Origin of the sequence: Saccharothrix mutabilis subsp. mutabilis, assembly GCF_039521145.1 — a bacterium.
GTDB lineage: Bacteria > Actinomycetota > Actinomycetes > Mycobacteriales > Pseudonocardiaceae > Actinosynnema > Actinosynnema mutabilis.
Genome location: NZ_BAAABU010000007.1, coordinates 113,424 through 170,323 on the forward strand (window position 1 = coordinate 113,424; position 56,900 = coordinate 170,323).

Sequence of the window (56,900 nt, forward strand, 5' to 3'; positions counted from 1 at the left end):
AACTTGTCGCGCGCCTTCGACAGGGGTTCGAGGATGACCTCCACCGCCGTGTCCGCCGCGACCACCGGGGCGGGTGTCAGCTCATCGAGGTCGTGGACGGCCACGTTCAGCACGTCGACCACGCGGCCGAGGGACGTGCTGAGCGCCTGCTTCGCCTCCGCCGGGTCGGCAGGCGGCGAGTCCAGGGTGTAACTGCCCGACGCGCTCAGGTAGTTCGCCACGCCGCAGAAGTTGTTCATCCAGCGCACGACCTCGGCGTCCGCCTTGGGGTTGGTCACGTCGGCCGCGACCGGGTTGCCGGCCACCGGCGTCGCACACGCGGCCGTCGTCGCCAGGACCAGCGCGGGCCACACAACACGCTTCACCGCCATGTTGTACCCCACGGATCACCCGATGGTGGTCTGCAACATGACAACCGGGCGAAAACTCCGCCACGATTGGCTACCTCATGTCCGTCACAGTGGAAGTCGCGGACGGCGTCGCGGTCGTCCGGCTCGACCGGGACCCGCCCGCCCGGCTGCGCGCGCTGCTGCCGACGTTGGCCGGTGTGCGCGGGCTCGTGCTGCACGCCTGCTCCTGCGAGGTGTCGCCCGCGTCGGTGCGGGGTGTCGTCGGGGTGCCACCGTCCGCGCGGCATGCGCACGACAGGGAGTTGCGGGCGTTGCGCGAGGAGTTGGCGGAGTTGCCGGTGCCGGTGGTGGCGGCGATCGGGCGCAGCGCCTCGGGGGACCTCGCGGTGTTGGCGGACGCCTGTGACCGCCGGGTGCTGGCCGAGGGCGGCGGCCTGGTCCGGGTGACCGGCGGCGGGGTGGTGGTGGCGCGGCGGGTCGATGCCGACGAAGCGTTGCGCACGGGACTGGTGGACCGGGTCGTCGCGCCCGCACAGGTCGTCTCGGCCGCGGTGGAGCTTGCAAAGGAGTGCAAGTCCACGCAAGATTCACGCAAGTCCTGCCGTATGGTTGCTCCATGACGCAACGGCGGTTGGCTGAAGTGGCCGCGAAAGTCGGCGTGAGCGAGGCGACGGTGAGCCGCGTGCTCAACGGGAAGCCCGGCGTGTCCGACGCGACCAGGTCCGCGGTCCTCACGGCGCTGGACGTGCTCGGGTACGAGCGGCCCACGCAGTTGCGCGGGGAACGCGCCCGGCTGGTCGGCCTGGTGCTGCCGGAGTTGCAGAACCCGATCTTCCCCGCCTTCGCCGACGTCGTCGGCAACGCCCTCGCGCAACGCGGCTTCACCCCGGTGCTGTGCACCCGGACGGCAGGCGGCGTGTCGGAGGCGGACTACCTGGAGCTGCTGTTCGAGCAGCACGTGTCCGGGGTGGTGTTCGCCGGCGGGCAGTACGCGCAGGCCGACGCGTCGCACGAGCACTACCGCCGGATGATCCGGCGCAAGCTGCCCGCGGTGCTGGTGAACGCCGCCGTGGACGACCTGGGGTTCCCGCGCGTGTCCTGCGACGACGCGGTGGCGGTGGAGCAGGCCTTCGGGCACCTGGTCGCGTTGGGGCACCGGCGGATCGGGGCGGTGCTCGGGCCGTCCGACCACATGCCGTCGCGGCGCAAGCTGGCGGCGTTGATGTTGTGCGCGGAGGCGGCCCGGATCGAGCTGGCCGAGGAGCACGCCATGTTCTCGCTGGAGGGCGGGCACGCCGCGGCGACCCGGCTGGTGAAGCGCGGGGTGACGGCGATCGTGTGCGCCAGCGACCCGTTGGCGCTGGGGGCGATCCGGGCGGTGCGGCGGCAAGGCTTGCGCGTGCCGCACGACGTGTCGGTGGTCGGGTACGACGATTCCGCGTTCATGACTTGCACGGAACCGCCGCTGACGACCGTGCGGCAGCCGATCGAGGCGATGGGGCGGGCGGCGGTGGAGCTGCTCGCGAACCAGATCACCGGGAGGTCGGTGGCGGCGGAGGAGCTGCTGTTCGAGCCGGAACTGGTGGTCCGATCCTCCACCGCTCCCGCTCCCGCACCCCGCTGAGCGCACACGGGCCAGGGGAGTCGCGTTCGGCCTACGGACGCGCGGTGAAGAGAACTGTGCAAGTGAGTGGCGAGCGCTGTCCAACAAGAGGGAGCGGGCTTACGGGCCTATGTTGGCAAGTTTCGAGATTTCGTAAATATCTTGCGGCAACCTGTGGACTGGGCCTTGCACTACACCGAGATCCGCCGCGAACTCCGCGACGTCTTCGCCAAGGACGGTCGCCCGCCAACGCGGGCCGGCTCGGCATGTACCTCGCCGCCCCCGACAACGTCCCCACGATCGTCAACCAGTTCAAGGGCGACTTGGACCTGGGCCGCTACTTCGTCAACACGACGAGGATCATCATCGACATCGTCCCGAACCACTGCTCGGACAGGCATCCCCGGAGGCGCTCGACGGCGTCGGCCGCGACCGGTTCTGGTTCGACGAGGGCCACGCCGCCCAACGACTGGAAGTCGCGCTTCGGCGGCCCGGCGTGAAGCCGCACCCCCGACGGCGCCCCGCCGACGTGGGTGCTGTCCAACGACGACGTGACGCGGTTCGGGCGGGCGGACACGTCGTTCGACTTCGGTCGCCGGCAGCACCTGACGCCCACCGACCTGGAGCTGGGCGCGAAGCGGGCCCGTGCGGCGGTGCTGCTGTCCACCGCCCTGCCCGGGTGCGTGCACGTCTACCAGGGCGAGGAGCTGGGCTTGGAGGAGGTGGACGACCTGCCCGACGAGCTGCGCGAGGACCCGGTGTGGGCGCGGTCGGGCCACGCGGACCGGGGCCGCGACGGGTGCCGGGTGCCGATTCCGTGGGGTGACGACGGTCCGTCGTGGCTGCCGCGGCCGGACACGGCGGTGCGGCTGCGCCTGGGTTAGTCGCGGGTGGGGCCGAAGGCCCGTTCGACCAGGTTGCACTCCAGCTTGCCGAGCAGGCGCAGGACCTCGGCGCGTTCGGCGTCGTCGCAGCCCTTGGTCGTGGCCCGCTCCAACTCGCCCCACAGCCGCTCGACCTCGCGGTGCAGGGCCTGGCTGGCGATCGTCGGTTCGATGATCGACGCCCGGCGGTCCGACGGGTCCGGGACCCGTCGAACGAAGCCCGCCTTCTCCAGGCGCTGGACGGTGCGGGTCATGGTCGCCGAGTCCGAGTCCAGGACGCCGACCAGCTCGGCCTGCCGCGCCGGGCCGCAGTCCCACAGGTGCATCATCACCAGCTCCTGGCCCGGGTGCAGGCCCGCCTTGCGCAGCAACTGGGCCGCGACCATGCGGTGCAGGCGGGCCAGGCGGAAGATCGCGTGGCTGACCGGGCCGGTGCGGGCGGTGGCCGGTACCGGCAGGCTCGTCGGGGTCGCTGTCTGATCAGCCATGATGACCATGATAGTTCGCCACCAGCGTGATCGTCGTCACCGGCGGAACATCCGGGGTGGGATACCTGTTCGGACAGGTATCCGACTTTGGAGGTTGTGATGACCACCCCGTTCGACGCCTTGGACCTCGCCGGCACCCCTCTGGCCAACCGGATCGTCATGTCGCCGATGACCCGCAGCCGCGCCTACGGCACCGTCCCGACGCCCGCGATGGCCGAGTACTACGCCCAGCGCGCGTCCGCCGGGCTGATCATCACCGAGGGCATCCAGCCGTCCGCCGTGGGACAGGGGTACGTCGACACGCCCGGACTGCACACCGAGGAGCAGGTCGCGGGGTGGCGGCGGGTCACCGACGCCGTCCACGCGGCGGGCGGCGTGATCTTCGCGCAGCTCATGCACACCGGGCGCATCGGCCACCCGGACCTGCTGCCCGGCGACCTGCACCCCGTGGGCCCGTCGCCGGTGCGCGCGGCGGGGAGCACGTTCACCGGGACGGCGATGCTGGAGAACGTGGTCCCGCGCGAGCTGACGCCGGCCGACATCGAGGCCACGATCGCCGACTACGTCCACGCCGCGACCAACGCCGTCGCCGCCGGGTTCGACGGCGTCGAGCTGCACGGCGCGAACGGGTACCTGATCCACCAGTTCCTCGCGCCCAACACCAACCGGCGCACCGACGAGTGGGGCGGCTCGGTGGCCAACCGGCTCCGGTTCCCGGTGGCCGTGGTGCGGGCGGTCGCGGCGGCCGTCGGGGCGTCGCGCGTGGGGCTGCGGGTGTCGCCGGGGAACCGGTACAACGACATCCACGAGACCGACCACCACGAGGTGTACCCGGCCCTGGTCGACGCCCTCAACCCGCTGGGCCTGGCCTACCTGCACGTCGCCGAGTGGGACCGGGAGCTGACCCGGGCGCTGCGCGAACGCCTCGACACGACCCTGATCCTCAACCCGCGCAACCACGAGGGCGTCACCGAGCCCGCCGACCTGGCGCTGCTGGCCGACGGCACGGCCGACGCGATCGCGTTCGGCGCGCTGTTCCTGGCCAACCCGGACCTGCCCGCGCGCATCGCGGCGAACGGCCCGTACAACACCCCGGACCACACGACCTTCTTCGGCGGCGACGAGCGCGGCTACACCGACTACCCGCCCCTGGCCGCCTGACGACCCCACGAGACCGGCTCTTCCCACGGTGGGCATCGCCGCGACCTCGTTGATCTGCTTCATCTTCAGGCGTCGGTCGAGGTGGTAGACCTGAACGCCGAACGCTTGGCCACGGCGGAACTGCTGGGCTGCACGGGCGTCGCGTCGTCCGCGGCGGAGTTCGACGGCGAGGGCTGGGACGTCGTGATCGACGCGACCGGCAACGCGGCGGACCTCGTCGCGACCGGCGTGCTGGACCCGGAGGTCTTCATCAGCCACCGCGAACCGCTGGCCGACCACGGCGCGGCCCTGGCCCGCTTCCAGGCGGGCCAGGGCCGGAAGATCCAGGTGCTGCCCTAGCTGTTGGCCCTGCGGCGCAACAGGATGAGGACGGCGGTGCCGCCGGTGAGCAGGAGCAGGCCGAGCACCAGCGGCGCCGTCACGTCCGCGCCGGTGTCCGGGAGCCCGGTGGCCGCGGGGATCACGGCCGGTTTCGGGCGGGTGGTCGGCCAGTCCAGCGTCAGGGCCGAGGTGGTCGTGGTTGTGGTCGTTGTCGTGGTTGTCGGGACGGTTGTCGTGGGCGGGGGAGGAGGTGTCGTTGTCGGAGGCGGCCGCTGTTCACGCCCGGCGCTGGTCAATTCGGGTGACCCGCGGGCTCGTCAACCGCTGACGCACCGTTTGGCATCGACGGGTCGCTGGTGGGTCGTTCGCCGGCGGGGGCGAGGTCCGGGGCAAGATCGCGGCGACGACCAGGAAGGGCAGCGGCCCGACCGCCGAGGCGGCGCCCACGTCGGAGATCAACCCGCCGGGCTCGCCGACGAGCTGAGCGCGGCTGAGGGCCGGACAAGCGGGAGGCTTGTCCGGCCCTCGGGCCTGTCCGTCGGCTCGCCCGGCCGCCGTGGTGTGCTCGCCTCGGGACAGGTCGGCGGCGGTGGTGGGGAGTGCGGTCCGCGCACCGCCGGTCCGGTCAGTTCTTCGCGTACACCTCCGGGGTGCCGGCGGTCGATGTGGTGTAGCCGCCCGCGAAGAGCTGGTTGACCCGGTTCGCCTCCTGGGCGTTCGGGTACGGGTTGCGGCAGGACGTGCCCGCGCTGCCGCCCGACATCAGGTATGAGCAGATGCCGTTGTACGTATCGGGCAGCCCCAGGCCGTGCCCGATCTCGTGTGCCACGATCCGCAGGGCGTAGTTGCCCGCCGCCACATCACGGTTGTCGATGTAGATCGTGGCGCACCCGAGCCCGCAGGGATAGGCCCGGGAGCCGCCCCCGGTGGTCGCGTAGATCCGGATCGTGGCGCTGCCCCCGCGGACGAGCCGCAGGTTGGGCACCCTGGAGTTCCAGATCTGCGCGGCCTGGTCGGCTTCCGCCGAGTAGCCGGAGGCGCTGTAGTAGACGGTCCTGGCCAGTGCCGACGGTTCGGCGGCAGCGGTCAGGTTGGATCCCACGAGTGCGAGGGACGTGAGCACCGCCGCAAGGGCGGCGCGCACCAGTTTGCCGGTCACACGATCTCCTTCGGTGCAGGGGAAGGTTCTCGCGCTTGTTCACATTAAGAGCTGATGACCGGACGGCGTCATAGCGGTTGGGCATAGATGCCGTCGATGGGCCACGGGCGGGCGTCCGCCATGAGGCCGATCATCCCCGACACCAGGCGCAACTGGTCCACGCCCCGGATGTCGGCCTCGACCAGCCGCGGCGAGCACACGACGATCGCCGCCGCCTGCGCGCGCGACAGCGCCACGTTGACCCGGTTGCGGGACAGCAGGAAGTCCAACCCGCGCGGCAGGTCCACGGCCGCGGAGGAGGTCATGGTCGTGATGACGACCGGGGCTTCCTGGCCCTGGAACTTGTCCACCGTGCCGACGCGCACCTCGGGGTAGCCGTGCTTCTCCAGTTCACGGCGGACCAGGCGGACCTGCATGTTGTACGGGGCCACCACCAGGATGTCGGAATCGTCGAGCGGACGGGAGTTCGGCCCCTCTGTCCACATGCGACCCATCAGCGACCGGACGATGTGGACGACCGCCTCTGCCTCCTCGATCGAGCTGGTGGTGTTGTGGCGGTGGTCGACCTCGTGCAGGTACACGCCCGACGCCAGGTCGGCGATCGCGCGACCGGCGGCGGTGGGGTGCGCGTGCAGCAAACCCGCGTAGGACAGGTTGGACACGGGCGCGCAGACGTCCGGGTGCATCCGCCGGGTCTGGTCGAGGAAGTAGCCCAACGCCGGCGGGATGACGTCCGCGTCGCCGATGAGGTGCCCCAGTGCGGACGCGTCCGCGCCGGCCGGGTGCGTGCCCTGCACGACCTGCGGGAGCTGTTGCGGGTCGCCCAGGAGCACCAGGTTGCGGGCGCACGTGGCGACCGCGAGGGCGTCGGCCAGGGCGAACTGGCCCGCCTCGTCCACGATCAGCACGTCGAACGGCTGCTCGCGCAGCGTCGCGTTGGCGAACGTCCACGCCGTCCCGCCGACCAGGTGCCCGCCGCCCTGGTCGGTGCGCCACCGGACCAGCGCCGGGTTGTCCTTCGGCTGCTCCCAGGCGCAGTCCTTCGCCGGCGTGCCCTTGGGCCGTTTGGCCGTCGGGATCGGCACGCCCAGCTCGCGCCCGGCGGCCAGGGCCGCGCTGAGGACGTTCTCCACCGCCTTGTGGCTGTTCGACGTCACGCCGACGGAACGGCCGGAGCGGACGAGGTGCGCGATCAGCCGGCCTGCGAGGTAGGTCTTCCCGGCCCCCGGCGGGCCCTGCACGGCCAGGGTCGAGCCGTCCAGGGCGTCCACGGCCGCGATCACGTCGCTGATCACGTCCTCGGTGTGCGGCAGCGCGGAGGCGTCGCGCAGGCGGGGCGGCGTGCGGCGGACCAGGTCGACGCCGGGGTGCGGCGGCAGGTCCGGGAGGTGGTCCACGACCGCGCGGGCCAGGTCGTAGACGGCGTCGTCCTTCGGGGAGGGCCGGACCGGGCTGCCGGGCAGCACGGCGACCGGGCGGTCGGCGTCGGTCTCGTCGGGCGCGGTGCTCTCCAGGAGCACGATGTCCTCGGCGGACTCGGCCAGCACCACGGCGTCGCGGGTGCGGTTCGGGGTGCCCGGGTAGAGCAGGCGGACCTGGTCGCCCTTGGCGAACGGGTGCGGGCGGTCGGGGTCGCAGCGGACGGTTAGTTCGCGCTTGGCCTTGCGCACCCGGCCGGACGGCGGCTGCCAGTCCTGCGCCCGCACCGACACCGGGACGGCGCACGCGTTGTCGGACTCCAGTTCCGGCAGTGGGGCGGCGACCTGGCGGAAGAAGTCCCACCACGCCGGGTTGGTCTCGCGGCGGTGGTAGCCGACGGCGGCGGCGAGCAGCGCGCGGGCGCGTTCGTCGTCGGTGGCGTCGGCGGGGTTGTCCGGCAGGCCCTCCAGGAGCGGGTCCACCACGGCGGCCAGGCGGGCGGCGCGTTCGGCGCGGCGCTGCGCGGCCAACTCGTCCTCGATCTCGTCCACGAAGGACTGTTCGGGGACGTGCGGCTCGATGCCCGCCTCGGCGCGGATCTCCAGCAGGAACCGGTACAGGCGGCGGGTGGAGACGCAGTCGTAGGCGTTGTAGTCCGCGATGCCGTTGAGCACTTCCTCGGCCTGGGCGATGTCGTCGCGTTCGTTGAGGGTCAGGTACTCCTCGTAGGCCTCGATGCTGGACACGGCCGTGGTGACGTCACCGTCGCGGTTGGTGTCCATGTAGAGGGGTTCGAGGTACTTGATGGAGTACGAGCGCTGTGAGACGCGCAGGGCCTTGCGCACGACGGCGTAGAGGTCGACCAGGGCGCGGGAACGCAGTAGGTGGTCCACGGCCTCCTCACGGGTGCCGTGGAGGGCCGCGAGGCGTTTGAGGGCGCTGGTCTCGTACGGGGCGTAGTGGTAGATGTGCGCGTCCGGGTGCTCGGCCAGGCGGGCGGTCGCGAAGTCCACGAAACGCTCGAACGCGGCCTTCTCCTGCGGCCTGGTGTGCGCCCAGAACGGGGTGAACTCCTCCTCGGGGGTCACCACGCCGAACAGGTACTCCAGGCCTTCGCCGTTGAGGGCGAACGGGTCGCCCTCCATGTCGAAGAACAGGTCGCCGGGACTGGGCGGCGGCAGTTCGGCCAGCGCCTCCGGGGCGACGACCTCGTAGGCGACCTTGCCGACCGGGTCGTCGGTGGTGCGCGAGTCGTCCTGGATGACCTGGAGGGCGGCCTGGGCGCGCAGGCCGGTGAAGGTCGCGGCGGACATGGTGGCCGGGCGGTCCTCGCGGGTGGCGTTGGCCAGGGCGTCGATCGTGCCGAGGCCGGCGGCCTGGAGCTTGCGGCGCTGGTCGGTGCGGATGCCGGCGACCAGGGACAGGTCGCGGTCGCGTTCCCGGCCGGTCGCGCAGTGGCGGGCGAAGCGGCAGGTCGCGCACGCCGGGCGTTCGTCGTCCCAGAGGCGGTCGGGCAGCGTCGGCGGTTCCGCGAGGCGCTCGGTGAGGCGGGCCTTGAGGCTGTGGACCAGGGGGAGGAAGTCGGCGACGCGGTAGGTGCGGGTGGTGTCGTCGCCGAGGACCAGGTGCATCCGCGGGCCGGCGTGGTCGCCGAGCGCGTCGGCGTAGGCGGTGAGCTGGACGATGTTGGCCGGCGAGGGGTGGCGGGCGAGCTTGGCGTCGTGCGGCTCGTAGCCGTGGTCGGTGCGGACCAGGAAGTCCGCGCGGCCGTGGAAGCCGTCGGCGTAGAACACGGCCTGGTAGACGACCGGCGCTTGCGCGTCGAGGGCTTGCCGGGTGGCCCGCGCGGCGGCGAGGAGGGCCTCGTGGGTCGGCGCGGGCTGCGGGATCTCGACCACGTCGTGGTGGGCCTTGAGGCGGTCCAGGACGGCCAGCTCGTGGGCGAGGCCGTGCTTGGCGGCCAGGACGTCGCGCTGGGGGTCGGGGCGGGGCGCGCCGGGGACGTCGCGGGCCAGCGCCAGGGTGAGGCGGCTGAGGTGCTCGCACTCCAGCAGGTCCACCAGGTCGGCCGGGGAGTGCACCAGTCGGCCGTCGGCGTTGAGCATGGCGGGCAGTATCGCCGGGCCGCGGGCTCCGGACGGGGACCGTGCCCGGCGAGTCGCGCGAGTGTGGTCAGCTCGGCTGGCGGGTGCTCCAGCGGGTGTGGTGGGCGACGGCCTGGGCGGTAGCCCTCGCCTCGGCTTCCGGGTGGACCGGTTCGGCGCACCAAGCCCGCAGCACGCGTGCCATCTCCTCGACGAACCGGGTGCCCGTCCCGGTCAGGCCGCCGCTGGTCAGGAGGGTTCCGGTCGCCGTCAGGGCGGCCCTGCGCCAGCGGGCGTACTCGGTCTGGGCGGCCAGGCCCGGCCGGGTGCGCCAGAACCGCGCGACGCCGAGGTGGGCGTAGGTGCCGTGGAGCAGGCCGGCCAGGGGCCTCGGGTCCTCCCGCCACGGGGCGTAGAAGGTCTCGCGGCGGTCCGGGACCAGCAGCGGGAACAGGTCCATCAACGCCACCAGCTTGGTGTGCTGGGCCTCGTGGACCAGGGTCACCGCCAAGGACTCCGGGTCCGGGGACGGGGACAGGAACACGCAGCCGAACGCGTCGGCGAGGGTCGCGCTGGTGGTGCCGGTGCGGGCGGCGGGCATCGGGGTGATGACGGTGATCAGTTCGGCCACTTCCGCCGCCAGCGGCGGGTGGTCGGTGGACAGGATGCGCCACGCCGCCGACAGCGACCGCCGCCACCGCGCCACGTCCACGTGGTCGGCCACCGGGAGTTCCGGCGGGACCCCGCCGCCCGGCCACGTGTCGATCTGCACCACCCGCGGGCCCAGGGTGATCTCGGGCGGGGGCGTGCAGGCCAGGGTCGACGGGTCCGCGACGCCGAGCGTGGGCAGGGCGAAGACGTCCACCGGCGGGAAGTCCAGGGTCACCGGGAGGCCGGCGCGCACCGCCGCCGCGGCGGCGGTGAAGGACAGCTCCGCCGGGCGGGCGGGGTGGCCGGAGCGCACCGCCAGCGCCGTGCGGGTGGCCCACGCGCCCACCGACGGGTGGTCCAGCACCCTCGCCACCTCCGCCGGGGCCGCGCGGTCGGCGTCCACCAGCAGGCGGTACGCCGGGCGGGCCTCCGGGGCGGTCGCGATCAGCCTGATCAGCAGGGACGTCCGGCTGCGGCGGGCCAGGCGCAGGTCGGCGACCACCGCCGGACCGCCCTCGCCGCGGGCCAGCGCGGTGAAGGCGGCGGCCGGCAGTCGCCACCGCGGCGCCGTCACGCCAGCGCCGCCAGGTCGGTCGCCGCCCGGTCGCGGACGTGGGTGATCAGCCGGACCAGGTCCGGGCAGTAGACCGACGGGTGGTCGAACCCCGACCCCGCCCGGAACCGGTGCGCCCGCAACCCGCCGCCGCACGCCGCCACGAGCGAGCACGCCCGGCACGTGGCGGACAAGGCCGTCGAAGCGGACGCTTCGGGCAAGACGCGGTCGAAGTCGTCCCGTGCCACGTGCAAACCGGTGGCCGCCGCCGCCGGTTGCGACGACGCCAGGATGTCCGAAGCCGAAATCGTGCCGTCGGTCTCCACGACCACCTGCGCGGTCGGCGTCAACCCGACGCCTTCCAACCGCGACCGCCCGCCCAGCACGACGTTCAACAGTTCCTCGAACAGTCGAACGCGCGTCACCGGTTCGTCGTACCAACGGTCGAACAACGGGATCAGCCAATCCGCGTAAGGCGTCTCCGGCGATCCCGCGACCCGACGCGGCGGCGGTACCGTCCAGTTCCCGTGCGGCAGGAGGAAATCCACGACGGGCGGCGAGAAATCGAGCAGGGACCGGTACACGTCGTGCGGGTCGTTGTCCACGTCCACGACGCACAGCACGCCCCGGTACACCGCGCGGAACTCGTCGGAAGCCAGCAACCGCAATGCGTCGCGCGCCGCCGCCCAACTCCCCGTCCCACCCGGCCGCCTGCGGTGCCGGTCGTGCGCTTCCCGGCCGCCGTCGACGCTCACCCCGACACCCACGTCCAGTTCCGCGAACAACGCCAGGAACCGCCGGTCGAGCAGGGTCGCGTTGGTCTGCACGGAGAACCGCACGGCCGAAGGCACCGCGGACCGGAACTCGCGCACCAGCGAGGCCAACGCCGCAGGTCCGGCCAGCAACGGTTCTCCGCCGTGCAACACGACTTCCACCTCGGGCAACCCGTGCGAACGCACGTGCCGCGCCACCCGTTCGGCCGTGTGCGCGACGACTTCGGCCGACATCGCGCGCGGTCGGGAACGCCAACCCTGGTCGGCGAGTTCGTAGACGTAGCAGTAGTCGCACGCGAGGTTGCAGCGGCTGTGCACCTTGAGCACGAACTGCCGGAACGGCCGCGTTTCCATGCGCCCCCCGATCCGTCGTCCCCCGAACACCAACCAAACACATCGCACCCGCGCCCACTTCCGCCGATCGGTGGATTCCCCGCATTCTTCGTTGTGGCGCACTACGATGGGATCAAGGGACCGGGAGTGGAACCGCAACAGTGCGGTGAGGGGGTGGGAGATGGCCGAGGAACCCGTCCTGGAGTCCGAACTCCTCGACGTCACCGGGATCGACCTCGCGCGGGTGGCGGAGTTGCCCGACACCGCGTTGCGCGCCGCCCTGAACCGCATCCTCGCCGAGAACGCGGAGTTGCCCGACCGGTTCGCGGCGTTCGAGAGTTCCCTGTAGCGCAACCCCTTTCCCGTCGGTGTCTGGAGCAGTCGATGAGCAGCCCTGCCGGCCACGGCCACACCGGTGTGACGGCGTTCCTGTCCGCGACCGGCGGCACCGGGCGCACCAGCGCCGTGGCGAACCTCGCCTGGGTGCTGTCCGGTGCGGGACAACGGGTCCTGGTGGTGGACTGGGGCTCCGAGGTGCCGCACGTGCGCGAGTACCTCGAACCGTTCCTGGTCTCCCGGCGGGCGCTGCCCGACGCGCTGGGCCGCGCCCTGCTCGCCGCCTACCACGCCGACCCGGCCCGCGAGGAGGACCCGCCGCCGGTCGTGGAGCGGTTCGCGCTGCCCGCGCCCGACGACGCCGGCCACATCGACGTCGTGGCCCCGTTCGGCGGCGAGCCGGGGCGCGGCGGCCACGGCGACGCGGGCGCGATCGCGGAGTTACGCGCGCGGCTCGCCGAATCCGACTACGACCAGGTCCTGATCGACGCGCCGACCGGCGTCGCGGACGAGTCGCTGACCCTCGTCGCCACGCTGTGCGAACTGGCCGTGGTGTGCTTCCGGCCCCGCCCGCGCGCCATCGCCGACGCCGCCGACCTCGCCACGAAGGTCCGCAAGCGCGCCCCGATCCGCATCGACGTGGTCCCCGTGGCCACCCTGTTCGACGACTCCGAGCAGACCCGCGCGCAGCGCGTCCGCTCCCAGATCCACGCCGCGTTCGCCGAACTCCTTTCGGGACAGGCGAAACGCGTCCCCGACGGCGGCACGGTCGAGATCCCCTACCGGCCCTTCGACGCCTTCGACCCGCTGCTGGCCATCCTCGCCGAGGAACCGGGCGGCGGCGGCGCGCTGGAAGCCCAGTACGGCCGCCTGGCCACCGCCGTCAGCGGCGGCGCGGTCACCGCGGCCCGGCCCGTCTCCCCGCTGCTGCGCGCCCGCTACCGCCGCGTCTTCGGCCTGACCTCGACCGCCGAACCGGACCGCGTCGCCATCGCCCACGCCCCGCGCGACCGGGCCTGGGCCGACTGGGTGCGCGGCCAGCTCGAACGCGCCGGCGCGCAGGTCCGCCCGTACCCGGAGGCGCGGGAGTGGTGGGACGACGACGTCCCGCCCGGCGTGGTGGTGCTGGTGTCGCCGCACCTGGACGGCGTCGAGCTGCCCGACCGGCCGGTGACCGTGCTGCGGCTGCTGCTCGCCGAGGACGACGACTCCGAGGGCCTGTCGGTGCACCGGCACGCGCCGGAGACGTTGTCGGCCAAGCTGCTCGGGCACTTCGGCCTCATCGACCGGCCCGGCACCGCGCACGACACCGCCATGCGGGTGCCCGGCGCGGACCCGGCGGTGTTCCACCTGCCGCCCCGGCACCGCGCGTTCGTCGGCCGGGACGAGGACATCGAGGCGCTGCGCGACGAGTTCGCCGACGCGGGCGCCGAACGCGCCGTCGTCACCCTCAACGGCGTGCCCGGCGTCGGCAAGAGCGAACTCGCCCTGGAGTACGCCTACCGGTTCTCCTCCGACTACGACGCCGTGTGGTGGCTGTCCGCGCAGGACCGGCAGTCCGTGCAGGTGGGCCTGGCCGACCTCGCGGTGGCGCTGCGGCTGCCCGGGTCCACCGACTTCGGCTCGCTGACCGCGCTGGACCGGCTGGCAGGCGACCCCGCCCACGCCCGGTTCCTGCTGGTCTACGACAACGCCGACGACCTCGACGCCATCGCCGACCTGCTGCCGCCCGGCGCCACCGGCCACGTGCTGATCACCTCCGGCATGGCCGCCGCGCCCGCCATCGAGCTGGTCCGGATGACCCGCGAGGACGCCGTCGAGCTGCTGCTGTGCCGGGTGCCCGGCCTGGCCGTGGACGACGCCGAACAGATCTCCGCCCACCTCGAACGCCTGCCGCTGGCCCTGGACCTGGCCGCCGCGTGGCTGGCCGAGACGGCCGGGGTGGAGCGCGGCGCGGGCTCGTCGGACGCGGACGCGGCGGCGTGGGCCACCCGGACGTTCTTCGAGCGGCTCGCCCAGTCCGACCGCGCGGGCGTCGGCCGGGTGGTGGACGTCGTCACGGGGTCGTTGCGGGAGAACGGGATCGGCCGGGTCGCGGTGCTCGTGGCGCGGCTGTGCTCGTTCCTGTCGCCGCAGGGCGTCGCGCTGGGGCTGGTGCGCTCGCCCGCGTTCCTGGACCGCGTGGTCGCCGCCGGCGGCCTGGACGCCGCGCCGCTGGAGCTGGACGCCGGCGAGATCGACCGCGTGCTGTGGACCGGCGCGCGGCACGGCCTGTTCCGCGTCGACTGGGGCGACCAGTACACGCTGCGCCTGCACCGGGTGGTGCAGCGGGCGTTGCGCGACGGCATGTCGCCCGCCGAGCGCGAGGCCCGGCAGGCCGACGTGCTCGCCGCGCTGGCCGCGTTCGCTCCCACCGAGGTGGAGGAGAAGTCGCCCAGCCGCGCGGCCCGCTTCCAGGAGCTGCAACAGCACGTGTTCCCGTCCGGCGCGCTGCACAGCAACGACCCGCGGGTGCGCCGCTGGCTGGTCAACCAGGCGCGGTTCCTGTTCACCGACGGCGGCGCGGGCGTGCGGCGGGCCGCGCTGGAACCCGGCCGGGCGCTGCTGGAGTCGTGGACCCGCAAGTTCGGCGCGGAGGACCCGCTGCGCAACCGCCTGGCCGCGCAACTGGCCAACGTGCACCGCGTGCTGGGCGAACCGGCCGAGGCGCTGCGCCTGGACGACCTCGCCCTGGCCCAGCAACGCCGCGCCCTGGACCTGCTGCACCCGCAACCGCTGATCACCGCCCGCGGCCGGGGCGGCGACCTGCGCGGCCTGGGCCTGTTCGCCGAGGCGCTGGCCGAGGACCAGGCCACCTGGGAGGGCCTGCGCACGGTCGTCGGCGAGGACCACCCCGACACCCGCCGCGCCGCGCACAACCTGGCGCTGTCGATGTTCCTGTCCGGTGACGTGGTGGGCGCGCTGGCGCTGGAGGAGGACAACTTCCGCCGCCGGCGGCGGCTGTTCGGCGAACGCGACGAGTTCACCTGGAGCACGCTCGCCCAGGTGGGCCTCTACCAGCGGGAACTGGGCCGCTACCCGGAGGCGCTGGAGTCGTTGCTGCGGGCGTCGCAGAAGTTGCAGAGCCTGCGGCCGGGGCTGAACGTGGTGGCGGTGCGGGTGCACTGGCAGTACGCCGTGGCGCTGCGGCTGGCCGGGCGCACCCGCGCGGCCAAGGAGCGCACCGGCAAGGCGTTGCGGGACTTCCGCGAGCTGGTCGGGTCCGACCACCCGTTCACCCTGGGCTGCCGGTTGAGCTTCGCCAACGACCACCGGCGCGTCGGCGGCGACCCGGACCTCGCCGTCGAGCTGGCCCGCAGCGCGCTGGACGGGTTCGCGGCGCTGGAGGGCGTGCGCGAGGGGCACCCGTTCCTCGCGCTGTGCCGGCTCGGCCTCGGGCTCGCGCTGCGCGCGGCGGGCGACCACCCCGGCGCGGTGGCCAACGTCGAGGCCGCGGCGGCCGTGCTGCGCGCCCGGCTGGGCGACACGCACCCGTGGACGCTGGCCGCCGCCGTCGACGAGGCCCGCGTGCGCATGTCGGCGGGCGAGACGGAAGCGGCGACCGCGCTGATCACCGCCGCGCACGCCGACTGCGTCGAGTTCCTCGGCCCCGACCACCCCTGCACGACCGCCGCCGCGCACAACCTGAGCCTCGGTCCGGCCGACGAGGACTGGCTGGAGTGCGATGTCGACATCCCGCACACCTGAGCGCCCCGGAGGAAAGCGTGGAGCTGTACGAGGAGGAGGCCGAGCACCTGGGCCCCGAGTTCGACACGACCCGGCACGCGTGCCGCGCGGCCATCCTCAAAAGCCCCGCGCTGCACTACCTGGCCCACTACAGCAGCGGCGTGTTCGACTTCGGCGTGGACGCGCTGGGCGACCCGCCGCCCGCGCCCGACGCGCTGCCCGGCGGCAGCAGGCGCGAGGACCTCAAGCGCCTGGGCCGGCACCTGACGTTCCAGGTCACCGCGCTGGACCGGGCGTTGCAGGAGGTGCGCACGGGCCGGCTGATCCGGCTCGTCCTGCACACCGAGGAGGGCGCGCTGTTCTGCGACTCGGTCGTGCCCACCGAGCACGTCGTCGGCCTGGTCCTCGACCACGCCGGCGCCGGACCGCTGTTCGGCCACCCGGCGGTGGACGAGGCCGACCGGGCGGTCGCCGAACTGGCCACCGCGCTGCGCGCCGAGCTGAGCCTGAACTCGCTCAACCCCGGCGGCTGGGAGACGGCGGAGGGCCCCGTGCCGCTGCCCGGCGCCGGCCCGCGCGAGCCGTTCGTGACGGCGGGCGACGGCCGCCTGGCCGAGTGCGCGCAAGCGGCCCGCGCCGAGGACCTGCACGTGGTGGCGCACGTGGCGGGCGGCGAGGTGCTGACCATGGTCGACCACCTGGGCGACCCGTCGCTGGCCCCGTTCTTCAAGCAGATCACCGTCGAGGCCCGCCGCCGGTTCTACGCGGGCTTCCTCCGTGAACTGGGGGGCCTGGTCACCAAGCTCAACCGGGCGCTGCGCCCGGTGGTCGGCGGCCTGCTCGCGCGGGCCGTGCTCGACGTGGAGATGGGCGCGGTCTACTACTACCGGCTGGGTCCCGGCGAGTACTTGGCGGGCGCGACCATCGACCAGGCGCGGGTGAGCAACGCCGACGACCGGCTGTCACGGCTGGCCGCCGGGCTCACTCCATTCGGGCCTTGAAGGGGTCCATTCGGTTGCCTACCGTGAAATGGTGACGCCCGCTCTCCGATCGGCCGCGCTGTTAGCCGCCTTGGGCGTGGGGTGGTTCGTCGCGTGGCGCGCGGAACTGGGCGATGTCGAGGGTTCGTCGGCGTATTCCCTGTTCATCACCGCGCTGCTCGGTTTCGGCCTGTACGCGAGCACCAGCGGCATCGTGATCGACGAATTCCGCAAGGAGTTGCGCACGGTCGTCCTCGCGGTCACTCTCGGTGTTCTCGCGAAAGTCGCCCTCATCTTCGGGGTGATGTTCCTGGTGTACCGGCGGCCGGAGCACCTGGTGTTCGCGGTGGCCGTCGCCCAGATCGACCCGCTGTCGGTGGCGGCGGTGCGCGCCAAGTCCAAGATGTCGGACTCGGCGAAGGCGCTGCTGTCGGCGTGGGCGTCGTTCGACGACCCGATCACGGTGCTGTTGACGGTCTACATCACGTCGTTCGCGCTTCAGGGCGGCGCGGTGGGCGGGTTCGGCGCCTTCACGGCCAACTTCGCGCTCAACCTGGCGTTGGCCGGCGGCGGCTTCCTGGTGTGGCGGCTGGTGCGGCGGCACGGGGTGGCCGTGTCCGGCCGCTTCGCGCGGGTGGTGGTGCACGCCTTCTCGGCGGCGGTCGTCGTGGCGATCGGGTACGTGGCGGTGACGTACTCGCTGCTGCTGGCGCTGGCGTTGATCGGCCTGTTCTTCCGGCCGGACCTGGGCAGGTGGGTCGACGGCCTCGCCGAGGCGGGGATGTTCGCGGCCACCTTCGCGGTCGGGCTGGTGCTGGCGTTCGAGTTCTCGTGGGCGCTGGCGGCCGTGGGCGCGGTGCTGGGAGCGGCGGCGTTCCTCGCGCAGGGCGCGGTGGCGTGGGCGTTGACGCTGCCCAAGCGGTGGCGCGGCGACCGGATGCGGCTGTCGCTGGGGCAGCAGAACGGGTTGACGGCGATCATCCTGGCGTTGCTGCTCGAACCCGGTTTCCCGGGCGCGATCGCCGTGGTGGCCCCGGCGGTCGTGGTGGTCAACCTCCTGCACGCCTTGACCAACGGCGTCTACGACCGCGTGCAGCCCGCCGTGCCGAAGGTGACCATGGTCCCGGCATTCCAGGGCGACCGGATTCCGCAGTACTAGGCGTTGCCCTGCAATCCCTTGACGACCGCGCGGCGGACGCGGGGGCTGAAATTGCGCAGCGCGTCGTGCACCCGGGTTCGGCGGGTCGTCTGGCTCACCTCCGCGACCACTCCGCCGCCCCGCGCCGTCCACGGCGGGAGGACGAACAACGGGTCCAGGTCGAACAGCGGCAGGAATTCCACGATGTCGTCGTAGATCCCACACAATTGTTCCAGGCGGTCTTCCGGATCGGGCGCGTCGGATCGCGTGCGGTACCACTCGGCCAACGCCGAGCGGAACGCCAGAACCGTTTTCTGGATCAGGATCGCTTTCGCCGCCGCGTCGGTGAACTCCGGCGTCCGCAGGCGCCGGTGCACGGCCTCCTGCGTCCGCGCCGGCGCGAAGTCGAACGCCTCGCCCAGCATCAGGTCCACCTGCACCAGGCCTTCCAGCGCGTCCACGGCGTCGCGGAAGAGGCGTTCCACCTCGCCGGGCAGCCGGCTGTCCTGGGGCGTGCGGCCCGGGGACGTGCCGACCAGGAGGTTGAGCTGGCGGCCGATCGCGCCGAACTGGCGGTCCGACGACGTGCGCACCCCGTCCACGTGCTCGGCCAGCTGCTCGATGAACCCGTAGATCCCGGCCTGCTGGCGGGAGAGCTGGTCCATGCGCTGGCGCAGCGCGGAAACCGGGTCCTGCTCCGGCGGGACGCCGGTCGCGCCGACCAGGGCCTTGAAGTCCTCGGCGAACGAGCGCTCGGAGAACACCAGCGGGTCGCGGCCCAGGGGTTCGCGCAGCTGGATCGCCACGCCGTCGGTCAGCACGCCGTTGACCAGCACCACGACCTGCGCGTCCGGCTGGGCCTCGCGGACCGCCGACACCCGGCGCATCACGCGCGTCACGTCGTCGTTGTCCAGCAGGGAACCCTCCAGCAGGACCGCGCAGCCGCCGTCGCGGTCGGGGAAGGTCACCCAGAACTCGGCCTTGGACTCCTCGCCGGTGCCCAGCAGGTGGTTGTGCCAGTACTCCCAGCCGTTGGCGTCCAGCAGCCGCCGGACCGCGCCGTCGAGGTCGTCGGCGCTCAGCGAGCCGAACAGCTCGCGGGCGGCCTGGCGGACCATGTCGTCGGTGGCGGTCACGTCCGGGTCGCCGGTCTCCCGCGCCCGGTCGTCCACCAGGCGGAAGACGCGGTGGCACAGGCGGACCACGTTGCGGGTGTTGCCGCCGGCCACGTCGCGCAGGTAGCGGACGGTCTCCGGGGTGAACGGGGCCAGGCCCGACCGGCCGGTCGGCGCCTCCTGGGCTTGCGCCTCCTTGGCTTGCGCTTCCTGGGCACGCACGATGAACTCGCGGACCTGCGCGTGGCTCAGGCCCGACATCGTGACCGTGTAAGGGATGCGCTGGCGCACCGAGGGCGGCAGGACGGCCTTGAACTCCGGCAGCCCGCACAGCACCAGGCACGCGCCCGCCTTGGCGAACACCTGCAACAGCGTCTGGAACGCGGCCATCGTCTGCGCCTGCGGCTGCTTGTCCGCCGAGAAGATCTTGTCCAGCTCGTCCAGCGCGAGCACGAACCGCCGCTGCCGGCCGCCGAAGAGCAGGGCGAACACGCCCATCGCCTCCAGCGCCGCGACCTCGGTGTCGATCGGCGTGGTGATGCCGCGCTCCACCAGCACCTGGTCCGGCGCGCCGCCGAGCAGCCACGACCACACGGCGTGCTCGAAACCCGGGCGCAGCAACAGGGTCAGCGCGGTGCCGAAGTCCTTGTTGTTGGTGACGTGGCGCAGCGTGTCCTGGACCTTGCGCAGCAGCGCGCTCTCCATCAGCCCCAGCCGCTCCACGACCTCCTGCGGCTCCAGCTGCCTGCTGCCCAGCCAGTCCAGGGTGTCCGCGGTCAGCCCGGTGCTCTGCAACGAGTCCGCGACGATGTCGGCGTAGTAGTCGCTGACCTGCGCCCGCACGCCCTCGCGGCCCAGCCGCTGCATGAACCGGCGGTACAGCTCGATGAAGCTGTCCGCGGTCGCCTCCAGGTACAGGGCGCGGGTCGGGTCGTCCAGCGCGCGCCGGGCGTGGCGGACCAGGCGCACGGCCAGGTGGGTCTTGCCGGTGCCGTAGTCGCCGAGCACGGCGAACACCGTGCCGGTGCCGGGCGGGCCGTCGAGGTAGGCGTCGAGGTGGGCGACGGCCTGCCGGGTCGCGTCGGTGGCGATGGTGACGTCGACGGAGTCGAAGTCGTCCTGGAAGTCGTCGATGATCAGGGCGACCGCCATCGGCGAGAAGGGGTTCTTCCGCGCGGGCGGGAGGTCGTCGCTGCCGCTCATGGCTGCATCCCCAGTCCGTTCAGGTACGCCCTGATGTCGTCCACCGTCACCAGATCGGTGTCGGTGTAGCTTAGTCCGGAAGTGAGCTTCCGCTCGTACGTTCCGTGGAGGATCCGCTGGAGCATGGCGACGGATTGACAGATCTTGCCGAGCAATTCGACCGCCTGATCACTCAGTTGGGGATAGGTTCCGACGTCCGTGTGACGCAGCAGCCGGTCCTTGGCGAAGCGGTGCTGGTCGCCGGTCTCCAGCTTGCCGACCAGCAGGGTGACCGGCGGGACCCACGCCTCGGTCCGGCGCACCAGCTCCGCGATGTCGTCGGCGCGGAAGAACGCGGACTCGGCGAAGAACAGCACGCGCGGGCTGCTCAACTGCTTGGCGTACCGGACGACCTCGTCCAGCAGCTCGTTGGGTGAGGGCAGCAGGATCAGCAGGACCACGTCGTCGCGCAGCAGGTGGGCCAGGCGCGGGAAGACGCGCTGCGGGTTGTCCCGGTCACCGCGCGTGGCCTCGACCTCTTCCGGGCGCAGGGCCCGCGCGTCGACGAGCCGGTCGAAGAGCTGGTCGCAGACCTGTTCCAGGCGTTGCTGGATGGACAGCTCCTCGTCCTCGGGCAGGCACCCGGTCAGGTCGACGACGACGCCCTTCAGGCCGCGCCGGGCGAGGGCGACGGTGGTCCAGTCGGCGCACCGGTTGAGCAGCGCGGTCTTGCCGCACCCGGACTCGCCGGTGATGAGGACCAGGCGGCCGTCCTCCAGCACGCCGGCGAGGTCGCCGAGCTCTTGCTGGAACTGCTGGAAGGCGGCCTCGGCGCCGTCCACGTCGACGTAGTAGTCGCGGTGGGCGGTGCGCTCCCAGGGCCGCAGGGGCCGCATCGGCGTGCGCTCCCACCCCGGCAGCGGGAAGGGGTTGATCGGCCGCGTCATCGCGTGCCGCCCTTGGCGCGCAACAGGACGGCGGTGTGAACCGCCCGCCCGCGACCCATGCCCACCCCCACGTCCGGCGACCGCTCCAGCCTACCGACGGACAGTGGCACACCGGGCCCGCCCGCGGGTGCGCGCTACCCGAATGGCCCACACCCGTTGCTACTTCTCCGGGTCGTGGGGCGGGCGGGTCACCACGGAGCGGGGGCGTAGTCCTTCAGGAAGCAGCCGTACAGGTCTTCGCCCTGTTCGCCGCGCACGATCGGGTCGTACACGCGGGCCGCGCCGTCCACCAGGTCCAGGGGCGCGTGGAATCCCTCTGCGGCCAGGCGCAGCTTGGTCGGGTGGGGGCGTTCGTCGGTGATCCAGCCGGTGTCCACGGCCGTCATCAGGATGCCGTCGGTTTCCAGCATCTCCTGCGCGCTGGTGCGGGTCAGCATGTTCAGCGCCGCCTTGGCCATGTTCGTGTGCGGGTGGCCGGGGCCCTTGTAGGCGCGGGAGAACTGGCCTTCCATCGCCGACACGTTCACCACGTACTTGCGGCGGGCCGGCGACGTCGCCATTGCCTGGCGCAGGCGCGAGATGAGGATGAACGGCGCGGTGCTGTTGCAGAGCTGGACTTCCAGCAGTTCCACCGGGTCCACCTCCTCCACCCGCTGCACCCAGCTGTTCGAGTGGTGGACGTCCGGCACCAACCCGCCGGCGTCGATCTCCGTGGAGCCCGCGGTCAGGGCCAGGGCGGTCACCTCGGGCATGGTCTCGGCCAGGGAACCGGTCAGTGCCACGGGGTGCGCGGAGGACGTGTGGCCGAAGGTGACCAGTTCCGGCAGCGGGCCGGACGGCAGCGGCGCGGACTCCGCCGCGACCAGGGGCGCGTAAGCGTCCCGCGACCGGCGCACGGTCTGCGCGGCGTTGTTGATCAGGATGTCCAGCGGGCCGTCGGCGGCGACGGTGTCCGCCAAGCGCACCACCTGGCTCGGGTCGCGCAGGTCGATCCCCACCACGCGCAACCGGTGCAGCCAGTCCGCGCTGTCCTCCATCGACGCGAACCGGCGCACGGCGTCGTGCGGGAACCGCGTGGTGATGGTGGTGTGCGCACCGTCGCGCAGCAGGCGCAGGGCGATGTACATGCCGATCTTCGCCCGGCCGCCGGTGAGCAGGGCGCGCTTGCCGGTCAGGTCCGCGCGGGCGTCGCGGCGGCTGCGGTTGAGGGTCGCGCACGGCGGGCACAGCTGGTGGTAGAACGCGTCCACCTCGGTGTACCGGTTCTTGCACGTGTAGCAGGACCGGGCGCGCTGGAGGGTGCCGACGACCGTGCCCGGCTCGGGCTCCTTGAGCAGGATGCCGCGGGTCTCGTCGTCGATGCGGGACGGGGAACCGGTGGCCGTGGCCTCGATCACGGTCCGGTCGGCCAGCGTGACGGCCGCGCGCTTGGCGGCTTTGCGCCGCTTGCGGAGGCTCTTCCAGATGCCCGCGGTCGCCCGCCTGATGACCACCGCGTCCGGGTGCTCGGTGTCCAGTTCATCCACCTGGGCGAGGACCCGCAGGGCGATTTCCATCTCGGCGGGGTCGATCTGCACGGCCGAATGGTACCCGTGAAAAAGATTCGTTCCTCTGACGGGTGAAATCGACGTGAGGCGGCGCTAGGGTGCCCGGCATGTCCACAGCGGGTCCGCGGGTGCGCCGACTGGCCCACCCCGACGCCGACATCCGGGCGCGGGCGTTCGGTCTGCCGCGCGGCCGACCGGTCGTGCTGCTGCTCGGCGCGTCCGGCGACCTCGACACCGACCTGGCCGCCGCGTTGCTGCCCGTGCTGCGATCCGTGCTGGTCACGGCCGTGCAGCGGGACGCGGCCGTGATCACCGGCGGCGCCGACACCGGCGTTGCGCACCTCACCGGCCTGGCCGCCCAGGCCCTCGACGGCCGCCGGCCCCGGCTGGTCGGCGTCGCGCCGTCCGGGCGGGTCGCGGCGGAGGACGCCCAGCCGGCCCCGGGTGAGGTGCGTCTCAACGCGAACCACGACACGGTCGTGCTCGTGCCCGGCTCGCGGTGGGGCGAGGAGGTGCCCGCGCTGGTCCGGACGGTGGACGCGGTCGCGGGCCGCAGACCGGCCCTGGCCGTGCTGGTCGGCGGCGACGACGTGGCCCGCGCCGCGCTGGTCGAGCACCTGGGCCGGGACCGGCCGCTGCTCGTGCTGGCCGGCACCGGCGGGTTGGCCGACGACATCGCGCGCGGCGCGCCGGGCGACGACGACCTCGCCGTGCTGACCCGCGGCGGACAGGTCGCCGTGGTGCACCTGGACGAGGGGCCGGACCGGATCGTCGCGGTGCTGCACCGCGTGCTCGGGTCGCGGGAGTTCGCCGCGCCCGTGCAGCCGGTGCGGGTGTTCCCGCGGCTGCGGTTCCGCGCCCCCGCGCAGCGTCCCGTGGTCGATCCCGGGTACGTGCTGGACTACCCGCTGCTGGCCGACGCGATCCACGACGCCAACCAGGTCGTCGCGCCCGTGCTGCACGAGCAGGAGACCGCGGCGCTGCGCGAACGCGAGCGCGCCCGGCTGCTGGTGCTGCTGGCGGTGGCGGCCGGGTTCGCCACCGTGTCCTTCGGGGCGTTGCAGGTCTGGCTGCGCGACGTGCCGTGGCCGGGCGTGCTGGTCGCGGTGGCGGGCGCGGGCGCCGCCGTGCTGACCGTGCTGGCCCGGGGCGGCGAGAACCCCGACGCGCGCGCCCGCGCCGAGCAGTTGCGGGCGCTGTACTTCGACCACCTGGCCGCGCCACCGGCCGCCGGCGAAGCGGAACGCGAGGAGCGCTCCCGCGAGCTGGCGACCGAGGTGGCCCGCCACCGCCACGAACCGGTGAGCAGCGCATGACGAGCGAAGACGACCCCAAGCCCGACGCGGCCACCGTGGCGGTGGACAGCGCGCGGCCCGAGGCCCCCTCGGACGTGTCCGAGCGCCTGACCGCGCCCACACCGTCCGCCGCGCCGTCCCCCAAACCGTCCCCCACACCGTCCGCCGCGCCGTCTCCCAAGCCGTCCCCGAACCCGTCGCCCGCGCCACGGCCTTCGCCCGCGCCGCGACCGTCGCCCGCACCACGGCCCAGGGAACCGCTTGTCCTGACCCCGGCCGTCCTCGCCGACCACCGCGAGCAGTTCCTGCGCGCCTACCTGCGCCACCGCGTCGGCGACCGCCTGGCCGCCCTCGACCACACCCGCACCCGCTACGCCCGAGCCCTGCGCTGGACCACCGCCGGCACCGTCCTGCTCTACACGGGCGCGGCGGCGTTGGGCGCGGTCGCGGTGGCGGACCCGGGGCGGCGGGCGATGTGGGGGTTCCTGGCCACCGTCGCCGCCGCGCTCGCCATCGCCGTCACCGTCTACGAAGCCGCGTTCTCGTTCCGCGCGCAGGCCCGCCGGTCGGCCGCCGGTGTCGCGCTGCTGCACCTGCTCCAGGCCCACGGCGCGCCCGAGGGCCAGGACGGCGTGGACGCGTTCCGCACCGAGGTGGAGAGTGTCCTGCGCCACGCCGAGTAGTCCGCCGGGTAGTCCGCCGAGTAGTCCACAGTGGACTAGCCCACCGGGCCGGACGCGCGGTCGGCCAGGTACGCCTCGACCGCCGCGGCGTCCCGGGACGTGCGCAGGAACCGCACCCACGCCTGCTGCTCGTGCACCACGGGACCCATTTCCCACACGCACATCACGGGTTTGTGCCCACGCCCGGCCACCGCGCGGAAATCGCCCCGCCCGCGCACGAACAACGTCTGCCACAACTCGTTCTCGTTGCGCCACGTCCACACCGCGAGGAAGTGGTGGTCGCCGCTGAGGTGCAGCACGGCGAAACCCAGCGCCGCCGGGACCGCTCCCGACGCGAGCGCGTCCAGCACGGTCCGGCGCGCCGCCGCCCGGTCCTCGTCGGTGATCACCTCGTCGTCGCGGACGACGTCGTACCACTTGAACCGGCCGCCGGGCACGACCACGTCGTGGGCCGGGAGGGCGTGAGCGGTTTTCGAAGTGTGCCGGTAGTCCGGTGCCACTCCGACATGTCCGGTGTGCGTCACCCGCGCATCGTAAAGCTGAACACCCATAAGGCTTTTCAATGAGCCGTTCGGGCTCGGGCTGTCGCCGGACCGGATGTGGGCACATAATCCGCACGGCCAATTTCGGGAAATGTGGGGGCGTGAACGGATGACCGGCACCGAGGCGGACCGGCCGCTGCTGCTCGTGGTCGCGACGGGCATGCGGCTGTACCGCGAGTACCTGCTGCGCTCGATCGGCGCGAAGTACCGCGTCCACCTGTTCCTGACCGCCGAACCGGACTGGGAGAAGGAGCACGTCACCGGCTGGACCGTGCTGCCCAGCACCACCGACGGCCCCGCGATGGCCGCCGAGGCCGCGAAGCTGCACGCGCGGGACCCCATCGCGGGCGTCCTGTGCTGGGACGAGGTCCGCATCCACGCCACCGCGTTCATCGCGCGCGAACTGGGCCTGCGCAACGGCGACCCGGACGTCGTGTGGCGGTTGCGGGACAAGGGGAAGACGCGCGCGGCGCTGGACGCGGCGGGCGTGCCGCAGCCCCGGTCGATCGCCGTGAAGACGGTGGCGGAGGCCGTGGCCGCCGCCGCCGAGGTCGGCTACCCGGCGATCCTCAAGCCGCGCGGGCTGGGCGCGAGCCTCGGCGTGGTGAAGGTGCACGACGAGAGCGAGGTGCGCGCGAACTTCGGGTTCACCGAGAGCGCCCGCGCGCCCGAGCCGGTCGTGTTCGACACCGACCAGCCGGTCCTGGTCGAGCAGTTCGTGTCCGGCGAGGAGATCAGCGTCGACTCGGTGGTCCGCGCCGGCCGGGTGACCCCGCTGTTCGTCGGGCGCAAGGTCGTCGGCTACCCGCCCTACGCCGAGGAGGTCGGCCACTTCGTCGACGCGGACGACCCGCTGCTGACCGACCCGGTGCTGCTCAAGGTGTTGCAGGACACCCACGAGGCGCTCGGCTTCACCGACGGCATCACCCACTCCGAGTACATGCTGACCGCCGACGGTCCGCAGGTGATCGAGGTCAACGGCCGCCTGGGCGGCGACATGATCCCCTACCTCGGTCTGCTCGCGACGGGCATCGACCCGGGCCTGGTGGCGGCCGGCGCGGCGACCGGCCTGCCCGTGGACGTCGAGCCGGAGCACCGCCGGGTCGCGGGCATCCGGTTCTTCTACGTCGAGGAGGAGGACACGACCCTGGGTTCGTTGTCCTTCAACGAAGCCGCGTTGCCCGAGGGCATCGACCGCGTGGTCACCGTGGCGCAGCCCGGCGCGGTGGTGTCGCCGCCGCCGAAGGGCACGGTGTGGGGGCGGATCGCGTTCGCCATCGCGGTCGGCGCCTCGCGCGCCGAGGTGGCGTCCCGGTTGGACGCGGCCGAGGCCGCGCTGGATGTCAAGAGCGCCTGATGACGACGACCGAAGAAGCGAAGTCCGCCGGCGTCTGGCGCACGTTCGTCGAGTCGCCGCTGGCCGTGAAAGCCGTGCTGGGCGGCGTTTTCGTCAACAAGGTCGGCGGGTTCCTCAACATCTTCCTGGTGCTGTTCATGACCTCGCGCGGCTACACGGCCGGCGAGGCCGCGACCGCGCTGGGCGTGTTCGGCATCGGCAACGTCGTGGGCGTGCTGATCGGCGGCGCCCTCGCGGACCGCCTGGGCGCGCGGAACTCGACGGTGCTGGGCATGGCGGGCGCGGCCGCGCTCACCGCGTCCCTGTTGTACCTGCCGAACTACGGGCTGCTGATCGGCGCGGTGGCCCTGCTGGGCGCGATCAGCCAGATCTACCGGCCGGCGTCGGCGACGCTGCTGTCCGAACTGACCGACGACGACCGCCAGGTCATGGTCTTCGCCATGTACCGGTTCGGGCTGAACCTGGGCACCACGGCCGCGCCGCTGATCGGGTTCGGCCTCTACCAGCTGGGCGGCGACAGCTACCACCTGCTGTTCTGGGGCGAGGCGGCGGTGGCGCTGGGCTACGCGGTGCTGGCCTTCTACGCCCTGCCCGCCCGGACGACCACGACCGGACCTTCGGAGAGCGCGGCGGAGACCGGCAGTTACGCCGACCTCTTCCGCGACCGTCGCTACCTGCTGTACCTGGTGGCCACCTTCTTCAACGCCGTGGTGTACGTGCAGTACCTGTCCACGCTGCCGCTGGACGTGGCCGCGTCGGGCGTGCCGATCTTCTGGTACACGCTGGCGGTCGCGCTCAACGGCGGCGCGGTGATCCTGCTCGAACTGGTCGTCACCAAGAAGACCCAGAACATGAAGCCCCGCTTGGTGGTCTTCACGGCGTACGCCCTCACCGCGGTCGGCGTGGCCCTGTACGGCCTGCCGCTGGGCCCGGCGGTGATCGTGATCGGCACCCTGGTGTGGACGTTCGGCGAGATCATCGGCGGCCCGGTCGTGTTCGCCTACCCGGGCATGGCGGGACCCGCGCACCTCAAGGGCCGCTACATCGGCAGCTTCCAGTTCATGTTCGGGCTGGGCGCGGCGCTGGGGCCGGTGCTGGGCGGCTTCCTGTTCCTGCGCATGGGACACGCGGTGTGGCCGGTGATGGCCGTGTCCGGCTTGCTGGCCGCGGTCGCGGGCTACTTCGCCACGCGGAACCGGAAAGCCGCCTGACCGGGTCAGCTGGCCGCCGCGGCCAGCGTGGCCGGCCGGGACTGTCCCCGCACCCGTTCCTGGTGGGCCAGCAGGAGTCGCGCGTGCAGGTCGTCCACGTACCGCTCCGCCGCGCTGTCGCGTTGCCACACCAGCAGCACGCGGCGGTGCACCGGGCTGCCCACCACCGGCTTGAGCACCACGCCGGGCAATTCCCGCCCGGTGGGGAAGAAGCAGGCCACCGTGTGGCCCGAGCGCACCAGTTCCGCCGCCGACACCGGGTCCACGCCGAAGTGCACGCACCGCGGCGTGAACCCGGCCGCCTCGCACGCCAGGTGCAGGTTCACCCGGCCGCCGCCGTAGTTCTCGTCCGGCACCGCCCAGTCCTCATCGGCCAGTTCGGACAGCCGAATCTCGCTGCGCCCGGACAGTCGGTGGCCCGCCGAAAGACCGACCAGCATCGGTTCGGTCACCACCGCGCGGCAGTCCACCTCTTCGGGAATCCGCAGTGGACTCTGGGGGAACTCCACCACCAGCGCCACGTCCAGCTTGCCCGTGCGCACCAGGTCCAGCACGGCGTCGCAACTGCGTTCCACGTGGGTCGTGCTGGGCTGGTTGGGCATCATGTCGCGCGCCACGTCCACCAGCAGCGGGGTGGGGGCGCCGGCCACGCCGCCCAGGCGGATGCCCTCGCCTCCCGTCTGCGCGGCCAGCCTGCGCGCGGTCACCATCAGGTCGTCGAACCGTTCCACCAGGTCACGCGATCTCAGCACGACGTGGCGGCCGAGTTCGGTCAGCTCCACGCCGTCGCTGCGCCGCAGGAACAGCGGACCGCCGAAGCCCCGTTCGATGCGCCGCAGCTGCGCGGTCAGCCCGGCTTGCGCGATCTTGAGCACGGAGGCGGCCCGGCTGATGCTGCCCGCCTCCGCCACGGTCAGCACAACGTGGAGGTGTCTCAGCTCCATGTGCACTGCCGCAGCCTAGGGCAACCGGATCACGTCCAGAACCGACCGTGCGAGTGTGAAAGGTTGACGCAGCGTGGAGGGTTCGCCGCACTCCGTTGCTCCAACAGGTGCATAACTGACGAGTTATCGCCAGGTGCCACCTCCCCGCAAGAGTCGGGTCTCGACCAGTCTTCAGCGTGGCTACCCGCCAATCCTGGGGAGGTGTGAGCGACATGAGGAAAGCGTTGCGGCTGCGACGCCTTTCCCGTCCGCGGGACGACAGGTACCTCTTCGTCCCGCTCGACCACAGCGTCTCGGACGGACCGGTCGTGCCGCGCGACCGGTGGCCCGACCTGATCTCCTCGGTCGTCGTCGGCGGCGCCGACGCCATCATCGTCCACAAAGGACGCGTGCGTACCATCGACCCGATGCTGCTCGGCGGGTGCGCGCTGATCGTCCACCTCAGCGCCGGCACCGCGCACATGGCCGACGCCAACGCGAAGGTGCTCGTGGGCGAGGTGGAGGAGGCGCTGCGGCTGGGGGCCGACGCGGTCAGCGTGCACGTGAACATCGGTTCGGACACCGAGGAGCGGCAGCTCGCCGACTTCGGCGTGGTCGCCAACGCCTGCGACGCCTGGAACGTGCCGCTGGTGGCGATGGTCTACCCGCGCGGGCCGCGCATCGCCGACACCACCGACCCCGCTCTGCTCGCCCACGTCGTCAACATCGCCGTGGACCTGGGCGCGGACATCGTGAAGACCAACCTCGCGCTGCCCGTGGAGCGGATGGCCGAGGTGGTGCAGAGCTGCCCCATCCCGGTGCTGGTGGCGGGCGGTCCGGCGACCGGCGGCAGCCTCGTGGACTACGCCCGCGCGTCGATGGCGATGGGCTGCGCGGGCCTGGCCGTGGGGCGGCGCGTGTTCACCTCGCCGCAGCCGATGTCGCTGGTGGCCGAACTGGCCTCCGTCATCCACGCCGAAGACCCCGCCGACCTGGTGCCGGCCATGTCCGGCGCCGTGTCCTGATCACACCTCCCGCAACCCTGGAGTCTGGCGTGAAGTTCGCCTGGATCGACCTCCGAACCGTCCCCGAGGCGCACCGCGAGTCCGTGGTCGACGCCACTCTGCACGCCCGGCTGGCCGGGATCGTGTCCGACGACCCCGCCCTGCTGGACACGCTGCCGCCCACGGTCACCCGCGTGCTGGTCGCGCCCGAGCCGGTGGACGGCCCGCACCTGGTCGCCGTCGTCGTGGACGACCGGGACCGGCTCGACCGGCTCACCGCGACCGCCGCGTTCGTGCGGGTCGGCGACGACCGGACGCTCAAGCTCGCCTGCGAGGCGGCCGTGCGGCTGGAGCACACGATCGTCGCGTTCACCGACCCGACGAAGATCCCGCTGGAGATCGTCATCGCCGCCGCCGACGGCGCGCCCGGCAAGCTGGTCACGCAGGTCGCCGACCTGGAGGAGGCGGCGATCGTCCTGGACGTGCTGGAGCACGGCTCGGACGGCGTCCTGCTCGCGCCCCGCGACGCCACCGACGTGTTCGACCTGGCCCGCCTGCTGGAGGCCACGACCCCGCCGCTGACCCTGACCACCCTGACCGTGGCCGGCATCGCCCACAACGGCCTGGGCGACCGGGTCTGCGTGGACACCTGCTCGCACTTCCGCGAGGACGAGGGCATCCTGGTCGGCTCGTTCTCCTCCGGTTTCATCCTGTGCTGCAGCGAGACCCACCCGCTGCCGTACATGCCGACCCGGCCGTTCCGGGTGAACGCGGGCGCGCTGCACTCCTACGTGCTCGGCCCGGACAACCGCACCAACTACCTGTCCGAGCTGCGCTCCGGCAGCACCGTGCTGGCGGTGGACGCCGAGGGCCGCACCCGCAAGGTCACCGTCGGCCGGGCCAAGCTGGAGTCCCGGCCCATCCTGACCATCACCGCGCACTCGCCGGAGGGCGTGGAGGTCAGCCTCACCGTGCAGGACGACTGGCACGTCCGGGTGCTCGGGCCGGGCGGCAAGGTCCGCAACGTCACCGAGTTGCAGCGCGGCGACGAGCTGCTCGGCTACATCGCGACCGAGCAGCGGCACGTGGGCATCCCCATCGGCGAGTTCTGCAAGGAGTCCTGACCCGATGCGCGAGTTCGTCACCGACCTGCTGCGCCGCCACGGCGACGACGTGCCGGTGTTCACCCACGACCACACCGTGACCCACGGGCGGCTGCGGGAGTCCGTGGCCGCCGAGGCGGGCCTGTTCGCCGCCGCCGGGGTGGGGGAGGGCAGCACCGTCGCGGTCCAGGTGCCGCCCAGCTTCACCCAGCTGGAGGTGGTGCTGGCCCTGTGGAGCCTGGGCGCGCGGGTCGTCTCCATCGACCACCGCCTCAAGCCCGCCGAGGTCGAGGTGCTGCGCGGCCTGAGCCGGCCGCAGTTCCTCGTCCGGGCCACCGGGCGCGGCGCCGGCGCGTTCCGCGAGCGCTACGAACTGGTCACCGAGCCGCGCCCGGACGGCCTGCCCGCGCTCACCCGGCACCGCCTGGTCCAGTTCAGCTCGGGCTCGACCGGCACGCCGAAGGTCGTGGGCCGCAGCACCGAGTCGGTGATCCGCGAGGTGATGCGGTTCGGCGCGGCGGAGGGCATGACCCAGCGTGGCGAGAAGCTGCTGCTGCTCAACGCCACCGCGCACAGCTTCGGCCTGATGGGCGGCCTGCTGCACTCGCTGGCGGCCGGCGTGGAACTGGTCTTCGCCGCCCGCCCGACCGCCGACGACGTCCTGCGCGCGGCGGCGCGGCACGAGGTCGACTTCATCACCGGCCTGCCGTTCCACTTCGCCCTGCTGGCCGAGGCCGCCGACCGGCCCGCGCTGAAGACCGTGCGGGCGGCGTTCGCGGGCGGCGAGCTGATGCCGGCGGAGGTCGCGGAGGCGTTCGGCCGCGCCTACGGCTTCCCGGTGGGCGAGTGCTTCGGCACCACCGAGACCGGCGCCCTGACCATGGACGTCACCGGCGCGACCCGGCCGGCGGTGGGCAAGCCGTTGACCGACACGACCATCCGCGTGCGCGACGGCCTGGTGGAGGTCGCGCTGGACGAGTCCCCGTACCTGCGCGACGAGGACGGCGAGCGCTACCTGGACGGTTGGCTGCGCACCGGCGACCGGGGCGAGTTCGACGAGCGGGGCGCGCTGCGCCTGCTGGGCCGGGCCGACTCCCTGGTGGTGGTGCAGGGCGCGAAGGTGGACCTGACGGAGATCGAGACCACGCTGCGCGCCCACCCGCTGGTGACGGAGGCGATCGCCGTGCACGATGGGGTGATCGAGGCGTACGTCGGCACGGAGAGCGACGAGCTGTCCGCGACGGAGCTGTCGGCGTGGTGCCGGGAGCGCTTGGCGGACTACAAGCTGCCCGACCGGACCCACGTGCTGCGCGCCCTGCCGAGGACGGCGGCGGGCAAACTGGTCCGCAACCCGGAGGCCCTTGCCGCCGCGCGCTGACCCGGGGGCCTGTGGCAGGGTGATCCGCGTGGAACAAGTCGTGCTGCTGGACGAGTCGGGTACGAGCATCGGAGTCGCCGACAAGGCCGACGTGCACCACGCGGACACGCCACTGCACCTGGCGTTCTCCAGCTACCTGTTCGACGAGCAGGGCCGCCTGCTGCTGACCAGGCGGGCCCTGCACAAGAAGACCTGGCCGGGCGTGTGGACCAACTCGTGCTGCGGCCACCCGGCTCCGGGCGAGGACGCGCCAACCGCCGTGACCCGCCGGTTGGCGGAGGAGCTGGGCGTGGAGGGCGTCGAACTGGACCTGGTCCTGCCGACGTTCCGGTACCGCGCGGTCATGGAGAACGGCGTGGTGGAGAACGAGATGTGCCCGGTCTTCCGCGGACGGCTGGACCGGGACCCGGTGCTGAACGAGGACGAGGTGGACTCGTTCGAGTGGGTGCCGTGGGGCGATTTCTCGCACGCGGTGCTGGCGGGCGTGCGCCCAATCTCGCCGTGGTGCCTGCTCCAGGTAGAGGAGTTGGTCAAACTGGGCGACGACCCGTGGACCTGGCCAACAGCCCCGTTGACCACCCTCCCCCCAGCCGCCCGCCCATAACACTCCCCGATCCGCTCCGGCTTCAGCGCGAAGCGCCGCTTTCGCGCCGCAGGCGCGCCCTTTAAGGGCTGCCAAGCCAAGGAAGGGCCTCGGTTCGTTCCCCGTACGGCCTGGGCGCAGCCCAACCACGCTTTGGTCTTCTGTGCAACCACGCTTCACCGGTTGCGCAGAAGACCAAAGGGTGGTTGCCTCCGGCAGGCCGTACGGGGAACGAACCGACGCCCTTCCACCCCCGGGGGCCTGCCCGCCGGCGAGGCGCTTTTGATCTTTCGAGCGCTCCGCGCGTTCAAAGCGCGAAGCGCGTTCGGCTTGAGAGCGTGAGCGTCACTCTTAAAGCTTAAAAGAGCCTCGCCGGCGGGCAGGCCGCCAAAGATGACACAAGCAAGAAGCCCAGGTCGGGGTGTGACCTCACGAGGTCCTACGAGCCGCGCTGCGCGCCGGAGAGCCGCGCTGCGTGCGTCGAGGCGGCGCTGCGTACCGGAGAGGGTGGTGTGAGTGGCCAAGCTGTCGGTTCCCTGAACGGCGGAACACCGGCCGGTCACGGTCCGTTCTGCCCGGTGTGCTGACCGCTGAACCCGTGACCCGTTCCCCGGCCCGCCTCGTCGCTCAGGGCGGCGCGTTCGCCGTCGTGCTGACCGTCGTCATGGTCGGCTCGCTGGACGCGCACCGGCTCGCCACCACGGCGGTCGGCCTGCGCCGCACGATCTCCGAGTACGCGCTGGGCCCGCACCGCTGGGTGTTCGACACGGCCGTGGGCCTGCTCGCGCTGGGCACGGTCGCGATCCTCGCCGTCCTGGTGCGCCGCGGCATCACCCGGTGGTCGGCCGGCGGCTCGATCGCGTTCCTGGCGTGGTCGGCCGGTCTGGCGCTGGTCGTGGTGTTCCCCAAGCACAACTGGGCCGAGGGGCCGAGCGCGAGCGGCACCGTCCACCGGGTCGCGAGCCTGGTCGCGTTCCTCAGCCTGCCGGTCGCGGCGATGCTGCTGGCCCGCCCCTGGCTCAAGGACGCCGTGTGGGGCGGGCACGCGCGGTGGACGTTCCGGTTCGGGCTGCTCTCGGCCCTGGCCTTCACCCCGATCCTGTACGCGGTCCTGGTGAACGCCCTGGTGGGCACGCCGTGGTGGCGCGTGCTGCCGCTGGGGTACTCCGAGCGGCTGCTGGTGCTGGTCGAGGTCGTCGCGGTGCTCGTGGTCGCGGTGTGGGCGATCGCGGCGGCTCAGCCCTCGTACAGGCCGTCCAGCACCGACCGGTAGCGGGTCTCGATCTCGCGGCGGCGCATCTTCAGGCTCGCGGTCAGGGTGCCGTCCTCGACGGTGAAGTCCTCGTCCAGCACGGCGAACTTCTTGATCGTCTCGTGCCGGGCGAGCTTGGCGTTGGCCGCCTGGACCGCGCTGCCGACCTCGGTCTCGGCGTCGAGGCCCGGCGGGGTGGTGTCCGGGTCGAGGGTGACCAGCGCGACGCAGTAGTTGCGCTGGTCGCCGTGCACCAGGACGTGCCCGATGTAGGGGCTCGCGGCCTTGAGCTTGCTCTCGACGTTCTGCGGGGCCACGTACTTGCCCGCCGACGTCTTGATCAGCTCCTTCTTGCGGTCGGTGATGCGCAGCCGGCCGCCCTCGTCCAGTTCGCCGATGTCGCCGGTGCGCAGCCAGCCGTCGTCGAGCGTGGCGGCGGTCTCGTCGGGCAGGTTGTGGTAGCCGCGCATGATCCCGCGCCCGCCGATGAGCACCTCGCCGTCGGGGGCGATGCGGACCTCGGTGCCGGGCAGCGGTTTCCCGACCGTGCCGAACACGTGCTCGCCCGGCCGGTTGATGAACGACGCCGCCGACGACTCGGTGAGGCCGTAGCCTTCCAGGATCGTGATCCCGGCGCCGCCGAAGAACCGCCCGACCTCGGCGGACAGCGGCGCGGAGCCGGAGATGAAGTACTTGATCCGCCCGCCGACCCGGTCGCGCAGCTTGCTGAACACGAGCTTGTCGGCGATCTTGCGCCGCAGCGTCCACTCGGGGTGCTCGGCGACCACGAGCGCCCAGTTGAACAGCTTCTCCTTCACGCCGCCCTCGGCGCGCATGGCGGCGACCACCCGGCTGTGGATCTTCTCGAAGATGCGCGGCGCGCCGGCGACGATCGTGGGGCGCAGCTCCTTGAGGTTGTCCGCGATCCGGTCCGCCGAGCCGTCCACGGCGGTCGCGAGGCCGGTGGCGATCATGGCGATCTGGAGCACCTTGCCGAACGCGTGGGACATCGGCAGCCACAGGAAGTGCAGGTCCTCGGGCTGGAGCACGCCCAGTTCCACCACGGCCTCGGCCGTGTAGAGCCAGTTGTCGTGGGTCAGCTCGACGCCCTTGGGCACGCCGGTCGTCCCGGACGTGTAGATCAGGGTCGCCAGGCGCTCGGGCGACAGCTCGTCCACCATCGCGTCGTAGTCGCCCAGCTCGGAGGTCGGCAGGTCGTCGGTGGTCAGCACGCGCACGTCCCCGGCCTTGGCCACCAGGTCCGCGTCCGCGACCACCAGGACGCTGCCCGAGTCGCGGATGATGTGCGCGGCCTCCTCGGTGGTGCTGCTCGGGTAGATCGTGGTCGTGACGCCGCCCGCGGCCAGCACGGCGAGGTCGGCGAGGATCCACTCGACGCTGGTCTGCGCCATGATCGCGACCCGTGCCCCGTCCTTCACCCCGAGCTGGCGGAAGCCCAGCGCGTGCGCGCGGACGCGGTCGCCGACCTCCTTCCAGGTGAGCGAGGTCCACGAGCCGTCCACGCGGTGGCGCAGGGCTTCCGCGTCCGGCGTCGCGGCCACGCGCTCACGCAGCAGATCGGGGATGGAACGGGCCATGGCGACCTCCCAGCGGCTGGAGCAGTGCTCTAGAGCGCTACTCTAGACCGCGTGCGGTCGAGAAGTCAGCAAGCGGTCCTCGACGCGGCGCTGGCGTTGGTGGAGGAAGGCCTCCCGGTCACCATCAGCGCCCTGACCGCGCGTTCCGGGGTGTCCAACGGCAGCATCTACCACCACTTCGGCAGCCGGGACGGGCTGTTCGCCGTGCTGTACGAGGAGAGCTTCGCGCGGTGCATCGCCGCCATGGTCCCCGCGATCGAGCTGGGCGACGCGGAGAAGGTGGTGCGCGGCATGGCCTTGCGCTACCTGGACTGGGTGGCCGCCAACCCGGGCCGGGCGCGGTTCCTCTACGCCGAACCGCTCAGCGCCGACCCGGCGGTCAAGCTCGCCACCTTCGCGCCCGTGGCCGCCTGGTTCGCCGAACGCATGGAGGAGGGTTCGGTGCGCGGCTTTCCCTTGTGGGCGTTGGACCCGGTGGTGATGGGACCCGCGCACGAGTGCGCCCGGCGGTTCCTCCTGGGCGCTTTCGACCTGGCGGAGGCGCGCGACGTGGTGGCGGATGCGGTGTGGGGCGCGGTCGCGCCTCTAGGGTGAGGGCATGGCTTCCTGGGGCGACCTCGCCGCGTACGTCCGCGACACCTACGACGTGATCTCCGAGGAGGACGACGAGATCCGCATCCTGTTCAACTTCGAGCAGTACGACGAGGACGACGACCGGACGCAGGTGATCATCCTGGTCCGCGAGGTGCTGGACAAGCTGCACGAGTGGGTGCAGCTCGCCTCGCCGATCGGCCTGGCGGCCAACGTGGACCTGCACGCGCTGCTGGTCGAGGTGGGCAATTCGAGCATCGCGTGCGGCGCGGCGATCATGGGCGAGCACGTCGTGCTCCGGCACTCGCTGCCGTTGCAGGACCTGGACATCCACGAGTTCACCGACCCGCTGGCCCTCCTGGCGAGCACGGCGGACGAGCTGGAGGAGCAGTTCTTCGGCGGCGACGACTACTGAACCGCGGGGTCGCTCGGCCGGCTTCGGTCTTGCCGGCCGGGCACTACGGATTCTCCAGCGTTCTGTGGAACCCCTGCTGCTAAGTTAGGCCGTCCTAACTTAGCGGGAGGTGGGGCATGTCCGGCTGCACCGAGTCGCTGACCGTCCAGGTCCGCGCCGGCCTGGGGGAGTGGCGCCTGCACGAGGCCGTCCGGGCCCTGGCCGCGCGCCACCCCGAACTGACCGGCGCCACCTCCTCCGCCCGCCACGTCGACCACCGGGACCTGTCCGGCCACACCGCCGCCGCGCTGGCGTCCGCCGAGGCGCGGGCCTCGGTGCTCCAGGTCGTCTGGCTCGACGGCGGCTCCGAGGGGCGGCTGGTCCTGGTGGCGCGCAGGGAAGTCCTGGCGCTCCTGCCGTGGCACGTCCTGCTGCCCGAACTGGTCGCGGAGTGGAAGGCCGCGACCCTGCGCGACCTCCCGCAGCCGGCACCCGCCTGACCGCCGCGCGCCGTCCACGCGCGTCCGCCTGACCGCCGCGCGGGTCGTGCACCCGCGTCCGCCCGACCGCCGCGCGCCGTTCGCCCGTGCGCGCCCGGCCGCCACCGGCCGTTCGCCCACGTGAACCGTTGACAGGAGCGCCCCGGGGTGCTGTGATCCCGGCAACAGATAGGAAAGTTTCTTAACTGTACCGCCGCCGGTCCCGTCCGCAGTTCACCCGAGGTGGGAGGCACCTTGTGGCCATCCGATGGCTGAGCCCCCTGGTCGCGGCGACCCTGCTCGCCGCGCCGACGACCGGCCAGGCCGAACCCCAGGCCCTGGCGATCACCACGTACCAGGCCGAATCCGCGACCGTCTCCAACGGCCTGGTCGAGTCCAACCACGCCGGCTACACCGGCTCCGGTTTCGTCAACTACGACAACGAGACCGGCAGCCACGTCGAGTTCTCCGTCACCGCGGCGGCGGCCGGCCCCGCGACCCTGAGCTTCCGCTACGCCAACGGCACCACGACCAACCGCCCGATGACCATCGCGGTCAACGGCACCACCGCGACGACCAACCTGGCCTTCCCGGGCACCGGCGCGTGGAGCACGTGGCGCACCGCCACGACCACCGTCACCCTCGCGGCCGGCACGAACCGCGTGCGCGCCACCGCGACCACGTCCAACGGCGGCCCGAACGTCGACAAGCTCGACGTCGACTCCGGCGGCGCCACCACCGGGCGGCCCGCCGACGTCAACGGCCAGTTGCACGTCTGCGGCGTCAAGCTGTGCAACCAGTACGGGAAGCCGATCCAACTGCGCGGCATGAGCACCCACGGCATCCAGTGGTACTCGCAGTGCATCAAGACCCAGTCGCTGGACGCCCTGGCCGGCGACTGGGGCGCCGACATCCTGCGGATCTCCATGTACGTCCAGGAGGGCGGCTACGAGACCGACCCGCGCAAGTTCACCGACATGGTGCACGGGTACATCGAGGAAGCCACCAAGCGCGGCATGTACGCCCTGGTCGACTGGCACCAGCTCGACCCCGGCGACCCGAACGCGAACCTGTCCCTGGCCAGGACGTTCTTCACCGAGGTCGCCCAGCGCCACCGGGACAAGACCAACATCATCTACGACATCGCCAACGAGCCCAACGGCGTGTCGTGGGCGGGCATCAAGTCCTACGCGGAGCAGATGATCCCGGTGATCCGCGCCCAGGACCCGGACGGCGTGGTGTTCGTCGGCACGCACGGCTGGGGCTCGCTGGGCGTCTCCGACGGCCGCACCGAGGCCGACATCGTCAACAACCCCATCAACGCCACGAACTTCATGTACACGTTCCACTTCTACGCGGCGTCCCACCAGGACGAGTACTTCGCGGCGCTCCAGCGGGCGGCCACCCGCATCCCGCTGTTCGTGACCGAGTTCGGCACCCAGACCTACACCGGTGACGGCGGCAACGACTTCACCTACTCCCAGAAGTACCTGGACTTCCTGGCGGCCAACAAGATCGGCTGGACCAACTGGAACTACTCCGACGACTCCCGCTCGGGGGCCGTCTTCAAGCCGGGCACCTGCGCCGGCACGACGTTCACCGGCACGGGCGTGCTCAAGCCCGCCGGCGTCTGGGTCCGCGACCGCATGCGCACCCCGGACGACTTCCCCACCAGCTGACCCCGCCCGCCTGCCCGGACCACACCGGTCCGGGCAGGCATCGGCCACCCGTACCCGGCGAGGACCTCGCCAGGCGCTCGCGGAACGCCCGCCGGACCTCACGGGCCGTCTCGACGTCCACCTGGTCGGCGACCGGCCGGCGCACCTGTTCGACGTCCACGGTGACGCGCCCGCGAGAGGGGGCCGAGGTCCGGGACTTCGCTCAAGACGTCGGCCAACTGTGCACCGGCTCGTTGCTGTGCGACAGGTCCCGGTAGGTCCGCAGCATCCGCCGCAACGCCTCGGGCCGGTCCAGCGCCGAGTGGTCGTAGTGGCGGTGGAACACGCGCGCCTGCCACGTCGCCCCGTTCACCCCGGTCAGGCAGCGCTGCTCGATCACGCCCAGCAGCCGGTCCCGCTCGGCCTGCTCGACCTTCAGCTTCACCAGGCCCTCGTGGGCCATCGGCAGCAGCCGCCGCAGCACCAGTTCCGCCACCGGCACCGTGCCCAACCCGGGCCAGTACACCTGCGCGTCGATGCCCGTCTTCGCGCCGGCCACGAAGTTGTCCTCGGCCGCGCTGAAGGACATCTGGCTCCACAGTGGACGCTCCTCCTCCGCGAGCATCCGCACCAGGCCGTAGTAGAACGCCCCGTTGGCCAGGATGTCCACCACGGTCGGCCCCGACGCCAGCACCCGGTTCTCCACCCGCAGGTGGGGCTGGTCGCGCACCACGTCGTACACCGGCCGGTTCCACCGGTAGATGGTCCCGTTGTGCAGGCGCAGCTCGCCCAGCGACGGCGTGTCGCCGCGCTCCAGCACCTGCAACGGGTCCTCCTCGTCGCAGATCGGCAGCAGCGCCGGGAAGTACCGCACGTTCTCCTCGAACAGGTCGAAGATCGACGTGATCCACCGCTCGCCGAACCACACGCGCGGCCGGACGCCCTGTTCCTTCAGCTCGTCGCTGCGGGTGTCGGTGGCTTGCTGGAACAGCGCGATCCGCGTCTCCCGCCACAGCTCCTTGCCCAGTAAAAACGGCGAGTTCGCGCCGACCGCCACCTGCACGCCGGCGATCGCCTGCGCCGCGTTCCAGTACGACGCGAACGAGTCCGGCGACACCTGGAGGTGGAACTGGGTGGACGTGCAAGCCCCTTCCGGCACGATCGAGTCGGCCGTCATCTGCAGCTTCTCGACCCCGCCGATCGCGATCTGGATGTCCTCCCCGCGCGCGGCCAGCACCTGCTCGTTGAGCAGCGCGTACCGCGGGTTGCCCGACAGCGCGTCCAGGGCCAGGTGCTTGGCCTGCAGCGTCGGCAGGATGCCGATCATCACCATGTGGGCGTCGACGTCGCGCGCCTTGTGCTCGGCCTCGTTCAGCGACCGCCGCACGGTCTCCTCGAACTCGGTGATCCCGCCCGCCGTCAGCTGCCGCGGCGCGACGTTGATCTCCAGGTTCCACTGGCCCAGCTCGGTGACGAAGTCCGGGTCGGCGATGGCCTCCAGCGCGGCGGCGTTGCGCATCGCCGGGTCGCCGGCCTCGTCCACCAGGTTCAGCTCGATCTCCAGGCCCGTCATGGGCCGGTCGAACTCGAACCTCGACTCCCTGAGCATGCGGGCGAAGACGTCCAGGCACCGGCGCACCTTCGTGCGGTACCGCGTGCGGTCCTCCCGGGTGAACTCATGCCTCGCCACCTCGTCGCCCATGATCCGCCTCCTAGGTCGTCAAGGCAGGTACCGCGATAGCGGTGACCACAAACCCCTCCCGCGCCATCCAGCGACCCGTGAACCCGTCGAGGGTGAACCCGTCCACCACCGGCGGCTCGATGAGGACGCGCGCGGTGAACGTCCCGTCGTCGGGGTTGACGGTCACCTCCGCATCCTCGAACCCCAGCCACGTCCGCGCCAGTGGGAACCACGCCTTGTAGACCGATTCCTTCGCGCTGAACAGCAGCCGGTCCCAGCAGACCTTGTCGGTCGCCCGGCCCAGCGCCGCGACCATGCGCAGCTCACCCGGCAGGGCGATGGCCTCCAGCACCCCGTCCGGGTTGGGCTCGTTGGGCTCGGCGTCGATGCCGATCGTGCGGATGTCCGCCGTCCGCGCCACGGCCGCCGCCCGGTAGCCCTTGCAGTGCGTGATGCTGCCCACGACCCCGTCCGGCCACACCGGCGCGCGCCGCTCGCCCGGCGGCAGCGGCACCGGCGGGAGGCCCAGCCGGCCCAGCGCGAGCCGCGCGCAGTGCCGCCCGGTGGTGAACTCCTTGCGCCGCTTGTCCACGGCCTTGGCGACGTGCTCCTCCTCCTCGGGCGGCAGCGGCACGTCGAAGTCCTCGAACGTGTCCACCGACGCCACGCCGGCGGGCATGAGGTCGTCGATCACCGCGCGTCCCCTTCCCGCAGCACGTCCACCAGCGGCGCCTTGGTCCACCCGCGGGGCTGCCACTCGCGCGGGTAGCCCAGCGACACCTCGTCGAACCGGACCCCGTCCTTGCGGATGGTCCGCGGGATGTGCAGGTGCCCGTACACGGCCGCCGCCGCGCGGAACCGCAGGTGCCAGTCGGCCGTGCGCTCGGTGCCGCACCACAGCGCGAACTCGGGGTAACGGAGGATCAGCGTGGGTTCGCGCACCAGCGGCCAGTGGTTGATCAGCACGGTCTCCAGCGCCGGGTCCACCGCGCCCAACCGCCGCTCGGTCTCCTCGACGCGGGCCGCGCACCACGCCTCGCGGCTGGGGTACGGGTCGGGGTGCAGGAAGTACTCGTCGGTGCAGATGATCCCGGCCTCCTGCGCCACGGCCAGCGCCGACTCCTTGTCCGAGGTCCCCGGCGGGCGGAAGGTGTAGTCGTAGAGGGTGAACAGCGGCGCGACGGCCACCGGCCCGTCCGGGCCCGCCTCGAACACGGCGAACTCGTCCTCGGGCGTGCGCACGTCCAGGCTCCGGCACAGCTCGACCAGCTGCTTGTACCGCACCTCGCCGCGCGACTGGACGGCGTCGTCCTTGGTCGTCCACAGCTCGTGGTTGCCCGGAGACCACACGACCGTGTGAAACTGCCGGCGCAACTCCGACAGCGCCCACTCGATGTCGTCGAACCGCTCGGCGACGTCACCGGCGACGATCAGCCAGTCGTCCGGCGAGTGCGGCCGGATGCCGGTCACGAAGTCGCGGTTCTGCTGGTAGGTCACGTGCAGGTCGCTGGTGGCTAGCAGGCGCGGCGTCACACTTCCGAGGGTATCCGCCTCCGGACCGTGCGCGGGGGCCATGACCGAACCGACCGCTCACCCGCTCGTCGCACCTGGGGCACCGCTGACCGACGCGCCGGGGTCCGCGCGACGCTGCGTGGCCCCGTTCGGCGGCTCGGTCCTTACCCGTGCGTGTCCGGCTTCCTAGCGTGATGGGTATCACGACAGTCCTGCGGCGGAGGACCCGATGACCAACGACGTTCGACCCGCGTTCGGCCGCACGGTCGGTGCCGAGATCGCGCGCCAGGTCCAGCAGCACCAGTACCCGGCGGTGGCGCCCAGGCGCGACGAGGCCGCCCTGGCGACGTTGCTGCGGGCCCGCCAGCGCGGCGACCTCCAGCGGCAGGAGCCGTGGGTGCGCCGGGCCCCCGAGGCGCCGGCCAAGCCGCCGCACGCGGACGTGATCGAGCAGCTGGCGGCCCGCCTGGTGCCCCCGTCCCTGTGGGCGGCGGTGGAGCCCCTCATCCCGCCCGCGAAGGTCCGCAGGCAGGGCGGCGGCCGGGGCCGCGTGTCCGACCGGGCGATCTTCACGGCCATCGTGTTCGTCCTGACCAGCGGTTGCGCCTGGCGCCACCTGCCCGCCACGTTCGGCGTCACGGTGCCCACCGTCCACCGCAGGTTCCAGGAGTGGACCGACGTGGGCCTGTGGCCGCGCCTGCGCCGAGTGGCCCTCGACGCGCCCGACGGGGAGTGGCTGCGACTGGTCCTCGACGCGGCCGAACGCAGGGGCACGAAAGCCGCCGGCTGAGCCCGGCGCCGGAACGACCCAGGGTGTCCGCACGTCCCATCTCTCGAACCGGGAGCTGAGCAACACCCGTTTCCCTTCTGATGGAGGTGCACCCCGACATGCCGACCCCACCCGGACCCGCGCTGTCGAACCGCGAGATCGCCCTGCTCCGGGCCACCGCCGACCACCGCGTCGAGTTGACGTGCAGCAGCGAACCGGACCTGCGCGTGGACAACCTGCCCTTCTGCGACCACCCGTCCGCCCGGGCCCTGGTCCACGGTGGCCTGATCGAGCCGACCGCGACCGGTCCCGTGGGCACCTGGGTCCCGGCCCGGCTGACCCCGGCCGGTGCGCGCGCCCTGGGCCTGGTCGCGGCTTAGGTCGTCCAGGCCGGCAGGCGCAGGGTGGTCACCGGCAACAGGCCACGCTCGCGCAGTGCGGCGAACGACGTCAGCATCCCGTCCACGCCGGCCCGACGCGGCAGACCGGACCGGTCCACCAGAGCTGACAGCTCGTCGGAACTCAGCGGTTGCGGGATCCCCACCAGCTCGACCGGTGTCGGCACCGACGCGGCGCGGCGTTCGGCGGCGAGGGCGTGCGCCGCGACCCAGCGGATCTCGCCGAACAGCATCGGGACGCTGATCAGGTCCGGCGTGTCGTCCGCCAGCAGCTCCTCCACGACGGGCAGCACACGCGGGTCGCCCGTGGGCTCTTTGGCCAGCACGCCGAGCATCGTGGTGCGGCGGTGGGCGTCGGACGCTTTCAGGATGTCGACGATCTCGCCGAATTCCTCACCGGTGAGCATGTGCGTTCCCCTCATCCCGCCCGGTGGCGGCGAACCCTGTCGACGACTTCCGCGATGGTCGGGTTGGGCGGCGGACCGAGCCGCGCGGCCACCCTACTGCCGATCTCGACGCGACTCCGCGCCCGCTCCTGCCAGTGCGGGTAGTTCGAGTGGTCGGCCATGGGTATGCCGTCGACCACCATGTGGGCACGGCCCTCCGCTCGCGTGTCGGCGACCGCGGCCGGCGACCTCGACACCGGTACCTGCCCGTTGGTCAGCTCTTCGACCTTGCGGGCGAGGAAGTCGTGTTCGTCCTCCAACGCTCCGCGGTGTGCTTCCAGGTAGGCCCGGTCGTGGTCGGCCTCCCAGGCGCCCCGCCGAGCCCTGGACATGTTGTCGTGGTCGCGGCCGAGGTGGTCGAACCCGGTGCGGTTGCCGATCTCCCGCAGGCGTCGCTGTTCGGCGGCCTCATGGGCGATGAACTGGGCGTCCGCCACGGATCCGTTGCCGGACGTCAGCCTGCGCCAGGCCGAGTAGTTGGCGTGGCTCATCGCGATGCCGGGGCTGTCGAACAGGTACTTCTTGATCGACCTGATGGTCTCGGGATCGACGTCGAGGCCCAGGCGGTCCAGTTCCCGCCGCATCCGGGTGGTGTCCTCGACGTTGACCAGGTTCCGCCGCAACGCGTCGATCTCGTCCGGGGTCCACGGCTTGCCCGTAGCCGGGTTGTCGCCCCACTTGAGCGGGTCGAACAGGCCACGTCGGCCGCGGTCCGCGGCCCCGTCGGCGTCGGTGTGGTTGGTGCGGTGGTGGTCGGGGGTTCCGGTCCAGCCCCCTGTGCCGCCCGGGCGCGGGCCGCCGCCGGGTGCGCCGCTGCCCGGGCTGCCGGGGCCGCCGCCGGGGGTGGTGCCGGGCATGCCGCCGCCGGGTGTGCCGGTGGGGGCACCGCCGGTCGGGTTGTGCGGGCCGGGGCTGGTGGGTGTGTGGGGCTGGTCCGGGCGTACGGGGGCTTCCGGGGTTGCGGCTGCGGCCGAGGTGTGGGTCGTAGCGCGTCGGGGTGGGGGTGGGGGCGTTGGGTGGGTTGCCGGCGTTCGGGCCGCCACCGCTGTACGAACCGCCACCACCGCCGCAGGGCGAACCGCCGCCGCCAGGACCGCCGCCGGGACCGCTGCTGTTGCCGCCGGGGGTGCCACCGCCACCGGGCGCACCAGCCTGGCCGCTGGCCGTGCCTCCGCCGCCGCTGTTGCCGCCGGGGCTGCTGCTGCCGCCGGGGGAAGGCCGGCCGCCGGGGCCGCCTCGGTGCTCGCCCACGGGGGTGCCGCCCGGAGCGGGACGGTTGTCGCTGCTCGGGAGTTCCCGCCCGGGCCGCTGGCCGGTTAGGCGTGCACGCCCGCCTGGTACTTCGGCACCCGCACGCTGATCTTCGTCCCCAACCCCTGGGCGGTTTCCACGACCAGGCCGTAGTCGTCGCCGTAGCAGCGGCGCAGGCGTTCGTCGATGTTGCCCAACCCGATGCCCGCCGTCTCGCCGACCTGGCCCGCGAGGGTGCGGCGCAACGCCTCCGGGTCCATGCCGATGCCGTCGTCCTCGATGGTGATGTGCGCTTCCTCGCCCGCGTCCGCCGCCTGGATGGTGATGTGCCCCGGCCCGACCTTGCCCTCCATGCCGTGCCGGACCGCGTTCTCCACCAGCGGTTGCAGGCACAGGAACGGCACGGTCACCGGCAGCACCTCCGGCGCGATCTGCAGCGTCACCTTCAGCCGCTCCCCGAACCGCGCCCGCTCCAGCGCCAGGTACTGGTCGATCGACCTCAGTTCCTCCGACAGTGTGGTGAAATCACCCGCCCGGCGGAACGAGTACCGCGTGAAGTCGGCGAAGTCGAGCAGCAGGGTCCGCGCCTTCTCCGGGTCGGTGCGCACGTAGGAAGCGATGGCGGACAACGAGTTGTAGATGAAGTGCGGCGAGATCTGCGCCCGCAGCGCCCGCACCTCCGCCTCCACCAACCGGGTCCGCGACCGGTCCAGTTCGGCCAGCTCCAGCTGCCCGGACGCCCAGCGCGCGACCTCGTTGGTCGCCCGCACCAACCCCGCCGACGGCTCCCGGCTGTACGCGGCCAGCACGCCGACCACCCGCCCCTCCACCGTCAACGGCGCCAGCACGGCCGAGTGCACGGGGCAGTCCGGCGACCCGCACGTGATGTCGAACGCCCGCGTCCGCCCGGTCGCGAACACCTCCCGCGCCAGGTCCATCGCGTCCGCCGCGTGGTGCTCGCCGCCGCCCTCCCACGCCACGACCTCGGTCTCGTCGGTCAACGCCAGCGCCGGCGTGCCCAGCAGGGTCCGCAGGTGCTTGGCGGACTTCTTCGCCGCGTCCGGCACCAGCCCGGCGCGCAGCGGGGGAGCGGCGGACCACGCCGTGTGCAGGGTCTCGAACGTGATCCGCTGCTCGTGGGTCAGGAAGTCGTTGCGGGCCCGGGAGGTCCGCCACAGCGTGATCACCACGGCGAGACCGGCCAGCAGTATCGCCCCGGCCGTCCACAGGCCCGTCACAGCCGGTCCTGACTGCGCAGACCCAGGTTCTCCGGCGCGTGCAACCGCACCATCACGTGGTTCACCCCCGGCGGCACCTTGCGCGGTGTCAGCAGCGACACCACGTACATCACGACGAACCCCAGCGGCACGGTCCACGCGGCCGGGCGCGCCAGGAACACGTTGCCGCCGCCCGCGCTGATCGTCACCAACCCCGCCACCAGCGCGGGCACGCCGCCGGCCAGCATCCCGGCCACCGCGCCCACGGTGGTGATCCGCGTGCTCCAGATCCCCAGCACCAGCAACGGGCACAGCGACGACGCCGCCACCGCGAACGCCAACCCGACCATGTCCGCCACCGGCACCTTGCCCACCAGCCACGTCATGCCCAACGGCACCAGCACGGCCAGCACAGTGGACACCCGGAACCCGCGAATCCCCCGGAACTTCAGCACGTCCCGGCTCAACACACCCGCCAGCGACACCATCAGACCCGACGAAGTGGACAGGAACGCCGCGAACGCCCCACCCGCGACCAGAGCGCCGAGCAGCTGCCCGCCGACCCCGTCCACCATCCGGCTGGGCAGCACCAGGACCACCGCGTCGGTGTCCCCGGTCATCAGCAGCTCCGGCGTGTAGAGCCGCCCGAGAGCGCCGTAGATCGGCGGCATCAGGTAGAAGATCCCCAGCAGCCCCAGCACGATCAGCGTCGTCCGGCGCGCCGCCCGGCCGTTGGGGTTGGTGTAGAAGCGGACGATCACGTGCGGCAGGCCCATCGTGCCCAGGAACGTCGCGATGATCAGCGAGTACACCGCGTACAGCGGGAAGTCGTCCCCGCCGCGCAGCGGCAGCGCCCAGGAGGCGTTGCTGTTGAACGGGATCGACGCCACGTGCGGCACCGGCGCGCCCTCCGGGAACACCAGCCGCGTGCCCGCCGCCACGGTGTGCTCGCCCGGCCCGAACCCGGCCGGTCCGTCCACCTCGGCGCCGTCCACCACGCCGTCGCCGCGGAACTCCACCGCCTGCTCGACCCGCACGGTCGTGTTGGTGTCGAAGGAGACGGTGGTCTCGCGCGGGAACACCGGGAACTCCGGCCCGGTCAGGTCGCGCGCCCCGTGCGCCTGCCACGCCACGACCAGGAACGCCACCGGCACCGCGATCGCGGTCAGCTTGAGCCAGTACTGGAAGGCCTGCACGAACGTGATGCTGCGCATCCCGCCCGCGATGACGTTCGCCGTCACCACCACGGCCACCACCAGCGCGCCCACCCAGTCCGGCGCGCCGGTCAGCGTGTGCAGGGTCAGGCCCGCGCCCTGCAACTGCGGCAGCAGGTAAAGCCACCCGATCCCCAACGCGATCACGCTGGCCACGGCCCGGACGGCGGGCGAGCCGAACCGGGCCTCGGCGAAGTCCGGCAGCGTGTACGCGCCGCTGCGCCGCAACGGGGCCGCGACCAGCGCCAGCAGCACCAGGTACCCGGCGGTGTAGCCGACCGGGAACCACAGCATGTCCGGCCCGTGCGCGAAGATCAGCCCGGCGATGCCGACGAACGACGCCGCCGACAGGTACTCGCCGCCGATCGCCGAGGCGTTCCACCACGGCGACACCGTGCGCGAGGCGACGAAGAAGTCCGACGTGGTGCGCGAGATCCGCAGCCCGTAGGTGCCCACCAGCACGGTGCCGACCGCGACCACGATCACCGCGATGATGCCGTACGAGCTGGTCACGAACGTTCCACCAGCTCCGCGAACTCCCGCTCCCCGCGCTCGGCCTGCCGCACGTAGAACCACCCGGCCAGCACGAACACCGGGAACACCAGGACGCCCAGCAGCAGCCACGGCAGCGGCAGCCCCAGCAGGCGCTGCGCGGTGACCGCCGGGACCAGCGTGAAGACCAGCGGCAACGCCGCCACGCTCCCGCACACCACCGCGCACAGCAGCAGCCCCAGCCGCCGCTGCGTCCGGATCAGCGACCGCATGTAGACCGCGCCGAGTTCGCTCTGCTCGTCGATCTCCCGCGACGCCGGGTAGGGCCGGGGCACCCGCGGCGCGCGGGTGCGCGGGCTGGTCACCACGACCCGTTCGGTGGGCTTGCCGGGGGTCGTCATGACGGCTGCCGGTTGCGCCGGACCAGCAGTTGGCGCAGGTGCCGGGCGTGCCGGCGGCTGACCGGCAGCACCGCGCCGCCGATGTTGACGCTCAGGTGCCCGTCCTCCAGGCGCAGCTCGTCGATGTGCCCGAGGGAGACCAGGTGGCTGCGGTGGATGCGCACGAACCCGGCCGAGCGCCAGCGCTCCTCCAGCCCGTTGAGCGCGGCCCGCACCAGCCCGCTGCCGGTCGCGGTGTGCAGGCGGGCGTAGTCGCCGTGCGCCTCGACGTACCGGATGTCCGCCAGCCGGATGAACCGCGTGATGCCGCCCAGCTCGACCGGGATGACCTCGTCGCCCACGTCCGGCGCCTTCTCCGCCGGGGCGGGCGCGGGCTCGGCGGTCTTGGTGTCCAGCACCTCGTGCACGATCCGGTGCACCGACTCGGCCAGCCGTTCCGGGCGGACCGGTTTGAGCAGGTAGTCCAGCGCCTTGAGTTCGAACGCCTCGACGGCGGGCTCCTGGTGCGCGGTGACGAACACGATCGGCGGCGGCTGGGCGAACCGCGACAGCACGCGCGCGAGGTCCAGCCCGTCCAGGCCCGGCATCCGGATGTCGAGGAACACCGCGTCCACGCCCTGCCCGGCGTGCAGCGTGCGCAGCGCCTTGGTGGCGTCGGTGACGGCTTCGACGTGCCCGATCCGGGGGTCCGCCTTGAGCAGGTAGACCAGGTCGTCCAGGGCGGGCGCCTCGTCGTCCACGGCGAGGACGCGGAGCCTGCGTTCCAGCGCCCCGCGGCGTTCCGGCCCCTCGCAGATCGGGCAGGGAAGTCCTGACGTCATGGAATTCCAATGCGGGTTCGACGGCGTCGGCGATTAGACCATTGGGTGGTCATCCTCGCTCTTGAGACCCACCGGAGGCAATGACCGCCGCGCGGCCTGGGCGTCACCCAGCGTGACTTCGAGTTCGAGGAACGCCTCCTCGGCCCGGCGCGCGGCCACCCCGACGGACGCGGCAGCCGCCGTGCCGATCATCCGGTGGGTGGGTTCCTGGAGCTCGCGGACCAGGTCCGACCACCGGCTGGCCAGCCGCGCCAGCTCGGCGAGCCGCTCGACCAGCTCGGCCGACGACCCCGGCACCCCACCCCGGAGCGCCGCGAGGTCACCCCGCGGACCGACACCCATGACACGCCCCCACCGATCCGCCACCCAGGACCCCGATGCTCCCGCCGGCCCGCGACGAGGTCAACGCCCGAGGGCAGTGGTCTCGATCGGCGGGCCGTGATCCGGTCAGGGCAGGGGCGCGCCCAGTTCGGTGAGCAGGGATTCCGCGGTGCCGGCGAACGCGCCGAACCCGCCCGTCACCGACAACTCGTGCCCGATCCGCGCGTGCCGCAGCGCGTCGGCCCGACGCCCGTCCTCGGCCATGGCCCGAACGAGGTGGACATGGGACCTGGCGACCCCGTACCGGTAGTCACAAGCCGTAGCCAGCTCCAACGCCCTCAGGTGCGCCGCCACCGCCCGCCCCGGCTTGCCGAGGTGCCGCAGCGCCAACCCCAGCGCGTTGTGGACCTCCGACTCGATGCGCGGACTCCCGCCCAGCTCCTGGACCAGCGCCAACGCCCGCTGCGCGGTCCGCAGCGCCTCCGCGTGCTCACCCGCCAGGCACAACGCGGTCGCCAGGTGCGCCATCCCCTCGGCCCGCGCGTGGCGGACCCCGGTCCGGTACCAGTTCGCCAGGGCGTGCCGCAGCAGGGCCACGCCCCGGCCGTAGTCTCCGCCGGCCGTGTGGCAGCGGCCCAGCAGGGCCGCGCAGGCCGCCTCCAGGTTCTCGCCGTCCGCCGCCCTGGCCAGGGCCAACCCCTCGGTCAGGCACTCGGTCGCCGGGCCCAGCTCGCCCCGCATGAGGTGCAGCGCGCCCAGGCCCGCCAGCGCCGCGATCCGGACGTGCGGGACCTCCGGCATCACCGCGCTGAGGTCCGTCAACCGGGTGAACGACGCCCGCGCCCCGGCGAAGTCGCCCAGCTCCAGGTTCACCACGCCGGCCAGCCCGGCGTGCAGCCACAGCGTCCGCCCGGACGGGGACGCCTCCCGCAGGAACCGCCGCGCCCCGCGCAGGTCGCCCAGGTTCCGGTGCTCGGCGGCCAGCCAGACCAGCATGGACGTCTCCGCGTCGTGGTCGCCCGCCCGCCGCGCGGCATCGAGCGCGGCGGCGATGGCGTGCACGAACTCCACGTGGTGGCCGTGCGAGCCGAAGTAGCCGCTGACCGCGTCGATCAGCTGCCACGACAGCGGCAACGGGCCGTGCTCGGCGCAGTGCTCGGTCGCGGCCAGGACGCTGGGGCGTTCCGCGGTCAGCCACGCCCGCGCGGCGTCGGCGGTCATGGTCGGCGGGCCGGACCGGGTGTGGCGCAGCTCGGGGTACAGGACGTCGCCGACCTCGACCGCCGTGCGCAGGTACCAGTCGAACAGCCGCCGCCGGGCCGCCGCCAGGTCCTCGCCCTCGAACGCGGCCCGGTCGGCCGCGTAGTCGTTGAGCAGGTCGTGCAGCACGAACCGGTCCGCGCCGACCCGCTGCACCAGGTGCGCCGACGCCAGCTCGCCCAGCAGGCGCTGGGCCTCGGGCAGGGGCGCGTCCAGCAGGGCCGCCGCGCCGGCGGCGCTGAAGTCCGGGCCGGGCACCAGGCCGACCAGGCGGAACAGGCGGGCCGCGTCGTCGGGCAGGGCCGCGTAGGACAGGTCGAACGCCCGGCGGATCGCGGCGGTGTCGTCGTTGTCCACGGCCAGCGCCGCCAGGCGGTCACCGCCGCGCAGCTCGTCCACATAGGACTCGACGTCCAGGTGGGCCGCCCCGACCAGGTTGCCCAGCGCGATGCGCAGCGCCAGCGGCAGGTACCCGCACAGCCGGGCCAGCTCGGCGATCGCGTCGAACTGCGCCACCGCCGCCTCCGGCCCCAGCGACCGGGCCAGCAGCTTCCACGCCTCGTCGCCGCGCAGCACGTCCAGCCGCACCAGCGTGGCCCGCAACGGTTTGCGCAGCTCGTTGCGGCTGGTGACGACCACCGAGCAGCCCGGGTCGCCGGGCAGCAGCGGCAGCACCTGCTCCACCGACGCCGCGTTGTCCAGCGTGATCAGGACCCGCCGGCCGCGCAGCCGCGCCCGGTAGCCGCGGACCAGGTCCTCCTCGTCCACCGGGATGTGGTCGGCCCGCACGCCCATCGCCCGCAGGAACCGGGCCAGCACCGCGGAGGTGGTCAGCGGCGGGGACGTGGAGTGGCCGCGCAGGTTCACGTACAGCTGCCCGTCGGGGTACCGCTCGCGCACCGCGTGCCCCACGGCCGTCGCGAACGCCGTCTTGCCCACCCCCGGCGGACCGCACACCACGACGGTCGCCGCCGCCCGCGTCAGCAGCGCCGTCACCCGGGCCAGTTCGGCGGCCCGCCCCACGAAGTTGCCCACGGGAGCGGGCAGTTGCGACACCGGGGCCCACGTGTCGGCGGCCGGCTGGTGCAGCGACGGGTCGCCGGTGAGGATCGCGTGGTGCACCGCCCGCAGCCGGTCGCTGGGGTCCACGCCCAGCTCGCGGGCCAGGGCCGTGGACGCCTGCCGGTAGGCGTCCAGCGCGTCGGCCTGCCGGTCCGCCCGGTACAGCGCCACCATCAGCTGCGACCAGAACCGTTCCCGCAGCGGGTGCTGCGCGGTCAGCCGGCGCAGGTCGGCGATCACCTCGTCGCACCGGCCCAGCCGCAGCTTCACGTCGATCAGCTCCGAGGTCACCCGCAGCCGCTGCTCGGTCAGGTTGGGCACCTCGGTCTCGTGCAGCGACTCCGACGGCACGTCGGCCAGCGCCGACCCGCGCCAGTGCCCCAGCGCCTGCTCGTAGACCGCCCGCGCCCCCTCGAAGTCCCGCGCCGCCGCCAGCGCCGCGCCCCGCTCGGCCAGGTCGGCGAACCGGTGCAGGTCCAGCGCGTCGCGCGGCAGGTCGATGCGGTAGCCGGTCGGGGTGGTGTGGATCAGCGGCGGGTCGCCCAGCGCGCGGCGCAGCCGCATCACGTAGACCGGCAGCGTCTGGGCGGCCCGGTCGGGGGTCACCTCGCCCCACACGCGGCGGATCAGGTCGCTGGCCGGCACCGACCGGTTCGCGCCGAGCAGCAGCGTCGCCAGGACGATCCGGTGCTTCGCGGCGGTGATCGGGACGGTCCTCCCGTCCCGGCGGACCACCAGCGGTCCGAGCACCCCGAACTCGTCCTGCGACAGGGTCAACTCGCCTCCGCTCCCCGTAGAGACCTTGACATGCTGGTACTCCGACCCTGTCCGGAGTACCACCGGATGGCCCCGAACGCCCGGCTCGCCGCCGATCGGCCCCGAAGTCGCCTAGAGCCGGCCGACTTCGGTGATCCGCAGCGCCGCGGTGCCGGCCTCGTCGGACTCGGCGAGGTCGACCTCGGCGGTGAACCCCCAGTCGTGGTCCTTCGCGGGGTCGTCGAAGATCTGGCGGACCGTCCAGCGGCCGGGCTCCTCGGTGATCACCAGCAGCTGCGGGCCGCGCGCGTCCGGGCCGATGCCGATCTCGTCGTGCTCCTCGAAGTACGGCTCCAGCGCGTCCTGCCAGTCCTCGGCGGTCCAGCCCGAGTCGCCGTCGAGTTGCCCCAGCTCGTAGTAGTTGCGCCGGGCGGCCAGCTCCACGCGGCGGAACAACGCGTTGCGCACCAGGACGCGGAACGCCCTCATGTTGCGCGTGACCGCCGGCGGCGCGTCGTCCACGACCGTGTCGTCGGCCGGGTTGCGCAACTTCTCCCACTCGTCGATGAGGCTGGAGTCGACCTGGCGGACCAGTTCGCCCAGCCACTCCTCCAGGTCGGACAGCTCCTCGGTCTTCGCGTCGCCCGGCACGGTCTGGCGCAGCGCCTTGTAGGCGTCGGCGAGGTACCGAAGCACCAGACCTTCGGACCGGGCGAGCTGGTAGTACGACACGTACTCGGCGAACGTCATCGCCCGCTCGAACATGTCCCGCACCACCGACTTGGGCGACAGGTGGTGGTCGGCGACCCACGGGTGCCCGCGCCGGTAGGTGGTGAACGCCGCCTCCAGCAGCTCCGCCAGCGGCTTGGGATGGGTGACGTCCTCCAGCAGCTCCATCCGCTGGTCGTACTCGATGCCCTCGGACTTCATCGCGCCGATGGCCTCGCCGCGCGCCTTGTGCTCCTGCGCGGACAGCACCTGGCGCGGGTCGTCCAATGTGGACTCGATGACGGACAGGACGTCCAGCGCGTAGGACGGGGACTCCCGGTCCAGCAGCTCGATCGCGGCCAGCGCGAACGGCGACAGCGGCTGGTTGAGCGCGAAGTTGACCTGGAGGTCCACGGTGAGCCGGATGTGGTCGCCCTCGCGCTCCACCACGCCCGCCGCGAGCAGCGCCCGGTACATCGAGATCGCCCGCAGGATGTGCTTGCGCTGCGCGGGCCGGTCCTCGTGGTTGTCCTCCAGCAGGTGGCGCATGGCGGCGAACGTGTCGCCGGGGCGGCCGATCACGTTGAGCAGCATCGCGTGGCTGACCTGGAAGCTGGACGTGAGCGGCTCGGGCTCGGCGTTCTTCAGGCGCTCGAAGGTCTGGTCGCTCCAGGACACGAACCCCTCGGGCGCCTTCTTGCGCACCACCTTGCGCCGCTTCTTCGGGTCGTCACCCGCCTTGGCCAGCGCTTTCTCGTTCTCCACGACGTGGTCGGGGGCCTGGACGACGACCGTGCCGACGGTGTCGTACCCGGCTCGGCCGGCGCGCCCCGCGATCTGGTGGAACTCGCGCGCCTTGAGGTGGCGGGTGCGGGTGCCGTCGTACTTGGACAGCGCGGTGAAGACGACCGTCCGGATCGGGACGTTGATGCCGACGCCGAGCGTGTCCGTGCCGCAGATGACCTTCAGCAGGCCGGCCTGCGCGAGCTGTTCGACCAGGCGGCGGTACTTGGGCAGCATGCCCGCGTGGTGCACGCCGATGCCGTGCCGGACCAGGCGCGAGAGCGTCTTGCCGAACCCGGAGGTGAACCGGAACCGGCCGATCATGGCGGCGATGGCGTCCTTCTCGGCGCGGGTGGCGACGTTGACGCTCATCAGGGCCTGGGCGCGTTCGAGGGCGGAGGCCTGGGTGAAGTGGACGACGTAGATCGGGGCCTCGCGGCCGTGCAGGAGTTCCTCGATGGTCTCGTGCAGCGGGGTGAGGACGTACTGGAAGTTCAGCGGGACCGGCCGCTGGGCGGAGCGGACCGTGGTGGTCGGGCGGCCGGTGCGGCGGGTGAGGTCCTTCTCGAAGAAGGCGACGTCGCCGAGGGTGGCCGACATCAGGAGGAACTGCGCCTGGGGCAGCTCGATCAGCGGGACCTGCCACGCCCAGCCGCGGTCGGGTTCGGAGTAGAAGTGGAACTCGTCCATGACCACCTGGCCGACGTCGGCCCGCTCGCCGTCGCGCAGCGCGATGTTGGCCAGGATCTCGGCGGTGCAGCAGATGATCGGGGCGGTCTCGTTGACGCTGGCGTCGCCGGTCATCATGCCGACGTTCTCGGCGCCGAACGTGTCGATGAGGGCGAAGAACTTCTCGGAGACGAGGGCCTTGATGGGCGCGGTGTAGTAGGTCCGCTTGCCTTCGGCGAGGGCGGCGAAGTGGGCGCCGATCGCGACCAGGCTCTTGCCCGAGCCGGTGGGTGTGCTGAGGATGACGTTCGACCCGGAGACGATCTCGATGAGCGCCTCCTGCTGCGCGGGGTACAGCTCAAGCCCCCGCTGCTGGGCCCACTCGGCGAAGGTGTCGTAGAGGAGGTCGGCGTCGGGGGTGGGCGGCAGCAGGTCGGTGAGAGTCATCGCAGCAGATCATAGGGGGTCCCGCGCCGGCGCCGACCTCGACGACCCGCACGTGCTCGGCCGCCGGGCCCGGCGCTTGTTCACCGGTTCAGCCAGACGTGCAGCGACCACCAGCGGCGCAGGCTCGTGAGGACCGGGGAAGGGTCGTCGTCCCACCGCGTGCCGGTGATCTCGGCCAGCCGGTCCAGCCGGTACCGCACCGTGTTCGGGTGGACGTGCAGCGCGGCGGCGGCGTGGCCCAGGCGTTGGCCGTGGTCGAGGTAGACCATCGCCGTGGCGACCAGTTCGCGGTGGAAGTCGTCCGCGCGGTCCAGGCCCGGGAGGGAGTTCGCCAGCAGGTCGGCGAGCACCGGTTGGGCGTGCAGCGCGACCTCGCCCGCCAGGTCGGTCAGGTGCCGCACCCCGGTCGCGCCCGCGCCCGCCCGACCCAGCGCCGCCACGCACAGCGGGTGCACGGCGTGCACCCCGTCCAGCGTCAACGCCGGCGCCACCACCAGCAGCACCCCGGGCACGGCGGCGGGCACGCGGGCGGCCAGGCCGGTCAACCGGCCCTCCACCAGCCCGAACACCCCGCCCGACCGGCGCAGGTGCTGCTCCAGCACCCGCGCCCGGCCGGGGTCGCTCACGTCCGAGACCAGGCAGTGGTAGCGGCGGTCCGGGGCCAGGCCGGCCCGGGCCAGCTCCGCCGGGGCCACCGCGTCGTCGTCCAGCAGCAGGCGGCGCAGCAGGTGGGTGGCGGCGTCGCGGGTCGTGCGGGACAGCTCCAGTTCGGCCGTGTGGTAGCCGTGGACCACGTGCCGCTCCAACGCCCCCGTGTAGCGGTCCATGTCCAGCACCGCCTCCAGGATCGCCTCCGTCGGCACGCCCGCCGCCCGGCCCCGCGCGGTGGCGATCCTCATCGCCTCCGCCCGACCCGCCTGGACGCCCCGCAGCAGGCCGTCGATCGAGATGCCCTGCGCCGCCCGGTCCGCGCCCAGCGCCTCGGCGGCGGCGAAGTGGCGCTCGTCGGGCTCGCCCGGCCGTTCGAAGAAGTCCAGCGCGGCGGCGAGCAGCACCCGCACGTGCCGCCGCGTCTCGGCCTCCGGCAGCGCCGCCACGTCCGCCGAGCTGCGCCGCGCCACCCGGACCAGCTCCTCGACCACGCGCCCGTCCGTCGCCATGTCCCGGAACACCAGTTGCACCAGCTCGTCGCGCACCGCGCCCCCTCGAAGTTGTGGCACTGGCACAACGAGCTTGCGGGTCGTTGGGCGCGTTCCCCTACCGCCGGACCGCCGAAAACCGCTTCCCTGGTCGCCACCCCAGCCGAAAGGTGTCCCTCCGTGCGACCACTCCGAACGGCGGCCCTGCTCGCCGCGTGCGCCCTGCTCGCGACCTCCGCGCCGGCCACCGCCGAACCACCCCTGCGCCAGGTGATGTTCGTCGGCAACAACTGGGACGGCACCGCCGACGTCATCGCCGCCACCGGCGACTTCGCCGGGATCGCCCGCGTCAACGTCATCCCCGACCGCGAGGAGCGGTTGCGGGAGATCTACCTCAACCCGATCAAGCTCGCCTTCTTCCTCGGCATCCGCAACGGTCCCGGCGAGGGCCACGACCAGTTCGTCGACGACATGTTCACCACCCCCGACGGCACGGCCGTGGTCGCCTCCCGGCCGAGCTTCGCCGACGTGGTGTCCATCGACCTGGCCACCGGCCGCGTCAAGTGGCGGTTCCCGGTGTCCGGCTTCCGCTCCGACCACATGACCGTGTCGCCGGACGGCCGCCGGGTCGCGGTGTCCGCCTCGACCTCCAACACCGTCCACGTCCTCGACATCACCACCGGCCGCGAGGTCGGCCGGTTCGCCGCCGGGGACAAGCCGCACGAGAACGTCTACACCGACGGCGGCACCCG

At 72.6% G+C, this 56,900-nt stretch carries 50 protein-coding genes and 2 pseudogenes (2 of these 52 cut by a window edge); 26 read left to right on the plus strand and 26 right to left on the minus strand.

The features are described from left to right. Positions 1-365, minus strand: the 5' portion of a protein-coding gene (locus tag ABD126_RS18210) for a hypothetical protein (RefSeq protein WP_343935060.1). Its footprint begins 184 nt before the window's first position; the window shows 365 of its 549 coding nt (coding positions 1-365); the start codon lies at positions 363-365; its stop codon lies beyond the left edge, outside the window. Between the two features lie 83 nt (positions 366-448). Between ABD126_RS18210 and ABD126_RS18215 the strand changes: the two genes are divergently transcribed. From ABD126_RS18215 to ABD126_RS18230, 4 genes and pseudogenes are all read left to right on the plus strand, one after another. After that, positions 449-970, plus strand: coding sequence for a Clp protease/crotonase-like domain-containing protein (locus ABD126_RS18215; RefSeq protein WP_343935061.1), 522 nt, complete (start codon positions 449-451; stop codon positions 968-970). Further along, positions 967-1,974 carry a LacI family DNA-binding transcriptional regulator gene (locus tag ABD126_RS18220; RefSeq protein ID WP_343935062.1) on the plus strand — a complete coding sequence of 336 codons (1,008 nt, stop codon included), beginning with the start codon at positions 967-969 and terminating at the stop codon, positions 1,972-1,974. The genes ABD126_RS18215 and ABD126_RS18220 overlap by 4 nt, the downstream gene beginning before the upstream one ends. A gap of 245 nt (positions 1,975-2,219) precedes the next feature. After that, positions 2,220-2,453 carry an alpha-amylase family glycosyl hydrolase gene (locus ABD126_RS18225; protein ID WP_343935063.1) on the plus strand — a complete coding sequence of 78 codons (234 nt, stop codon included), beginning with the start codon at positions 2,220-2,222 and terminating at the stop codon, positions 2,451-2,453. Positions 2,454-2,468: 15 nt separating this feature from the next. Further along, positions 2,469-2,807 (plus strand): annotated as a pseudogene (locus tag ABD126_RS18230) (alpha-amylase family glycosyl hydrolase); the annotation flags it as partial. Between the two features lie 26 nt (positions 2,808-2,833). On the opposite strand, the gene ABD126_RS18235 reads toward ABD126_RS18230, so the two are convergent. Continuing rightward, complete coding sequence (locus ABD126_RS18235) at positions 2,834-3,325, minus strand: MarR family winged helix-turn-helix transcriptional regulator (RefSeq protein ID WP_343935065.1); 492 nt, start codon at positions 3,323-3,325, stop codon at positions 2,834-2,836. Between the two features lie 99 nt (positions 3,326-3,424). Between ABD126_RS18235 and ABD126_RS18240 the strand changes: the two genes are divergently transcribed. Together ABD126_RS18240 and ABD126_RS18245 are read left to right on the plus strand one after the other, a co-directional pair. Continuing rightward, the gene (locus tag ABD126_RS18240; protein ID WP_343935066.1) at positions 3,425-4,486 is read left to right on the plus strand and encodes an alkene reductase; all 1,062 of its coding nucleotides are present in this window, start codon (positions 3,425-3,427) and stop codon (positions 4,484-4,486) included. 81 nt (positions 4,487-4,567) lie between these two features. Further along, on the plus strand, positions 4,568-4,825 hold the full coding sequence (locus ABD126_RS18245; protein ID WP_343935067.1) for an MDR/zinc-dependent alcohol dehydrogenase-like family protein: 258 nt from the start codon (positions 4,568-4,570) through the stop codon (positions 4,823-4,825). Here the strand turns inward: ABD126_RS18245 and ABD126_RS18250 are convergent. From ABD126_RS18250 to ABD126_RS18270, 5 genes are all read right to left on the minus strand, one after another. Further along, entirely contained in the window at positions 4,822-4,950 is a 129-nt protein-coding gene (locus tag ABD126_RS18250; protein WP_343935068.1) for an LPXTG cell wall anchor domain-containing protein, read from the minus strand. The two genes, ABD126_RS18245 and ABD126_RS18250, sit on opposite strands and share 4 nt — an antisense overlap. Before the next feature lie 482 nt (positions 4,951-5,432). Next, on the minus strand, positions 5,433-5,966 hold the full coding sequence (locus ABD126_RS18255) for a snapalysin family zinc-dependent metalloprotease (protein WP_343935069.1): 534 nt from the start codon (positions 5,964-5,966) through the stop codon (positions 5,433-5,435). A gap of 68 nt (positions 5,967-6,034) precedes the next feature. Then, a complete protein-coding gene (locus ABD126_RS18260) occupies positions 6,035-9,490 on the minus strand; it encodes a TM0106 family RecB-like putative nuclease (RefSeq protein ID WP_425542844.1) in 3,456 nt (1,151 codons plus the stop codon). Between the two features lie 67 nt (positions 9,491-9,557). After that, a complete protein-coding gene (locus tag ABD126_RS18265; RefSeq protein WP_343935070.1) occupies positions 9,558-10,694 on the minus strand; it encodes an aKG-HExxH-type peptide beta-hydroxylase in 1,137 nt (378 codons plus the stop codon). Then, the gene (locus tag ABD126_RS18270) at positions 10,691-11,800 is read right to left on the minus strand and encodes an FxsB family cyclophane-forming radical SAM/SPASM peptide maturase (protein WP_343935071.1); all 1,110 of its coding nucleotides are present in this window, start codon (positions 11,798-11,800) and stop codon (positions 10,691-10,693) included. The genes ABD126_RS18265 and ABD126_RS18270 overlap by 4 nt, the downstream gene beginning before the upstream one ends. A gap of 160 nt (positions 11,801-11,960) precedes the next feature. On the opposite strand from ABD126_RS18270, the gene fxsA reads away from it, so the two are divergent. The 4 genes from fxsA (at position 11,961) to ABD126_RS18290 (ending at position 17,980) form a co-directional block, all read left to right on the plus strand. Further along, a complete protein-coding gene (gene fxsA / locus ABD126_RS18275; protein WP_343935072.1) occupies positions 11,961-12,128 on the plus strand; it encodes an FxSxx-COOH cyclophane-containing RiPP peptide in 168 nt (55 codons plus the stop codon). Between the two features lie 35 nt (positions 12,129-12,163). Further along, positions 12,164-15,862, plus strand: coding sequence for an FxSxx-COOH system tetratricopeptide repeat protein (fxsT, locus tag ABD126_RS18280; RefSeq protein ID WP_343935073.1), 3,699 nt, complete (start codon positions 12,164-12,166; stop codon positions 15,860-15,862). Between the two features lie 17 nt (positions 15,863-15,879). After that, a complete protein-coding gene (locus ABD126_RS18285; protein ID WP_343935074.1) occupies positions 15,880-16,842 on the plus strand; it encodes a hypothetical protein in 963 nt (320 codons plus the stop codon). A 76-nt stretch (positions 16,843-16,918) separates the two neighbouring features. Further along, on the plus strand, positions 16,919-17,980 hold the full coding sequence (locus ABD126_RS18290; RefSeq protein ID WP_343935075.1) for a hypothetical protein: 1,062 nt from the start codon (positions 16,919-16,921) through the stop codon (positions 17,978-17,980). On the opposite strand, the gene ABD126_RS18295 is transcribed toward ABD126_RS18290, so the two are convergent. The 3 genes from ABD126_RS18295 to ABD126_RS18305 form a co-directional block, all read right to left on the minus strand. Then, entirely contained in the window at positions 17,977-20,277 is a 2,301-nt protein-coding gene (locus ABD126_RS18295; RefSeq protein WP_343935076.1) for a hypothetical protein, read from the minus strand. The genes ABD126_RS18290 and ABD126_RS18295 overlap by 4 nt on opposite strands. Continuing rightward, positions 20,274-21,203 carry an ATP-binding protein gene (locus tag ABD126_RS18300; RefSeq protein ID WP_343935077.1) on the minus strand — a complete coding sequence of 310 codons (930 nt, stop codon included), beginning with the start codon at positions 21,201-21,203 and terminating at the stop codon, positions 20,274-20,276. Before ABD126_RS18300 ends, ABD126_RS18295 begins: the two co-directional genes overlap by 4 nt. A gap of 188 nt (positions 21,204-21,391) precedes the next feature. Next, positions 21,392-22,780, minus strand: a complete 1,389-nt coding sequence (locus tag ABD126_RS18305; RefSeq protein ID WP_343935078.1) for an SDR family NAD(P)-dependent oxidoreductase — start codon at positions 22,778-22,780, stop codon at positions 21,392-21,394. Positions 22,781-22,857: 77 nt separating this feature from the next. Here ABD126_RS18305 and ABD126_RS18310 point away from each other — a divergent pair, with 77 nt between their 5' ends. Both ABD126_RS18310 and ABD126_RS18315 read left to right on the plus strand, forming a co-directional pair. Next, entirely contained in the window at positions 22,858-24,066 is a 1,209-nt protein-coding gene (locus ABD126_RS18310) for a hypothetical protein (RefSeq protein WP_343935079.1), read from the plus strand. Next, positions 24,063-24,728 (plus strand): hypothetical protein, encoded by a 666-nt coding sequence (locus ABD126_RS18315; protein WP_343935080.1) that lies wholly within the window; start codon positions 24,063-24,065, stop codon positions 24,726-24,728. The genes ABD126_RS18310 and ABD126_RS18315 overlap by 4 nt, the downstream gene beginning before the upstream one ends. A gap of 35 nt (positions 24,729-24,763) precedes the next feature. Here the strand turns inward: ABD126_RS18315 and ABD126_RS18320 are convergent, their stop codons facing one another. Next, positions 24,764-25,252, minus strand: coding sequence for a hypothetical protein (locus tag ABD126_RS18320; RefSeq protein WP_343935081.1), 489 nt, complete (start codon positions 25,250-25,252; stop codon positions 24,764-24,766). Between the two features lie 127 nt (positions 25,253-25,379). Between ABD126_RS18320 and ABD126_RS18325 the strand changes: the two genes are divergently transcribed. Both ABD126_RS18325 and ABD126_RS18330 read left to right on the plus strand, forming a co-directional pair. Continuing rightward, positions 25,380-26,627: an ATP-grasp domain-containing protein gene (locus ABD126_RS18325; protein ID WP_343935082.1), complete on the plus strand. Its 1,248-nt coding sequence runs from the start codon at positions 25,380-25,382 to the stop codon at positions 26,625-26,627. Next, positions 26,627-27,838, plus strand: coding sequence for an MFS transporter (locus tag ABD126_RS18330; protein WP_343935083.1), 1,212 nt, complete (start codon positions 26,627-26,629; stop codon positions 27,836-27,838). Before ABD126_RS18325 ends, ABD126_RS18330 begins: the two co-directional genes overlap by 1 nt. Before the next feature lie 5 nt (positions 27,839-27,843). Here the strand turns inward: ABD126_RS18330 and ABD126_RS18335 are convergent, their stop codons facing one another. After that, on the minus strand, positions 27,844-28,782 hold the full coding sequence (locus tag ABD126_RS18335) for a LysR family transcriptional regulator (RefSeq protein ID WP_343935084.1): 939 nt from the start codon (positions 28,780-28,782) through the stop codon (positions 27,844-27,846). A gap of 212 nt (positions 28,783-28,994) precedes the next feature. Here ABD126_RS18335 and ABD126_RS18340 point away from each other — a divergent pair, with 212 nt between their 5' ends. The 5 genes from ABD126_RS18340 to ABD126_RS18360 all read left to right on the plus strand — a co-directional run bounded on the left by ABD126_RS18340 (position 28,995) and on the right by ABD126_RS18360 (position 34,102). Continuing rightward, positions 28,995-29,786 carry a 2-amino-3,7-dideoxy-D-threo-hept-6-ulosonate synthase gene (locus tag ABD126_RS18340; protein WP_343935085.1) on the plus strand — a complete coding sequence of 264 codons (792 nt, stop codon included), beginning with the start codon at positions 28,995-28,997 and terminating at the stop codon, positions 29,784-29,786. Between the two features lie 29 nt (positions 29,787-29,815). Next, on the plus strand, positions 29,816-30,889 hold the full coding sequence (locus tag ABD126_RS18345) for a 3-dehydroquinate synthase II family protein (protein ID WP_343935086.1): 1,074 nt from the start codon (positions 29,816-29,818) through the stop codon (positions 30,887-30,889). A 4-nt stretch (positions 30,890-30,893) separates the two neighbouring features. Continuing rightward, entirely contained in the window at positions 30,894-32,246 is a 1,353-nt protein-coding gene (locus ABD126_RS18350; protein WP_343935087.1) for a class I adenylate-forming enzyme family protein, read from the plus strand. 28 nt (positions 32,247-32,274) lie between these two features. Then, positions 32,275-32,850 (plus strand): isopentenyl-diphosphate Delta-isomerase, encoded by a 576-nt coding sequence (gene idi, locus ABD126_RS18355; RefSeq protein ID WP_343935088.1) that lies wholly within the window; start codon positions 32,275-32,277, stop codon positions 32,848-32,850. A 577-nt stretch (positions 32,851-33,427) separates the two neighbouring features. Then, a complete protein-coding gene (locus ABD126_RS18360; RefSeq protein WP_343935089.1) occupies positions 33,428-34,102 on the plus strand; it encodes a DUF998 domain-containing protein in 675 nt (224 codons plus the stop codon). Here the strand turns inward: ABD126_RS18360 and ABD126_RS18365 are convergent. Beyond that, the gene (locus ABD126_RS18365; protein ID WP_343935090.1) at positions 34,066-35,679 is read right to left on the minus strand and encodes an AMP-dependent synthetase/ligase; all 1,614 of its coding nucleotides are present in this window, start codon (positions 35,677-35,679) and stop codon (positions 34,066-34,068) included. The two genes, ABD126_RS18360 and ABD126_RS18365, sit on opposite strands and share 37 nt — an antisense overlap. Before the next feature lie 51 nt (positions 35,680-35,730). Between ABD126_RS18365 and ABD126_RS18370 the strand changes: the two genes are divergently transcribed. The 4 genes from ABD126_RS18370 to ABD126_RS18385 all read left to right on the plus strand — a co-directional run bounded on the left by ABD126_RS18370 (position 35,731) and on the right by ABD126_RS18385 (position 38,822). After that, the gene (locus ABD126_RS18370; protein WP_343935091.1) at positions 35,731-36,273 is read left to right on the plus strand and encodes a TetR/AcrR family transcriptional regulator; all 543 of its coding nucleotides are present in this window, start codon (positions 35,731-35,733) and stop codon (positions 36,271-36,273) included. Positions 36,274-36,277: 4 nt separating this feature from the next. Continuing rightward, complete coding sequence (locus tag ABD126_RS18375) at positions 36,278-36,685, plus strand: type III secretion system chaperone family protein (protein WP_343935092.1); 408 nt, start codon at positions 36,278-36,280, stop codon at positions 36,683-36,685. Positions 36,686-36,801: 116 nt separating this feature from the next. Continuing rightward, complete coding sequence (locus tag ABD126_RS18380; RefSeq protein ID WP_343935093.1) at positions 36,802-37,164, plus strand: condensation domain-containing protein; 363 nt, start codon at positions 36,802-36,804, stop codon at positions 37,162-37,164. Positions 37,165-37,400: 236 nt separating this feature from the next. Then, positions 37,401-38,822 (plus strand): cellulase family glycosylhydrolase, encoded by a 1,422-nt coding sequence (locus tag ABD126_RS18385; RefSeq protein ID WP_343935094.1) that lies wholly within the window; start codon positions 37,401-37,403, stop codon positions 38,820-38,822. Positions 38,823-39,024: 202 nt separating this feature from the next. Here ABD126_RS18385 and ABD126_RS18390 read toward each other — a convergent pair whose 3' ends face one another. From ABD126_RS18390 to ABD126_RS18400, 3 genes are read right to left on the minus strand one after another with little or no spacing between them, the layout of a single operon-like run. Continuing rightward, positions 39,025-40,503, minus strand: coding sequence for a glutamate-cysteine ligase family protein (locus ABD126_RS18390; RefSeq protein WP_343935095.1), 1,479 nt, complete (start codon positions 40,501-40,503; stop codon positions 39,025-39,027). A 10-nt stretch (positions 40,504-40,513) separates the two neighbouring features. Continuing rightward, on the minus strand, positions 40,514-41,176 hold the full coding sequence (locus ABD126_RS18395; RefSeq protein ID WP_343935096.1) for a 4'-phosphopantetheinyl transferase family protein: 663 nt from the start codon (positions 41,174-41,176) through the stop codon (positions 40,514-40,516). Next, positions 41,173-42,057 carry a metallophosphoesterase family protein gene (locus ABD126_RS18400; protein ID WP_343935097.1) on the minus strand — a complete coding sequence of 295 codons (885 nt, stop codon included), beginning with the start codon at positions 42,055-42,057 and terminating at the stop codon, positions 41,173-41,175. The genes ABD126_RS18395 and ABD126_RS18400 overlap by 4 nt, the downstream gene beginning before the upstream one ends. A gap of 379 nt (positions 42,058-42,436) precedes the next feature. On the opposite strand from ABD126_RS18400, the pseudogene ABD126_RS18405 reads away from it, so the two are divergent. Beyond that, a pseudogene (locus ABD126_RS18405) lies at positions 42,437-42,772 on the plus strand (transposase); the annotation flags it as partial. Positions 42,773-42,882: 110 nt separating this feature from the next. Next, on the plus strand, positions 42,883-43,143 hold the full coding sequence (locus tag ABD126_RS18410; RefSeq protein WP_343935098.1) for a hypothetical protein: 261 nt from the start codon (positions 42,883-42,885) through the stop codon (positions 43,141-43,143). Here the strand turns inward: ABD126_RS18410 and ABD126_RS18415 are convergent. From ABD126_RS18415 to ABD126_RS18460, 10 genes are all read right to left on the minus strand, one after another. Then, positions 43,140-43,568, minus strand: a complete 429-nt coding sequence (locus ABD126_RS18415) for a hypothetical protein (protein WP_343935099.1) — start codon at positions 43,566-43,568, stop codon at positions 43,140-43,142. The two genes, ABD126_RS18410 and ABD126_RS18415, sit on opposite strands and share 4 nt — an antisense overlap. A gap of 11 nt (positions 43,569-43,579) precedes the next feature. Further along, the gene (locus ABD126_RS18420) at positions 43,580-44,464 is read right to left on the minus strand and encodes a hypothetical protein (protein ID WP_343935100.1); all 885 of its coding nucleotides are present in this window, start codon (positions 44,462-44,464) and stop codon (positions 43,580-43,582) included. 459 nt (positions 44,465-44,923) lie between these two features. Beyond that, positions 44,924-46,096, minus strand: coding sequence for a histidine kinase (locus ABD126_RS18425; protein WP_343935101.1), 1,173 nt, complete (start codon positions 46,094-46,096; stop codon positions 44,924-44,926). Then, positions 46,093-47,802, minus strand: coding sequence for a sodium/solute symporter (locus ABD126_RS18430; protein ID WP_343935102.1), 1,710 nt, complete (start codon positions 47,800-47,802; stop codon positions 46,093-46,095). The genes ABD126_RS18425 and ABD126_RS18430 overlap by 4 nt, the downstream gene beginning before the upstream one ends. Next, the gene (locus ABD126_RS18435; RefSeq protein ID WP_343935103.1) at positions 47,799-48,182 is read right to left on the minus strand and encodes a DUF485 domain-containing protein; all 384 of its coding nucleotides are present in this window, start codon (positions 48,180-48,182) and stop codon (positions 47,799-47,801) included. Before ABD126_RS18435 ends, ABD126_RS18430 begins: the two co-directional genes overlap by 4 nt. Then, positions 48,179-49,003, minus strand: coding sequence for a LytR/AlgR family response regulator transcription factor (locus tag ABD126_RS18440; protein ID WP_343935104.1), 825 nt, complete (start codon positions 49,001-49,003; stop codon positions 48,179-48,181). The genes ABD126_RS18435 and ABD126_RS18440 overlap by 4 nt, the downstream gene beginning before the upstream one ends. A gap of 33 nt (positions 49,004-49,036) precedes the next feature. Beyond that, positions 49,037-49,345: a hypothetical protein gene (locus tag ABD126_RS18445; protein WP_343935105.1), complete on the minus strand. Its 309-nt coding sequence runs from the start codon at positions 49,343-49,345 to the stop codon at positions 49,037-49,039. A 105-nt stretch (positions 49,346-49,450) separates the two neighbouring features. Further along, positions 49,451-52,423, minus strand: a complete 2,973-nt coding sequence (locus ABD126_RS18450) for an AfsR/SARP family transcriptional regulator (protein ID WP_343935106.1) — start codon at positions 52,421-52,423, stop codon at positions 49,451-49,453. A gap of 111 nt (positions 52,424-52,534) precedes the next feature. Beyond that, positions 52,535-55,009, minus strand: a complete 2,475-nt coding sequence (locus tag ABD126_RS18455) for a DEAD/DEAH box helicase (RefSeq protein WP_343935107.1) — start codon at positions 55,007-55,009, stop codon at positions 52,535-52,537. 80 nt (positions 55,010-55,089) lie between these two features. Then, entirely contained in the window at positions 55,090-56,205 is a 1,116-nt protein-coding gene (locus tag ABD126_RS18460) for an RsbRD N-terminal domain-containing protein (protein WP_343935108.1), read from the minus strand. A 123-nt stretch (positions 56,206-56,328) separates the two neighbouring features. Between ABD126_RS18460 and ABD126_RS18465 the strand changes: the two genes are divergently transcribed. Further along, on the plus strand, positions 56,329-56,900 hold the 5' portion of the coding sequence (locus ABD126_RS18465) for a YncE family protein (RefSeq protein WP_425542845.1). It continues 655 nt past the right edge of the window; the window shows 572 of its 1,227 coding nt (coding positions 1-572); its start codon is at positions 56,329-56,331; the stop codon falls past the right edge of the window.

What these genes read in the sequence shown, in the direction of transcription:
- ABD126_RS18315 (WP_343935080.1), top strand. Translation starts at nt 24,063, where the DNA reads ATGACGAGCGAAGACGACCCCAAGCCCGACGCGGCCACCGTGGCGGTG.
- ABD126_RS18270 (WP_343935071.1), bottom strand. Translation starts at nt 11,800, where the DNA reads ATGGAAACGCGGCCGTTCCGGCAGTTCGTGCTCAAGGTGCACAGCCGC.
- ABD126_RS18335 (WP_343935084.1), bottom strand. Translation starts at nt 28,782, where the DNA reads ATGGAGCTGAGACACCTCCACGTTGTGCTGACCGTGGCGGAGGCGGGC.
- ABD126_RS18375 (WP_343935092.1), top strand. Translation starts at nt 36,278, where the DNA reads ATGGCTTCCTGGGGCGACCTCGCCGCGTACGTCCGCGACACCTACGAC.
- ABD126_RS18340 (WP_343935085.1), top strand. Translation starts at nt 28,995, where the DNA reads ATGAGGAAAGCGTTGCGGCTGCGACGCCTTTCCCGTCCGCGGGACGAC.
- ABD126_RS18380 (WP_343935093.1), top strand. Translation starts at nt 36,802, where the DNA reads ATGTCCGGCTGCACCGAGTCGCTGACCGTCCAGGTCCGCGCCGGCCTG.
- ABD126_RS18240 (WP_343935066.1), top strand. Translation starts at nt 3,425, where the DNA reads ATGACCACCCCGTTCGACGCCTTGGACCTCGCCGGCACCCCTCTGGCC.
- ABD126_RS18310 (WP_343935079.1), top strand. Translation starts at nt 22,858, where the DNA reads ATGTCCACAGCGGGTCCGCGGGTGCGCCGACTGGCCCACCCCGACGCC.
- ABD126_RS18300 (WP_343935077.1), bottom strand. Translation starts at nt 21,203, where the DNA reads ATGACGCGGCCGATCAACCCCTTCCCGCTGCCGGGGTGGGAGCGCACG.
- ABD126_RS18415 (WP_343935099.1), bottom strand. Translation starts at nt 43,568, where the DNA reads ATGCTCACCGGTGAGGAATTCGGCGAGATCGTCGACATCCTGAAAGCG.
- fxsA (WP_343935072.1), top strand. Translation starts at nt 11,961, where the DNA reads ATGGCCGAGGAACCCGTCCTGGAGTCCGAACTCCTCGACGTCACCGGG.
- ABD126_RS18410 (WP_343935098.1), top strand. Translation starts at nt 42,883, where the DNA reads ATGCCGACCCCACCCGGACCCGCGCTGTCGAACCGCGAGATCGCCCTG.
- ABD126_RS18365 (WP_343935090.1), bottom strand. Translation starts at nt 35,679, where the DNA reads ATGGCCCGTTCCATCCCCGATCTGCTGCGTGAGCGCGTGGCCGCGACG.
- ABD126_RS18260 (WP_425542844.1), bottom strand. Translation starts at nt 9,490, where the DNA reads ATGCTCAACGCCGACGGCCGACTGGTGCACTCCCCGGCCGACCTGGTG.
- ABD126_RS18435 (WP_343935103.1), bottom strand. Translation starts at nt 48,182, where the DNA reads ATGACGACCCCCGGCAAGCCCACCGAACGGGTCGTGGTGACCAGCCCG.
- ABD126_RS18220 (WP_343935062.1), top strand. Translation starts at nt 967, where the DNA reads ATGACGCAACGGCGGTTGGCTGAAGTGGCCGCGAAAGTCGGCGTGAGC.
- ABD126_RS18445 (WP_343935105.1), bottom strand. Translation starts at nt 49,345, where the DNA reads ATGGGTGTCGGTCCGCGGGGTGACCTCGCGGCGCTCCGGGGTGGGGTG.
- ABD126_RS18390 (WP_343935095.1), bottom strand. Translation starts at nt 40,503, where the DNA reads ATGGGCGACGAGGTGGCGAGGCATGAGTTCACCCGGGAGGACCGCACG.
- ABD126_RS18325 (WP_343935082.1), top strand. Translation starts at nt 25,380, where the DNA reads ATGACCGGCACCGAGGCGGACCGGCCGCTGCTGCTCGTGGTCGCGACG.
- ABD126_RS18225 (WP_343935063.1), top strand. Translation starts at nt 2,220, where the DNA reads ATGTACCTCGCCGCCCCCGACAACGTCCCCACGATCGTCAACCAGTTC.
- ABD126_RS18350 (WP_343935087.1), top strand. Translation starts at nt 30,894, where the DNA reads ATGCGCGAGTTCGTCACCGACCTGCTGCGCCGCCACGGCGACGACGTG.
- ABD126_RS18440 (WP_343935104.1), bottom strand. Translation starts at nt 49,003, where the DNA reads ATGACGTCAGGACTTCCCTGCCCGATCTGCGAGGGGCCGGAACGCCGC.
- ABD126_RS18215 (WP_343935061.1), top strand. Translation starts at nt 449, where the DNA reads ATGTCCGTCACAGTGGAAGTCGCGGACGGCGTCGCGGTCGTCCGGCTC.
- ABD126_RS18235 (WP_343935065.1), bottom strand. Translation starts at nt 3,325, where the DNA reads ATGGCTGATCAGACAGCGACCCCGACGAGCCTGCCGGTACCGGCCACC.
- ABD126_RS18455 (WP_343935107.1), bottom strand. Translation starts at nt 55,009, where the DNA reads ATGACTCTCACCGACCTGCTGCCGCCCACCCCCGACGCCGACCTCCTC.
- ABD126_RS18400 (WP_343935097.1), bottom strand. Translation starts at nt 42,057, where the DNA reads ATGGCCCCCGCGCACGGTCCGGAGGCGGATACCCTCGGAAGTGTGACG.
- fxsT (WP_343935073.1), top strand. Translation starts at nt 12,164, where the DNA reads ATGAGCAGCCCTGCCGGCCACGGCCACACCGGTGTGACGGCGTTCCTG.
- ABD126_RS18295 (WP_343935076.1), bottom strand. Translation starts at nt 20,277, where the DNA reads ATGAGCGGCAGCGACGACCTCCCGCCCGCGCGGAAGAACCCCTTCTCG.
- ABD126_RS18330 (WP_343935083.1), top strand. Translation starts at nt 26,627, where the DNA reads ATGACGACGACCGAAGAAGCGAAGTCCGCCGGCGTCTGGCGCACGTTC.
- ABD126_RS18420 (WP_343935100.1), bottom strand. Translation starts at nt 44,464, where the DNA reads ATGCCCGGCACCACCCCCGGCGGCGGCCCCGGCAGCCCGGGCAGCGGC.